Source organism: Orenia marismortui DSM 5156 (genome assembly GCF_000379025.1).
Classification (GTDB): Bacteria; Bacillota; Halanaerobiia; order Halobacteroidales; family Halobacteroidaceae; genus Orenia; species Orenia marismortui.
The window spans coordinates 245,547-303,217 of record NZ_KB900617.1; the positions used below are offsets into that span (position 1 = coordinate 245,547).

A 57,671-nucleotide genomic window follows, 5' to 3' on the forward strand; every position below is an offset into this window, starting at 1 on the left:
AAATATTTGAAGATAAATTAAAACAAATTCTTTATGACTAAATAACCAAATTATTACAGTTTGAAAATGTTCAATTTATTATTGCAATTTAAGAATTACAAACGGTTTCAAAAAAGATTAAATAATATGGCTCCTGTAGAATACAGAAGCCATATGACCACAGGTGTAGCTTTTTAAAGAAATGTCTACTTATTGGGGGTAAAACCATTTAGCCTGTGGCTATTAAATCTATACTATAATTGCCATAATTATAGCATCTTATATATAGTTGAGATTTTATCTTTCACCTCTAAATCTCTAGCTTCATATCTTTTATTCTCCATATAATCAATAATCTCATAAAGCTCTCGAAGTAAATCAATATCATCAATTTTATTTGAAATTTCATGCTTAGAATTTGCCTTCAGACTAATATTAAATCTGTATTTTATCATTTGATTTAATAAGTTATAAATTTCATCCTCATTATCTTCTTTTTTTATCTTTTCATAAATCTTAGCCAAATTATTATTTTTTTTCAGTTTATTTCTTCTAAGAATAATGATAATAATCAATAAAAATACCGTTACAGTTAATATTATAACAGCAATTTTAAGATAGGATTTTTTAATTCTAAAGCTATAATACTCTTCATTATTGTCAGTATTTGACTGGTCATTAATCTGAGTTATTTTAATAACCTCTTTGTTATTAGATTGAGAATCATCTATTAAATTCTGATCATTATCACCTTTACCTTCTCCACCACTAACTTCTATTGTAGATTTTTTTATCTTGGCATATTCATACTTTTGACTTTGAGGATTAAAGTATGCTATCTTAATTCCAGGAATTCCTAACTTACCTTTCTTATTAGGAACTAAGATAATATCAAAATCTTTTTCCGTATAATATTCCATTCCTCTAACTTCTTCTTTGTTATCCTTTTCTGTTTGATAAACTTCAAAGCCATTGATCTTATCTCCAAAAATATTGTCTAAACTATCTAAATTAACATTACCAGAAAGCTTAACATTTAAGGTTGTAGAGTCACCATATTCAACTTTCTGCTTAGATAAATTGCTTTTAATATCCAAGGATCCAACTATCCCTGTAAAGCCTTTAGGTTTTTTAGTTTGAGGTAAGGGCAATACTTTGATATCCTTTGCATCTGTACTAAGATAGATTGCTTTAGATGAAAAACTTCCCGTACTAACATTAGTTTGAAGATTATATGATGGTATCTTTACTTCTCCTGTCTTTGTAGGAGTTAATATTAGCTGGGCAACTTCATACTTTATATATTTCTTTCCATCTAGATAAACATAACTAGCCTTTAATTGATTATTTCCTAGACTCTGACTTATAAAATTATTAAATTTTAATTCCTCTGCAAATTGATATCCTCTTAAATTATACCTAGTAAAGAGATCATACTTTAATACGACCTTCTCGCCAAAATATATCCTGTCTTTTGAAAGAGTTGTTCTAAGAAAGATATTAGTATTTTCTCTCTTTTGGTTTTGGCCACGCTTACTAACTGTCAAATTTAATTCATTCGTCTTATAAAGCTTTCCTTTATACTTTACTATCCCCTGCAAAGTAAATTTCCCTGTCTTTTCAACTAAAATATTATAGTGGTACTTCTTAATATAACTCTTCTTAAAATTTATAATATTAGTTTGACTACTAGTACCTTTAGATAAGATCTTAAATTTATCTATACCCTTAATCTTTTCTACTTCAGCTCCCTGAGCATTCTTTAATGATAACGTTAAATTGCTACTAACTCCTTCCACTAAATTAAGACTATCTATATCTAATCTAAATTCTGCTTCTGCTGCAAAAGTTAATGTTGAAGAAGATAGAATTATTAACAATAAGATTAATAATATCTTTGATGACTTATTCACTCTTTCACCCCACTTTACCAATCATATTTCTCATTCTGATTATCTCCATTCTTTACTTTTTGATTATTCTTCAAACTATCCTTCTCTTCCTGCTCTAAAGCCTTTAATATTCTTAATGCTTCTTCTAATTTTTCTTGACTCTGACTATCTTCTTTAGCTGAATTACCCTGTTGAGAATTACTTGCCTTCTGAGATTCTTCTTGTGATTTATTAGCTTTTTTGTCCTGCTGCTTTTGATCTTTCTGCTCTTTATTTTTTTGATTAGCTTTATTTGCATCTCCCTGTTGACTGTTATCTCTTTTTTTATTATTTTCTTCTCGATCTTCTTTTTGACCTTTAGGATCTTGTCTTTTGTTACTTTTACTCTTTTGCTTCTTTTCCTGCTGATTCTTCTGTGACTTATCTTTATTTTTTTCTTGGTTTTTATCTTGTGAATTTTGATTATTCTTTTGCTTTTCTTGCTGTTCTTTTAACTGCTTTAATAATTGATCAACATATTCATAATTAAACTTCAACTTTTTATTATGACTATCTAACTTAATTCCAGCTTTATAATTATCTAAAGCCTGCTCATAACTTTTAATTTTATCTGTTAATTTTCTTCTCTGATCTCCAATCCTCTTATAGGTAGCACCCAAATTTGGTACTACACTTTTATCTTTACTTAGCTTATTATAATAACTTAAAGCATCTTCATATTTCTGCAATCTATAATATGTATTGGCAAGATTATAATTTAATATATCATTCTTACTATTCTTCTTAAGAGCAGATTGATAGACCTCCAAAGCCTCTGAATATTTTTCTTGATTATAAAGTCTATTAGCTTTTTCAATTCTTTTTCTAATATTACCTTGAGTACATCCTGATAGTAAAAAGATCAAAATAACGCTAAATAATAAATAACTACATATCTTCTTCAAGAATGATCACTCCGTTCCTTGAGAAAGTACCCTATTAAAAAAATTAATATCCCAGTTCCTAAGAAGTACTGATATATCTTAGTAAACTTCTTTATCTTATCCTTTCTATACTCTTGCCGCTTCAACTTCAAAATATTATCAATAAGGTGGTCAATCTCATCTCCCTTTAAAGTAGAGAGATAGAATTTACCTGCTCCAACTTTAGCAATCTCTTGCAAAGAGTTTATATTTAATTTTGAATTAACATAGTTACCTACTTGATCCTTCTTATACCCTATCTTCTGTCCTGAATCACTATATTCAGGAATTAATGCTCCTTCTTTAGTTCCTAATCCTATTGTATAAATTTTCTCATTTTCTATCTCTTTAGCTACTCTTACTGCTCCTTGATTATGTTCTTCTCCATCGCTAAAGATCAATATAACTTTATCTCCCTTAGCAGATTTATCAAAAGACTCTTGAGCTAAATCTAATCCCGCTGCAATATTTGTTCCACCACCAGCAATCATATCGGTATCGATAACCTCTAGAAACATCTTTGCCAAATCATAGTCATCGGTTAATGGCATTTGAATATAAGCATCAGAAGCAAAGGGAATGAAGCCAACCCTATCCCCCTGCAAAGAATTAAGTACCTTCTCTATACTCTTCTTCATCCGAAATAGACGGTTAGGCTTAATATCTTCAGCCAACATACTTTTAGAGGTATCAAGCAATATATAGATATCTAAACCTTTTTTCTCTACTTCTTTATATCCCCGAAAAATTTGTGGGTCCAGTAATGAAAAGGCTATCAAGATAATACCTAAGACTATTAATATGGTTTTAGCTATTTTAAATCTATAAATCGCTTTAAAATTAAAGTATTTAATAATGTTATCTCGTTTTCTATAACCTAAAATTAAGATAATCAGAGCTAAAAAAGGAATAATTAAATAAACTATATTATCCAACTTACTAAATTCCATATCTATTCTCACCTCTTAATCAATAAAACCTGCTGCACTAATAATACCTTTTAAGGTATTTTTATATAAAAATATCTCTCCAAAAATATTCCAAGCAAAATTAATATTAGTCCTCCTTTAATAAAATTAAAGGCTAATTCCTTATATTCTAAATAATTATTTATATCAAATTTTGATTTCTCTAATTGATCAATCTTCTTAAATATATTAGTCAAAACCTTAGGATCTTTAGCTCTAAAATATTCTCCTCCTGTTTGCTTGGCTATCTTCTGCAATAACCTTTCATCTAATCCACCTTCATAACTTTGATATCTCATCTGACCAAAAAAGTCTCTTCCTATAGGAATCTTAGTAATATCACTGCCTACTCCTATAGTATAAACTTTAATTCCTATCTGACTAGCAATTTGTATAGCAGTCTCAGGACTGACCTTACCAGCATTATTCTCTCCATCAGTTACTAAGATAATTATCTTGGACTTAGCATTACTCTTTTTCAAACGATTGATCCCGACTGAAAGTCCCATCCCAATAGCTGTTCCATCCTTATTCACATCTTCAGAACTTGTCTTTTCTAACATCTCTCTTAAGATATTATGATCTAAAGTCAAAGGTACTTTAGTATAGGCTGTTCCTGAGAAAACTGCTAAAGACAACCTATCATTCTTTCTACCCTTTATAAACTTATCGATTGTTTTTTTAGCAACTTCTAATCTACTTGGATCAAAATCTACTGACTTCATACTTCCTGAAAGATCTAAGGCTAAGACAATATCTATTCCTTCTTTTTTTATATTATTCACTTCTTTTCCTGATTGTGGACGGGCTAAGGCGATTATAAGTAAGATAACTCCCAAAAGTATTGTATATCTCCCTATCTTATGCTTAATTGTAGCTTTAACTCCAGAATCCTTGATTAACTTTATACTTGAAAATTTAATCGCCCTACTGCTATTGTCTTTAAAAAAAAGATAGATAAACAGTGGGATTAAAAATAATAAGTACCAATGTAGAAACCTGAACATAAGTCTACACCTCTTTATTTGCTTCTATTAAGTCAACTATTTTGATTAATTCATCATACTGATCTTTCTTCTCTTCTTCACTGGCTTCTTTAGATGTATATTTGCATAAATCAGAAAAACTTAACCACTCTTCTATTCTATTTAAATAGTCTTCTAGCATTGATATAGGTCTAATCTCCTCCATTATCTCAGCTGAAGTTTTTCCAATGATTTTTCGTTGAAAACTAAGCTCCAAATAATCCTTAAAAGCCAAAGTTAATAATACAAAATAATTCTCATTATCTAGTTTTAGATCCTCAACTCTTGTTCTAAATTGTCCATAAATACTTAAGTTCTGATTACCTCTATTCATAAATCCCCTTCTGAAACGAATTAATAGCAGAATAAAAATCACAATAATTAAGCTTATTAAAAGTCTCTGTAAAGGTAATACTTTCTGAGCTTTCTTAGGAGATAACTTAGCTTCATAAATATCATCTCTTTTTACCTCATTTAAAGTAGATTTAACTTTAATCTTTAAGTTCTTATCACCTAAATCCACTATTTTTTCTCCAGCTTCAAAACTTCTAATAGCTATTTTGTATCCATTATCGGTCTCCTCTATTTTTTGAATATCAAAATCTTTGAATTTCTCCCTTAATTCACTCTTAGTTAAGGTAATATTATCAATCTTAAGCTTAACTAAATCTCCTATATAGATCTCTCTTTCTGCTGCAAATCCTAATGTAGAAGAGAGAATAATAGATAAAACTAATAATAATACTATCTGATATAAAATCTTCTTCATTACCTCATTCTCCTTTTAAAGAATAGCATTAATGGTTTAATAAAATCTTCATTAGTATAGATATTTATTAAATTTCTAGTAGGTAATTCAACCTTTAGATTTAAGCGTTTCTCTTGCTTTAAATTATCTACTACAATATTTTCCCCAGTCTCCAAATCTTCAAATTCAAAAATAGCCCCTTTAGGTATTTTCTCTTCATTAGGATCAATAACTCTTATCAACACTAAATCATGCTTTTGATTAGTTATCTTCAATTCCCTCTCATAATTTTGATCAATAAAATCAGAGATAAGAAATACTATGCTTCTTCTCTTCTGAATCTTATTCAAGTATTGTAGGGCTTTCTTAATATCTGTACCTTTATTATTCACTTGAAATCGCAGTATATCTTCAATAATAGAAAGTACATGTTTCTTTCCTTGCCTAGAGGGAATCATCTTCTCTATTTTATCGGTAAATAAGATACTACCTACCTTGTCATTATTCTTAACAGCTGAAAAAGCAAGTGTAGCACCAATCTCTGCTATTAAGTCTTTCTTTTTAGCAAAGCTATTAGAATTAGACATGTCAATTAACAAGAACATATTGAGTTCTCTCTCTTCATGAAATTTCTTTATGTAAGCCTTATTCTGTCTAGCCGTTACATTCCAATCTATATTTCTAATATCATCACCAGGATAATATTCTCTAATTTCATCAAATTCCATCCCTTTACCTTGAAAGGCAGAACGGTATTCTCCTGAAAATATCTCTTCAACAATTCTATTTGATTTAATCTCTATCTTCCGTATCTTCTTGATTAACTCTGTAGAAACCATCACAACCCCTCCTACTACTTAGTAAGCAGCAACTAGTAGTTCTATGCTTATGGCAACTTTACATTCTCCAAAATCTCAGCAATAATATCCTCTTCACTAATTTCCTCTGCTTCCGCCTCATAACTTAATAAGATTCTATGCCTTAAAACATCATAAACTATAGCTTTAATATCATCTGGTAATACATAAGCACGCCCTTCTAAAAAAGCACGTCCTTTGGCTGCTAAAATCAAATTAATCGAAGCTCTAGGTGAGGCACCAGAAGATATATACTCAGAATGCTCTCTAGTTTTAAAAACAATATCTAAGACATAATCCTTTAAATTATCATCTACATAGATATCCTTTACTATATTTCTAATTTCAAATATAGTCTCTTTATTCAATAGATCTTTTATCTCAATATCTTCTAAATCATTTTTTGAAGCAATTAAGTTGATAATCTTCTTCTCCTCTTCTTTACTTGGATAGTCAACTTTAAGCTTCATCATAAATCTATCTTGTTGTGCCTCTGGTAAAGGATAAGTCCCTTGTTGCTCTAATGGATTCTGTGTTGCTAAGACTAGAAATGGTCTTTCTAAAGAATAGCTCTTATCGCCAATAGTAATCTGCTTTTCCTGCATAGCTTCCAACAGAGCCGATTGCACCTTGGCTGGAGCACGATTGATCTCATCTGCTAAGACCATATTAGAAAATATTGGCCCTTTTTTGGTAATAAACTCTCCTGTATTTTGCTTATAAATCTCTGTCCCTAAAATATCTGCTGGTAATAAATCAGGAGTAAATTGAATTCTTTTAAAATCTGTTCCCAATACTTTAGAACAGGTGTTTACAGTTAATGATTTTGCAAGGCCAGGAACACCTTCTAATAAAATATGTCCACCAGTAAAGACTCCTATTAATATTCTATCAATCATATACTCCTGCCCTACTACTACTTTAGATATCTCCTTTTTAACTGAAGATATAAGCTCCTTTTTTTCTTCAACTATAGTTTTTAACTCTTCTACTTCCATATTGATTCAACCTCCTATACAAATATATTCTCCAGTAAATTATTAGATTAATTTTGTAAATAATAGTGATATTATTATTATAAAATTTATTTTTTACGAAATTATGACAAAAGTAGAATTTTATATTGTATAATTCCTTATTTTATACCATTCATACCTTCTATAAATGAAAAGACTCCAGGGCCACACTCAGAATAGATAATATGAGACTTTAATATTAATTTATAATTTATACTTGATAAAGTACAATTAAAAGGCTAAAACCTTAAATTCTCTAATCAATTTAAAAATTGATGAAAAATTTATAACTTATTATCTGATTTTTGGGGTTTAGATGGTCTTAATTATCAATTAGCAATTATACATTGTAAATTATTAAAGCATCGCTTGATTCTTATCTATTATATTATTTCTGCTAGTAAAATTCAATTTTCCCAAATAGCCAAAAACCTATAATTAGCAAAAATAGCATAAGAAGAATAGAATAACTTAAGGTTCTATTAATTCTTGTCGAATTAAATAATTACTGATATAATGAATTTACAAATAAATTTTAATAAGGAGCAAATTCATGTTAGAAAAAAATAAGCTCTCATCTTTCTTTAATAGTTTTTTACAGAAAAAAAATAAATCTTATATTGACTTACATATCCACACTAATGCTTCTGATGGAATAATTGACCTTCAATTTTTGAAAAATTTTCTAAGTAATACTCCACATTTGATATCTATCACTGATCATAATGAAATAAGAAGCAATGTCAAACTTTATGAAGCAGGATTTAATACTATTCCTGCTATAGAAGTTGGATGCCAAGATGGATTTGAGTTTTTAATTTACTTTAATAAATTAGAAGAGTTAGAAAAATTCTATACCAATAGTGTAGAGCCTTTTAAGAATAAAAATAAGATTACCCGAACCAATAAAGATCATACTTTCTACTTACACGAAGCTAGAAAATACAACTCTTTCATTTCTATCCCACATATTGCAGGATTAGCACAAAAAAATTATTTGAAGAATAAAAGTTATATTCATAATATCACCACACAAGTAGATGCAATTGAAACTTATAATCACACTCTATCTAAAAAGAGAAATGCTATTGCCAGAAAAGTAAGGAAAACTAAGAATAAATATGCTACTTTTGGTAGTGATGCTCATATTAAAAGAGAAATAACCTCATTTTATAATTATCAAAATAGTAAATTCACTAAAGCCCTTTATCTGAAGAAAAACTTTTATAATCTATGCTCTATTATCGCTCTATTTGGAAAACATCTACATCACTTTTTAGATTTACATTAATTTTTAGTTTAAAATAAATTTATAACTTAAATAAGTTATAAAAAAAGACCATGGTATTGTGTACACAATACCATGGTCTTTTTAACTTTAAAATTTAAAAGTTCCAGAAAGACTGACATAATCATCAGTATCTGCCGCTATATTCATATCTATAAAAGGAAGATTTATTCCTAAGCCTCCTGTATAAATTCTATCTTCACCACTTTGTTCATAAGCACCTAATCTTAAAGAGATTAAATTAGCAATAATTCTCTTTTCTAATCCTAGATGATAGATATAATCATCAGCACCTTCAGGCATTTCCACATCTGCTGCTACTGTTGCAGCAATTGGATATGGTAGCTTAGCAGCTGCTCCTAAAGTAACTATTCTCTCTAATTCATCTTCTAATCCATAATCATCTTCCCAATCTAGCTCTGAAACAACATTTCTTACACTTAAACCTATGTTCACCATATCAGTTACTTTAATCAATGCCCCAGCATCTAATCCATAACCAGTAGCATCAGTATTAATTTCTTCCTCTGTAAAAGTAGTACTACCATCATAAGTATAACTAACTCTATCATAACGACCATATAAATATTTAGCATTCATTCCTAAAGCTATAGAACCAATATTTAATGGAGGCTCTACTATATTAGTTCCCAAGGAAATAATACCTTCTCCAATCACTTTATTAGAAGCTCCTCTACTAAATGAAGAATTTTCTGATACATCTCCTTGAGCAGAAGTTTCAAAATGACTATTAGAAATCATTCCTAAGCCTAAGCTATTTAGATTAAGAGTTAGCATTCCATCAAGATCTAGCTTAGTATCCTTTGGAAAATCTAAATTTTTAACAGCTTGAATCTTTTCTAAATCAGTTCCTGCATTTTCTACAGTATCAATACTATCAATAAAGTCTTGGATTTCCTCTAAATCATCACCATTAAATTTTGCCCCAAGATTGGCTTGTAAACCAAAGAGACCACTTTGAGTTAGCCCAGCTGGATTCCAATAAATTGCACTAGAATCATCTGCTACTGCTGTAAATGCGCCTCCCATACCATAAGCCTTTGCGCCAAATTTGTTAGCTGCATCAGCTGGATTAATAACTACTGTTAATAATAAAAGTACGATTACTAAAGTATAAATTTTCTTCATTTTTATCCCTACCTTTCATACTATTTTAAAATTAGCTACTTAATTGATATAATTCTTGACCTAGTATTTAAATCCTCTTTTTAAATTATTTATATGATGTAGTAAATCATTAATAATTTTATTCTAACATAACTTCAATTAATCTTATGTGTCTTTTCATACCTTTTCAAAACATAGATTATTTTTCTTTAATAGATCAAAAATACTCTTAATCTAATTATAAAGTAGTAGTAAAAGGTAAATTGTCAAAGTTAACAATTTAAGTTATTTGTTTCTTGCTAAAATTCCAATTAAAAAAGAATAAGCGTTAGATTAATCTAACGCTTATTCTACGATAAACATAATTTAATTATCTAACACTTAAAAATCGTCCAGTCAAAGCATCTACAGGAATATCATAACTACCTGAACCTATTATCTCTTCACCTGTTAATAGATCTACTAACTTACTTCCTCCAACATTAGATACTGAGATTGTAGTTTCACTTGTACCTGCATTCAATACATATACTATCCTATCTCCTGTATCAGGATCAACTTTAAGATCTGCATATTTAGTTGTACCTGCTATCAGATTAGTTCTTTCTCCATTCCATAATGCAGGATTATTATCCCTCATCTTCATCAGTCTACTAAGATAATTTTTCAAATCTTTCTCTTGAGGAGTAAAACCAGCAACCTTAGCTGAATCTCTAGCAGCATGGTCATCATAGATTTTTTCTCCATCAACAATATCTTGTTCATTGATAAACCCTTCTACCTCTCTACCAATCTCATCTCCATAATAAATAGTAATTGGTCCTGTATATGATGCCATAAAACTAAAAGCTGCTTTATGTCGTTTCCAATAATCAGGATGTTCTTTGCCATAGCCTAAATGTGGTGCCCTTTGAATTAAGTCACCAAAACGAACTACATCATGGGTCGTTAACATAAGATTTGGTTGAGCATCATCAGGATATTGCTCGTGATTACCATATCCATAAGCTCCATTTAATTTAGATACAGGTTGATTATATCCATAAGATACAGATGTATCTTCTTGACTGGCCAACACTTGAACTAAGGAATATCTCAATGGAAAATTAAAAATTGATTTCAAGCCATCTTGACTATAACCGATACTGTTTATCTCTTTTCCAGAACCATCCCATATCTCACCAACTAAGTAGCCCAATGTTCCCCATTCTTCTCCACGGGCTTTTCTTTCTTCACAAACTTCTTCTACTGCTTTTCTTATATCATACAAATAGTTAGTTCCACCTTGATTCATTTGAAAGGCCTGATCCAATCTCCAACCATCAATTTCATACTCTTCAATCCAATAAGTAGCTACATCTTTGAAATACTCTAAACTCTCTGGGTATTTCACCTTATTACCATACCATTGGCTATCATAATCAACTACACCTTCTATAGGATCTGATCCATGATGTCCAAAGACTCCATCCATGAATACATATAACCCTAATTCATGAGCTTTATCTACTAACTCTCTTAAATCCTCATTAGTTCCAAATTTAGGGTCAACATTATAAAAATCATCAGGAAAATAACCTGTCGCTTGTCCTTTTACTAGACCAGTTTTTGAATCAAATATTGGAGTCATCCAAATAGCATTAACTCCAAGCCCCTTAATATACTCTAAAGAATTAATAATACCTCTCAAATCACCATTATGATGACTTGGCCCATAACCTGTTCCATATCCACCTGGCTCTCCATCTCGAAAGGCTTCTACCATAATTTCATATATTCTCAAATTATTGAAATCACTTCTCTTTTCTATCTTTGAAAAGTTATCTGCTCCTACAGTAATACTAGTTGAGTCTATAATAGTAGCAGAAGCAATGTAAAGATCTTTTTCTTTTGAGCTTTCTGCCTTAGCAATTACATTATAAGTATTTCCCTTTAGATCTGAAAAAGGAAAAGATAACAAGCCATTCTCATCTATATCACTTACTGCTTCAGTTTTAGAAGCTATATATTCTTCCATATCTGTATTCCTAAGTGAAACTGTAATTTTTTCTATAGCACTATCACTAGGCACTTTAACATTTACCATCACATTTTTTATTGCTTCTACTGCTATATCTTCACTAGTATTCTCTTTATCACATCCTACAAATAAGCCTAGACTTAATATCAGTATAGATAATAAAATAATCTTTTTACTGTTTATCATTTTTCTCATAAGTATTTACCTCCATTAATTTATTTAAGTTAATCTAATTACTAATAAAATTGATTTAATAGATAGATAAAGCGACAGTTTCGGCGATAGGAGATAGGTGATAGGTATTAGGAAAAACTAACTGCCAACTCCTAGCACCTAAAGCCAAAAAGTGTCACTTTATACCCACCAACTGTCACTAGCTATATTCAATCTTAATCAGTATAAATCATTACCCATAATACTTATCATATTCTACCTCAATCAAATCTTCATTTAATTTTTCATAAGCCAGTTCATAAGATGTGATACATAAGCCAGCTACAATCGTTCCTATTCTTAAAGATCTTTCTATACAGTATCCCTTTGAAAATCCATATAAAAAGCCAGCAAAAAAGCTATCCCCTGCTCCATTGCTATCAAGCATTTCATAATCAGCAATAATTGGAACCTCTATCCACTCACCATCTTTAGTTAAAGCAGTTGCTCCGTCTTTCCCATGGGTACAGACAACTAACTTTTTCCCTTTATTAATCATCTTCTCCATAAATTCTTTATAATTATCTAAACTGTCAGAACTCATAAATAGATAATCAGCAGATTCGATAAAGTCTTGATGATATTCATTTTCTCCATCATAATCATGAATATCACACCAAATTTCTTTATTACATTTTTTCGCTACAGGTATTAACTCTCTAGCATAGTTAATAATATTCAAGATAAGATAATCACTATCTTTTACTTTCTCTTCTAACTTACTATAATCAATTACTGGTTCAAAAGTAGCATAAGAAGTATAGATACTAATTCTACTACCATCTTTATCTATAATATTAGTATGCCTTTCTGTACCCTTAGGATCAATATCATAGATAAAATCAATCTTTTTATCTGCAAATGACTCTTTAACCTTTTCCCCATAAATATCTTTACCTATCATAGCATGAAAGACTGTACTAAAACCTAATCTCCCTAAATTCAATGCCTTTCCAACCCCAGTTGAGCCGACAGTTTCATTAAAATCTCTACTAAAAAATGTTCCACTTCCCTCAGGCAAATCATCTATATAAATAATCGAATCATAAGATGCTCCTCCAACTACTAATAACTTTTTCATAGTGCTCATCTCCTTATTTATACTGATTAAATTTCTAGCTATCCAATCCTAAAGTAAAATAAAATGGGTATAAAGAGACACTTTTAGGTGCTAGGTGATAGGTCATAGGAGTTAGTAAGATCTTTCTATGTCCTAGCTCCTAACGCCTAACTCCGAAACTGTCGCTTTATCTTTCTATGACGTCAAATTCAAATTACTGGTACCCAAACACTCCATCCAGTATTCTCATCATTTCTAACCTTAAATTCACCATATCCCTCTCCATCAGTAACTACTCTTCCCTCAATATTACCAGTAATATCATAAAATTCAGTATTACTCTTACCTGAATCTATTCTCTTAGTAGTCAAATCACCAGAAGTACCCTGAGATATCATCATAACTAGACCAGTACTTGGAATATTTTTTAATCCTTCTCTAACATAAGAATAGGTATCTCTATCATTATTCTCCACTTCCCGACCAGGTCCATAGGCATAATGAGTCCTAGCCTCAAGTAATTTATCAAGTCCAGATTTCATATTATCCTGATAATAATCTTTCCAATAAACCATAGGAAGCCCTGTTTCTCTAAGTAAAATATAAGTGTAGGCTTGATATTTCCTTTTAGTTATTGGGTAGGTATATTCCTTATGGTCACGCCCTGTATCATGATTATCTACAAAAGTAACAGCTTTATTGGAGGACCTTCTGTTATTTACTAAACCAGCTCTAGATAAAGCTGCCATATTCAAACTACCATCTCTCATCTTTTCAAAATAATTTTTTCTTAAAGGAAAGTCAAAAACTGTTAAATCTGGATGGTTAACATCATATAAGAAGAAGTTCAATCCCATAGTATTTCTAATCCAAGCTTCCCCTACAAAAAAAGTTTTCTTTTCTGTATTTTGCTGTACATAAGAAAGCCACTGCTTCATATATTCAGACTCTGTATGTTGGATCGTATCAATTCTAAAACCATCAAACCCTATTTGATTTATGATCCATGCTCCCCATTCTTTAAGTTCATGACGAACATTTTCATTCTCATAATCAACATCTAAAGCCATTAAATAATCTTTAGCATAACTATTATCCCAGCTCTTACCTAAAAATAAATTACCCTTTAATGATTCTTTTCCCACAAGATGATCAACACCATCAAAGGCTCTCCAATCCCATTGCCATTCTTGAGCTCTACTATAATATTTCTCTCTCCCTTTTAAAGGAGAAAGCTTAGTATATGCCTTTGCCTTTTCTCCAGTTGCTAGTGGAACTACTTCTAAATTCTGATTGCCTGCTGCTATCCGATGGTTAAAGACTACATCATAATAAGCTTTAATGCCAACTTGATGCAAACTATCTATAGCTTCTTCTAATTCTTCTTTAGTACCATATTTAGTTCTAATAGACCCAGCTTGATCAAACTCCCCCAAATCCCATAAATCATAAGTTCCATATCCTTCATCAATGGGCTCATGAACCTTATTAGCTGGAGGAAACCATAATTCACTAATTCCTACACTAGCCAACTCTTCAGAGCGCTGACCTAATAGCTGCCAAAAATTATGTTCTTCAGGATATTTTTTAGCATACTCACCTTTATCCAGCTCCCAATAGAAGGCTTGCATTAAAGTTGGATTACTAGCTAATAACTCTTTTTTAAGATTCAAACTGTTACCTTGTTTATCGCTTACTTTTAAAAATATTTGATAGACTGAACCTGCTTCTAAGCTTAGATTAGAAATACTAATCTTATTTCCTTCATTAGATAAATCAAAGTCTTTAATTTCAACTTGCTTTTCTTTAATTATAGCCTCAATCTGCTTAATTTCATGATTAAATTCAACCTTAACTGTACTTAAAGAAGATAAAATAACTTTATCATCAAGTATATTAGAATCAACTACCATTAGTTTGTCTTGCTTACAACCTGTTAATAAGAGTAATATTATAGTAAAAACCACTATTAATAAATTCATCTGTTTTCTTATTATTTTTACCTTCATTTTTAGATAACCTCCCTTTAATTACCTCAAATAAGAACTAGATATAATATTTTTAATTATTATAGACTCAATTTAAATAAACTCCCATGTTCTGTTAATTCTCTTCTTTATTTAATACAATTTCTCCATTATGTACAACCATATATGTCTCTTCTAAAGTCTCAATATCTTTTAATGGATTCCCAGAAACAATTAATATATCTGCAATCTTCCCTTCTTCTAGAGTTCCAAGATCCTCTTCTCTATCAGATACGAAAGCTCCATTTTTGGTTCCAGCAACAATGATATCCATATTAGACATACCTGCTTTTTTCATTAATTTGACTTCCGTAATTGGAAAACCACTATCAAAAGTACATTCATAACCTCCAAAGTCAGTTCCTAAAGCAACTTTTCCTCCTGCTTTATAAAACTTGGCAAGATTCATTCTAGTTATAAAATTATAATTCAAATGATATATTCTACCTACACGATTCCATACTTCCAAAGTTGGAAGCAAATAAATGTTTTTATCAACAATCTGCTTAATGATTTTATCATTTAAAGGGGTCAGAACCATGTGAGCAATATCATCAACACCTAGTTTAACTACCCATTGCAGATATTCAGTATTAGTAATATGAACTGATGTCTTTATTCCTCTAGCATGTGCAGTATCTACAATAGCCTTCACCTGCTCAAAGGTCGGCATTTCCCAGCTACGATTCTGGTCAAAATCTGTAATTGCAAATTTTATAATATCAATATTATCATCTATATAGCCATTAACCATCTCCTTAGCCTCTGCTAAAGAATGGAAAGTAGCATTACCATAACCTCCTGGCACCCCTAATATAGGTGATGCCGATATCACTCTAGCCAAGTCTGTTCTTTGATTGAATTTATCTCTTCTAGCAATAGCCTCTCTAGCATCTATTTGTGGTGATAAATCTCTAACTGTAGTAACTCCTGCATTTAGCCAGTTTTTTAAATTATCTTCTGTATAAGCATGATGAACATGGGCATTTATAAAACCTGGCAAAAGAGTTTTGCCCTTTAAATTAATCTTTGTAGCACCTTTAGGAATTTTAATTTGATTACTTTTCCCAAGCTTCTTTATTCTTTCACCTTCAACCAAAACAACACCATCTTCTATTGGTTTTGCACCTGTACCATCGATAATGGTAGCATTATAAAAGGCTAATAATCTTTGATTAGAATTATCTAGATTACTTCCTCTAGTATTGATATCTTTAGTATTTAAACTATATAAACTTAGTAATAGAAGACAAAGAATAATTAATAAACTGAGAAAATGAAACTTTCTTTCAGACAAGATATCTCCTCCAATTTTGATAAATTAAAATAAATTTTTATCAAAAACCTTTAATTATCTTCTACATCTTTGGAGATGAATTATAAATTTAATTATCAGCCTTCAATTCAGTTGCTAAATTAATAATCACTTGCTTCATGGCTTGATTAATCTCAAAATTATCGTCCATAAACTCAACAATTGCTATAGCTGACTCAGGACATCTATCATAGCCTTGTACCATATCAGACAATTCTTTTGCAATCTCAGGATAACGCTTTTCATACCTGCGTTCATTCTGGTATTTATCCTTATAATAATCTACTTCATCAGTAATGAAATTAGAGAGAGATAACATATTATCTAATGCATAACTCTGTATAAATCTAGTTGCTGATAGTTTTTCTCCTCTAGCAAATCTAGTTAAGCCTACATAAAGGCAAGTTAAAGCCTCACCAATAGCCCAATCTTTAGATTGAGGCTTCCATCTTATATCTTTATCCTGAGGAGAACAGATACTTTCATCAAAACCCTCCTCCTTCCAAACTATTCTACCTTCTGCAAAATCAATCTCTGCTAACTCTTTCTCTTCAAATACAGCAAATTCACAATAGATCCCATCCTTATACAGTAACTTATAACCGTCATCAGTATTCTGAAAATGATATGCTACTGGTGAAATTGAGGTAAGCCAATCTAAATCATCAATAAATCTCATCTTACTACCCTCTTTAGCTATAACAAAAAAGTCTAGATCTGAATACTCATCTAACCTATCTAACTCCTTTCCTACAGAACCAAGCCCCAATAATGCCAATGCCTCACCAGTACTTTCAAGGGATTTTCCAATCTGATTCAATCTCCTAAGTAATAATTCTTTTTTACTCATAATTATTTTCCTCCTTGTAAACGTTTTCAAATTAACTTAAATAAAAACTTATCGATAGTGATCACTTTTAATCTCTGTTAATCCTTATTTAAAGACTTTACACTATCTCTAATTACTAATTCCTGTTCTATTATTAATTTCTTAGTCTTCAAATCTTTATTATCAATATACTCAAATAACAATTTAATAGCTTCACCACCCATATGATATAACTCCTGCTTAACTGTAGTTAGCTTAGGTATAAAGTGCTGTGCCATCTCTATATCATCTATGCCCATTACAGAAATATCCTCTGGAACCTCTATTCCCTTTTCTTTCAAGCAGTTTATTGCTCCAATAGCAGTTCCATCATTAGAAGCTAATACAGCTGTTGGTGATTCCTTTGACTGACTTAAAATATTCTCCATCGCCTCATATCCTGATTCAATGGAATAATCACTTCCTTGCACATAACCCTCTTTAATCTCCAAATTATTTCTTCCCATTATATCCTTATAGGCCTGATATCTTTTTTCTCCTTCTAAATCATAATAAGGAGCTTTTATAAAGGCTATCTTTTGATGCCCACAATTTACAAGATACTTCATTGCCTTTACTGCCCCACCATAATTATCAGGTAAGACACTTGAAATACTTAATTCTTCAATAGCTTGATCTAATAATACTATAGGAATTTCTCTATTTATCTTCTTAATATTCTCTTTCTTATCTTCTGTCATCTTTCCTACAAAATAAATTATACCCTCTACTTGACTCTTATAAAGCATATTAAGGTTCTCTAACTCTCCTTCAAATCTACCTACAGAACTTGTAATCATAACTCTATACCCCTTTTGATTACAATGATTAATGATAGCATCAACTTGTTCTGTATAATAATCCGTAAATTTGGGTAAAAGTAACCCTATAATATTAGACTTCTTACTAGATAACCCACGAGCAATTAAGTTAGGCTTATATTCATGCTCTTTGATAATCTTTTTAACCTTTTTCCTAACTTCATCCCTTACCCCAGGCTTATCATTTACTACCCTAGATACTGTAGCAATTGAAACACCTGCGATTTTAGCTATATCTTTAATCTTCATTACAAAATTCACTTCCTTATAATCTTCATACTATAATAATATCCCTATTTTTCCATTATGTCAAGACTTTTTTGTAAGCGTTTTCATATCTTTTTTCAGATTATTATTTCAAATTACCCTTTGCTTTTATTCTTATTCATAGCTAAACCTTTAATACATAAGTTTGATTTTAATTAAATTTAATATCTTAGAGCTATAAAAATAACTGATAGAATTCGTGAATATAAAAAATAGAGGCATAGTTAACTATGCCTCTATCAAAATAAGAATTATAATATTTTAAAATTCCTCAACTAACCCTTCAAAATAACCCCTTGATCTGTAGGATTAAGAACTAAATATTTAGCTTTTATATTATTTTGTGAAAAGATATCTACCATTTTTTCACCAATCTTTTCCTCTTCCTCTAAACTAAAAGCTACTACTGTAGGTCCAGAACCACTAATTGTGACCCCCAAACAATCTTCTTTTACTTCTTCTAAGATGGTCTTCAATCCTGGAACCAGTTCCTGTCTATAGGGTTGATGTAATTTATCATCTAAAGCATGTTTGATCAACTTATAATCCTCTGTAATTAGTCCAGTTATAAGTAAACCGGTATGACTAAGATTAAAGATAGCATCTTCAAACTCAACCTCTGTAGGTAGAGATTCTCTAGCCTCTACAGTGGATAATTGATAATCAGGAATACAAACAACTATATTCAACTTAGGCACTGATAGCTTCTTATAAACTACTTGTCCATCTTTAATAGTTGAGATAACAACTCCGCCCAACAATGCTGGTGCCACATTATCAGGGTGACCCTCTATCTCTGTAGCTAAATTTAATAACTCATCTCTACTTAGTTTATCTCCAGATAATTTATTAGCAGCTACCAAACCTCCTACTATAGCTGTAGCACTACTACCTAGCCCTCTAGCCAAAGGAATCTGATTATTTAGTTTGATTTTTAATCCTTGAGGATGATAATCTACTATTTCAAAAACTCTTTTCATTGATTGATAGATCAAATTATTCTCATCTAGATCTAACTCTTCACTACCATAACCAACTACTTCAAACTCTAAACCAGATTCAACTTCGCTAACTTCTAATTCATTATAAAGCTCCAAGCTCATTCCTAAAGTATCAAAACCAGGACCTAAATTAGCTGTAGTAGCAGGTACCTTGACCTTAATCATTTTCCATTCCTAATTTATCCAACTCAAATTTACTATGTATAGCTTGAACTGCTTGTTCTGCTTTATCTCTAGCAATTAAACAGGATACCTTAATCTCTGAAGTACTAATCATTCCAATATTAATATCTTCTTCTGCTAAAGCTTCAAACATTCTAGCAGCAACTCCAGGGTTAGTCACCATCCCAGCACCAACAATAGATACCTTAGCTACATCTGTATCAAAACTTAATTCTCTATATTCTAATTCATCCTTCATAGATTCTAAAACTTCTTTTGTCTGTTTGAAATCATCTTCATCTACAGTAAAAGTTATATCATTAACTCCATCATATGTGACATTTTGGATAATCATATCAACATTAATAGACTCTTCAGCTAATTTAATAAATACTTTTGAAGCAATACCTGGTTGATCTGGTACTCCTAAAACTGACAACTTAACCTCACCTTTATTACATGCAACACCACTTACAACTATATTATTCTCCAATTCTTCTACCTCCTTAATATATGTACCTGGATTACAGCAAAAACTAGACTTAACAGCCAATTTAATATTATACTCTTTAGCAATCTCTACTGAACGTGGATGTAATACATTAGCACCTAAACTAGCCAATTCTAACATCTCTTCATAGGATATTTCGGGTAATTTTTTAGCCTCTTCTACAACTCGAGGATCCGTTGTATAAACACCATCTACATCAGTATAAATCTCACATAGATCTGCATTTATCGCAGTTGCTACTGCTACTGCAGTTGTATCTGAACCTCCACGTCCTAAAGTAGTAATATCATTATTAATCGTTACTCCTTGAAATCCAGCTACAATAACAATTTTATCTTCTTCTAATTCTTTTTCTAATCTTTCTGATTTAATTTCAAGAATTTTGGCCTTACTGTGAATGTCATCAGTAATAATTCCAACCTGTGGCCCAGTTAATGAGATCACATCTTCACCAAGTTCATGAATTGCCATAGCTAATAGTGATACAGATACTTGCTCACCAGTAGAAATTAACATATCGTATTCTCTTCTAGGAGGATTATCAGTAATTTCCCCTACTAATTCTATTAATTCATCGGTAGTATCACCCATAGCAGACACTACAGCAACAACTTGATTCCCTGCTCTCTTTCTTTTAACAATTCGATTTGCTACCCTTTTAATTCTCTCGGCATTTCCTACTGATGTTCCTCCATATTTTTGTACAATTAAACCCATAATCTTCTCCTCCCTTGTCTAACAGCTAATTGCCTTAATAATTAATATACAATCAACTATTAATGCTACAGTATCCTATTAATTTTATTCTTCTACTCTAATTAAACTTGCGATTTCTTTAACATCTTCTAAAGACTTAATTTTTTCTAAAGCCTTCTGCAGATTACCTTCTTTTATTTGGTGAGTAACTAAGACCAATGGTACAGTACTATTATCACTTCTACCATGTTGAATTACAGATTCAATACTTACTTGGTTATTACCTAATAATCCCGTAACTTCTCCTAAAACACCTGGTTTATCTATAACATCTAATCTAATGTAGAAACTACTTTCTACTTCCTCTCTATTCTTTACTTCCTTTTGATCAAAGCATGTACATGCTATTCTACCCTGAGCACCATAATTAATATTACGTGCTGCAGCGATTACATCTCCTACAATTGCACTACCTGTTGGCATCTGTCCAGCACCAGGACCATAGAACATTGCTTCACCAATTGCATCACCTTCTATAAAGATAGCATTAAAGACATCATCTACCTTAGCCAAAGGATGTTCTTTGGGTAAGAAAGTAGGATGTACTCTAAGTTCTATTCCCTCATTCTGCTTTCCAATAGCTAATAATTTAAGCTTATAACCCAATTCACGAGCATAAGTAATATCTTCTTTTGTTATCTTAGTTATACCTTCCATATAGACATCATCAATATTAACTCTAGATTCAAAAGCAATGGAAGCCAAAATTGCTAATTTATATGCTGCATCATAGCCTTCAATATCAGAAGTTGGATCTGCTTCTGCATACCCCAATTCTTGAGCTTTCTTTAATACAGTATCAAACTCTGCCCCTTCTTGGTCCATCTTAGTTAAGATATAATTTGTTGTTCCATTAACTATTCCCATTACTTTCGTAATCTTATTACCAGCCAAATCTTCCTTTAAAGGGCTAATTATTGGAATCCCGCCCCCCACACTTGCTTCAAAGTAGAAATCTACTTCATTTTCTTCTGCAGCAGCTAATAATTCTTCTCCATGTTTAGCTATTAGCTCTTTATTTGCACTGATTACACTGCGACCACTTTTTAACGATCTTAAGACAAAATCTCTAGCAGGATTTACTCCCCCGATTACCTCTACAACAATTTCTATCTCTGAATCATTTAATATATCTTCAAAGTTTTCAGTTAATAAGTCTTTATTAACATCAACTACTAAAGGTTCAGTCTTATCTTTGACTAAAATTTTATTAACCACCAACTTAGCACCTGACTTTTTACTAATACTATCAGCATTACCTTCTAATATCTTATAAACACCAGAACCAACAGTACCACAACCTAAAAGACCTATCTTTATCTCTTTATTATCCAATCTTCTCTCCTCCTTATTATTCATAAGTAGCTCTAATATATCAAATAATGATGAAAACTACTTACTTTTAAAACTTTTACTAATCAATTCTACTCTTCTAATCCCTACTATATCCTTTATCTTAGCTAATAATTCTTCTAAAGAAATTGATAATTTCTCAACCTTGATTGTCATGGTTATGTGGGCAACTTCTGCTAATGGAATATCCTGATTTATAGTTAATACACTCGCATGATATTCAGCAATTTTAGATATAATTTCTGATAAAATACCTTCTTGATCAACTACCAATAATGACAAGGTTACTAATTCCTCTTCTTCTTCTGAAACAAAAGGAAAAATATAATCCTTATATTTATAATAGGCACTTCTGCTTAAGCCTACTTTCTTAACTGCCTCTTTTATCTGAAATTCTTCACCAGTCTTTAATAATTCTTTGACTCTAACTGTCTTCTTCATCGCATCAGATAAAATTTTCTCATTAACTATATAAAATTTGTCTTCCACCTTCTACCCCCAATCTAAATCTTAGTCTAATTTCATTTATATCGCAGATATGATGAATCTATAATTTTTTGTTTACTCATTTTACACTTGTGTTTTTGTTGTGTGTACATTTTCTAAAATTATAACATTATTAATCTTAACTTGCAAGGATTTTTATAGTATTTTTTAAAAAACACAACCTATTGAAATAGGTTGTGTTTTAGCAAAAGCTATTTACTATAGATTGGAGCACCCGTAGTTTCTGCTTTCTTTCTAAACTCTTTAATTAATTTTTTAGTATAGTCGCCAGGAGTTCCCTCTCCTATCACTCTACCATCTACTTTAATTACTGGAATAACCTCAGCAGCAGTACCACTTAAAAAACACTCATCTGCTACAAAGATATCATGTCTAGTAAATACCTCTTCTTTAACCTCTAAACCTAATTCCTCAGCTACCTCTAATACAACTCCCCGTTTAATTCCTTTTAAAGCTCCTATATATGTAGGAGGAGTCATTAATACCCCATCTTTTACGATAAAAATATTATCTCCTGTACATTCCGCTACATAACCCTCATTGTTTAACATAATTGCTTCTAAAACACCAGCTTGATTAGCTTCAATTTTGGCAAGAATATTATTTAAATAATTAAGGGATTTAATTCTTGGATTTAAGGCTTCTGGAATATTTCTTCTTGTCGGAACAGTAACTACCTCTAACCCATTTTGATAAAATTCTTCAGGATATAAAGTAATGTCACTAGCAATAATAATTACCGTTGCTTTATCACATTTATTAGGGTCTAATCCTAAATCTCCTACTCCTCTAGATACTACTAACCTAATATAAGCATCTTCTAATTCATTTGCTTTAATTGTTTCAATTACTGCTTCTTTCATCTCTTCTGGAGTCATTGGTATATCTAACATAATTGCTTTAGCTGATTCATATAAACGTTTAATATGTTCTTCAAATCTGAAGATTCTTCCATTATAAGCACGAATACCTTCAAAAATACCATCACCATATAAGAATCCATGGTCAAATACTGAAATTTTAGCTTCTGACTTCTCTACTAATTCATCATTTAAAAATATCTTTTGACTACTCAAAATTCTCACCCTTTCCATAAAGTATTATCTATTATTATAATTAATCTTAAACCTATTTGCAACTAAAAAAGGAGTAGAATGCTTATTTTAGCTTCTACTCCTTCAATAACATCTTTCACTCTTATTTATTTAAATATTTCAATGGATTAACAGGTTTATTATCAATTAAAATTCTAAAATCAACATGTGGTCCAGTACTTCTTCCTGTACTACCTGACTTAGCAATAATCTGCCCTTGATTTACTCTTTGTCCTTGTTTTACTAATAATCTAGAGTTATGAGCATACAAAGTTACAACTCCATTCCCATGATCAATTGTAACAGTCTTACCAAAACCACTAACCCATCCACTACCTAATACTACTCCAGACTTAGCTGCTTTTACTGAAGTTCCTCTTTTCACAGCTATATCAAGCCCTCCATGGAAATGCTTCTTATTTAAGATTGGATGTACTCTCCAACCATAGCCTGAACTTATCCTTCCACGAACTGGCCAAATAAAATCCTTTTTTACACTAGTTGTGTTTCTAGAAGTATTTGAAAGGTCAATTACTAATTTAGGAATTTTAATAATTTCTCCCTCTCTAATATGAACTGTCTTTAAATTGTTAACTTTTTTTATGGTTCTAATAGTGGTATGAAATCTACTTGCTAATTTATCTAATGTATCTCTTCTTTGAACCTTATAAGATACAATCTCATAAAAATCTGTATCAATAGGCCCACCTAAAGCAGTTTTAGGAATAATCAACTCTTGATCTATCTTAATAGTATCAGAACTTAATTTATTAGCTTCCTTAATCACCGTTACTGGTACATCATATGTATGTGCCAGAGCAGATAATGTATCACCACTTCTTACCTTATATTTATCAAAACTAATAGCTTCTTTTAGACTCTCCCAGGTAGATTGTCCAACAATACCATCACTAGGTAGTTTAGATTTATTTTGAAATTGAATAACTGCTCTTTTAGTAGCTGGTCCAAATTTACCATCAATGATTATTCTATGACCTAACATAACTAAATTTTCTTGGAGCTCCCTAACATCTCTTCCCTCCATACCTTGCTGTAATACTCTATAATTAGCCTCAGCCATTACTATAGAAGAAGATACTAATATAGTAATTAAAATAGCAATAATGATATGATTACATTTCACTTGTCAAGCCTCCCTATAATTATTATTAAAATTCAAATAATCTTTCAAAAAGAATATATTATATCTATTAATTCTACATTTTCTCTATAATTCCTTTAAGAATTCGACTTTAAAATATAAATTATTATAAAATAATTTACCTTTAAATTTAAATATAAACAGTTATTAATAATATTTTTCTTCTAAGTATTTTTAGATTACCCAGAATCATATAATTTATAATCGACTCAAAGCTCATAAAGTTTAACTTTATTATAGCACCTCCAAAGTAACAATAAATTATATTAAGCTTATAATTTTTATAGTCTTATGTAATATATATTTATTATATCAATTTATAATAAAATTATATCAACTTATAATCTAGCTAACAATGGTAATTATTAAAATATATAAAGGTTAGGAGTTAGGGTATAGGTCATAGGATATAGGATATAGGGTATAGGTCATAGGATATAGGATATAGGGTATAGGTCATAGGATATAGGATATAGGATATAGGGTTTTCCATCTAGCAACTGATACCCATAAGTTACTAGTTATAACTTCTTTTTGCCAGAATTAATATTTAACAACTCAAATCTAAATTAATACAGCTAGAATAAAGAAAAAACTGCTGACAATTTTGTCAACAGTTTTCATATATTTATTCCATTAAGGTAGCCATTATAGCTTTTTGTACATGTAAGCGATTTTCTGCTTGATCAAATACTATAGATTGACCTCCATCAATTACTTCTGCAGTTACCTCTTCTCCACGATGAGCTGGTAAACAATGTAAGAAAATAGCATCTTTCTTCGCTACTGACATCACTTCTGAATTGACCTGATAGTTAGCAAAAGCTGCTTGTCGTTCTTCAACCTCATCTTCATCACCCATACTTGCCCATACATCAGTATATAATACATCGGCATCTTTAGCCGCTATTAATATATCATTAGTTATCTCAATCTTGCTTTCAGTACTTTGAGCAATTTCTTTAGCAACAGATACTACATCTTCTTGAGGTTTATAAGCCTTAGGAGAAGCAATAGATATATCCATCCCTACCTTAGCTGCTGCTAATAATAAGGAATTAACCATATTATTACCATCACCAATATAAGTCATTTTTAAGCCTTTTAGCTCACCCTTATTTTCTTTAATTGTAAATAAATCTGTTAAAGCTTGGCATGGATGATACGAATCTGTCAAGCCATTAATTACAGGTATATCAGCATACTTTGCTAATTCTTCTACATCACTATGAGCAAAAGTTCTAATCATAATACCATCAACATAACGAGACAATACCTTGGCCGTATCTTCAATTGTCTCTCCTCGTCCCAATTGAATATCATTTGAACTCAAAAAGATTCCTTGCCCACCTAATTGATAAATCCCAACCTCAAAAGATACTCGCGTTCTAGTTGAAGATTTGGCAAAGATCATCCCTAGAGTCTTATTTAATAAAATTTTATGTTCAATACCTTCCTGTTTTTCTTTCTTTAGTTTAGCTGACAAATCAAAGATTTGCTTTATCCCTTCTAAGCTTAAGTCCTTAATAGTCAATAAATCCTTCATTCTCCCTACTCCCTTCTCTTCTTTTTTTATAATTATACATTATAAAGTATAATTATTCAACATCTCTTTTACTTTTTTATTTTTAAAATAAATATATAAGCATCTCAAAATACATTTATGTAAATAGAATAGTGAAAGAATAGATAAAGATTGCGACACTTTCGGAGTTAGGCGTTAGGAAATGGGAGGTAGGAAGACCTTACTATCCCCTATAACCTAACTCCTATCACCTAAAAATGTCACTTTATACCCATTAAGTTTCAGCTATATATTATAGTAATAATTATACTAAAATAAAAAATCCTCACCTTTACTTATCCAATACATTATAAACTATTCTCCCTGCTATTATAGTCATTAGCACATTAAAATCCTGATCAAATACTACCAAATCAGCATCTTTTCCTATACTAATACTTCCTTTGCTATCAGCAATACCCAATAATTTTGCAGGATTAAGAGTTAAGGGTTTAATTCCTTCTACTAAATTTAATCCTGTAATATCAATCAAATTTTTTAGAGCATCATTCAAATCCAAGGTACTTCCAGCTAAATTTCCAGCAGAAAGCCTAGCTACACCATCTTTAATAACTGCCTCTAATCCTCCCAAATCATAGCTACCATCTGGCATACCGGTAGCTCTCATAGAGTCACTAACCAAAATAATCTTTTCGAAACTCTTCATCTTAATGACAAGCTTAACTATAGCAGGATGAAGGTGGTGATTATCAACAATTAATTCTACTGCTATTCTGTCATCCTCTAAACAAGCCCCAACTACACCTGGTTTACGATGGTGTAATCCTCTCATCCCATTAAATAGATGGGTAGCACTACGTACTCCACAGTTAAATCCTCTTTTGATCTCATCATAACTTCCATTACTATGACCAACAGATACAACTATCCCCTGTTTATAGGCATAAGGAATTAATTTGCTAGCCCCCTCTATCTCTGGTGCTAATGTAATTAATTTAAGCTTGTTACCTAATATATTTATTATCTCATCTAATTCATAGGTATTAGCTACTCTAATATTCTTGGCATTTTGAGCCCCCTTCTTATCTATATTGATGTATGGTCCCTCAAGATGTATACCAAGAATATTACCTAAAGAATCTTCTCTATGAAGATATCTATTTAGCAGCTTCGCTACATCTAATATTTTTTCTTGACTAGCAGTTAGAGTAGTTAATAAGAAAGAGGTTGTACCTTTGCTGGCTTTGTATTTAGCAATAACTTCAAAAACATTATAATCACAATCCATAGTATCCTTTCCCACAGCACCATGAGTATGAATATCAATAAATCCTGGTGCTAAATATAAGCCTTTTAGATCTATAATCTGAGTTGAGCTATCAAAATTATCTATATCATCAATTTGAGTTATTATTCCATCTTCTATTTTTAGATTTCCACCTCTTATAATCTGATCTTCGCTTATAATATTAGCATTTTTTAATAGAATACTATCCATTATATCCTCCTTATCGAAATAAAAAACAACTATAATAATATTTATCTCTAAATTAAATTATACAATTTATTAATACTCCTTCCAATAGATTTTAAATATTTCTAAAATAATCAGATGAGAATCATCATTACAAATTTTCATTTCAAATCAAATAAAAATATCCTTCTTACAAATTTGTAAGAAGGATATTTTTACCTTTAGATAGCCTTTACACCTTTTTCTCCAGTTCTAATCCTAATAGTTTCTTCTATTGGATAGATAAATATCTTACCGTCTCCTACCTCATCAGTTCTTACTGCCTCTAAAATTGCATCTACCAATGGTTCAACTTTATCTTCTTCTACTACAATCTCTACTTTTAATTTCTCTTTTAACTTTACCTCATATTCTACTCCACGATAGATATTAGTAGCACCTTTTTGCTTACCATATCCAGCAATTTGAGTAATATTTAAACCATTTATACCTAACTTCTCAACAGCCACTATTAACTCTTCTATTCGACTAGGCCTAATAATACATTCTACTTTCTTCATCTTCTCAACTCCTTTTTTAAGTTCAGTGACAAGGAATGGAGTAAGCAGTAATGAGTTAAATTATTACTCCTTATTCATAACTGCTAACTCCTTAATCCTAATTACTAATTACTAATTACTAACTCCTAACCACTTACTTCTTGCTAACTTTAACACTCTTCCAGTGTAATGGTACAAAATCTGGATAAGATACTGAACCATGCTCAGTAATATCTAATCCTTCTAACTCTTCCTCTTCAGAAACCCTTAATCCAATAGTTCCAGCAATTACTTTAAATAAAACAAATGCTGTTGTAAAGGTCCAAATTGCTACTGCAACTACACCCTTTAATTGAGTAAGGAATAAAGCAATTCCTCCTCCATAAAACAAGCCACCCTCTGTTGCAAATAATCCTACCATTAATGTTCCAAAAGCTCCACAAACACCATGTACAGCTACTGCTCCAACTGGATCATCTACATGTATTTTATCTATAAACTCTACTGCATAAACAATCAATACTCCAGCTAAAGCCCCAATTGCTACTGCACCAAAATTGTCTACATTAGCAGTTCCAGCTGTAATTCCAACCAATCCAGCTAAAGCACCATTTAAAGTCATACTTACATCTGCTTTACCATACTTGATCCAACTAGTAATCATAGCTAATGCTGCTCCAGCTGCTGCTGCTAGGTTAGTAGTTACTGCAATATCAGCAATACTTAAGTCAGTACCAGCTACTGTACTACCTGGGTTAAATCCAAACCATCCAAACCATAAGATAAATACACCTAATGCTGCCATTAATAAGTTATGGCCTGGCATTGCATTTACAGAACCATCTTCATTAAATTTCCCAATTCTAGGCCCTAAAACCATTGCTCCTGCTAAAGCAGCCCATCCACCTACAGAGTGAACAACTGTGGAACCAGCAAAGTCAACCATATCACTTAACCAGCCACCACCCCAAATCCAATGTCCTACTACAGGATAGATGATTGCAGTAATCACAGCACTATATGCTAAATATCCACTATACTTAGTTCTTTCAGCCATAGCTCCTGATACGATAGTCGCTGCTGTTGCAGCAAATACTGCCTGAAATAACCAGAAAGCACTTAAAGGTATATCTAATCCAAGATGTTCAAAACTACCACTTAAAAAGAACCCTTTACTTCCTATAAAAGCATTCCCTGCCCCAAACATAAAGGCAAATCCACAGATCCAATAAATCAATGAACCTACAGAAAAGTCCATCAAGTTCTTCATAATAATATTTCCAGCATTTTTTGCTCTAGTAAATCCTGCCTCTACCATCGCAAATCCTGCTTGCATAAAAAATACTAAAAATGCTGCTAATAAAGTCCAAATTGTATCAATTGCAATTGCATTACTCTCTGCTGTTGCATCTGCTGCAAAAGCAACTGATGATAAACTAAGCACCCCTAACATTAACAATAAACTTAAACTAACTACTCTTCTCCTCATCACTTACACTCTCCTTATTGTATTATTTATTTATAATTGAGCTTATAAACCTCAAAATTAACTTAACATTAAAACTTTGGAATCGGAGGCAAAGCTAACTTATGATGATTTTTTGCCTCTAAGTTATCAACTATTTCCTTTACTTTAGAACTAGCCTCTCCAGTTAAGATATAATGGTCAATCTCTTCATAAGTAATTCCTAACTCATCCTCATCTGTCTGACCAGCCCACAAACCAGCTGATGGTGCTTTAGTAATAATACTTTCTGGAATCCCTAAAATTTTAGCTACCTCTCTAACCTCACTTTTAACTAAATTACCTAAGGGAGCTAAATCAATTCCTCCATCGCCAAATTTAGTAAAGTAACCTAATTTCAACTCACTTCGATTATCTGTCCCTACAACTAAATAATCATTTAAACTAGCATAATAATATAAAGTAGTCATTCTTAACCTTGGTTTGATATTAGCACGGCTTAACTTCTTACTTTCACAATGATCAAGCAGCTCTAACATAGTATTAAAAACAGATTCTAAGTCAATCTCTTTATAATCTATCTCAAAGTTATCTGCTAATAACTGAGCATCCTCTTTATCTTGAGGCTTACTCCCACAAGGCATAATCAATCCTAAGGTATTATCAGGAAAGGCCTTTTTGCACAATGTGGCTGTCACTGATGAGTCTATCCCACCTGATAAACCAACTACAACACCTTTTCCTCCAGCATCTTTTACCTTATCTTGAATCCAAGCTATTAAACTTTTTATAATTTCTTCATAATTTTTATCCAACAATTTATCACTTCCCTTAAAAACTATTTACTGTCCCACTTTTTAGAACCCAGAGAACTCTTAGCTCTACTTCTAAAACTACTCCACTACTTTGCTTAAAGCAAGAGTTCTCTAAGTCTTTGAAGAGTGAGATTATATATAATTAGTCAACACTTAAAAGCTCCTAATATACTCTTAAGTATTGATCTAATTCCCATTGATGAACTTGAGTTCTGTAGATATCCCATTCAATAATTTTTGCATCTAAGAAGTGTTCTAGGACATGTTCACCTAAAGCACTTTGAATTACTTCATCATTTACTAAATAATCAAGAGCCTCTTTAAGACTACTAGGCAAGCTCTCAATTCCTAAATCTTCTTTCCTGTCAGCATTCATAGTATAGATATTATCTAAAACCTCTGCTGGTGGTTCAATCTGATTCTTAATTCCATCCAAACCAGCTTTTAACATAACAGCAAAAGCTAAATAAGGGTTACATGATGGATCAGGATTTCTCATTTCTAATCTAGTTCCTAATCCACGAGCTGCTGGAATTCTGATTAAAGAGCTCCGATTAGAACTAGACCAAGCTAAATAAACTGGTGCTTCATATCCTGGCACTAATCTTTTATAAGAATTAACCGTCGGATTAGTAATTGCAGCAATTGCTTTAGCATGTTTTAATAAGCCACCAATATAATATTTAGCAACTTGGCTCAAACCTAATTTATCATCTTCATCATAAAAAGCATTCTCACCATCTTTGAATAATGATTGATGGACATGCATTCCTGATCCATTCTCTCCAAAGATTGGCTTTGGCATAAATGTAGCATGTAAGTCATGACTATCAGCAATAGCTTTAACTACAAATTTAAAGGTAGCCACATTATCAGCAGTCCTTAAAGCATGATCATATTTAAAATCAATCTCATGTTGCCCTGGTGCCACCTCATGATGAGAAGCCTCCATCTCAAAGCCCATATTTTCTAAAGCTAAAACTATATCCCTTCTTGGGTCTTGGCCTGCATCCATTGGAGCCAAATCAAAATATCCACCCTGATCATTAGTAATAGTAGTAGCTTCTCCATTCTCATCCTTTTCAAATAAGAAGAATTCTGGTTCAGGACCAACATACATCTCATAGCCCATCTCTTTAGCTTCATCTAAAACTTTCTTCAATACCTGACGTGGGTCACCACCAAAAGAAGTACCATCTGGTTTGTAAACATCACAGATTAATCTAGCTACTGAACCACCCTCCTTTGGTCTCCAAGGAAATACTGTAAAAGTATCATAATCAGGCTTTAAATACATATCTGATTCATTTATTCTAGTAAAACCATCTACTGAAGATCCATCAAACATAATCTTTCCATCTAATGCATCCTCTAATTGATTAACTGTAATTGCCACATTCTTAATTATCCCTAATATATCTGTAAATTGTAATCTGATAAACTTAACATTCAACTCTTTTGCTTTCTTTAATACATCCTCTTTAGTTAAATTATTCATTTCTTTTCCTCCTTTTAAATTAAATCTTTCTTCTGACCTGAAAACCAATTTATAATAGTTTCAGAAACTACATCTGATCCATCTATTTCCTTAACGCCATCCATTTTAATGCATTTGCCAACCTTTACAACATGATTATCCTTGACAACAACATCAGACCTATAACTTCCCTGATCACTAGTTACATTAACATTCTTCATTACAAAACACATTAAAATCACCTCGCTAATTTATTAAATTTGTTTTTGATGTTATCTATATGTTAACTATATGTTAAGTATAATCTTTTTGTGATAATATGTCAAGTTTTTTCTAAAAAAATTAACAAAAACATGACATGAGAAGTTAAAAATAAAAATATCGAACCCTTTAACCCCAAACAATCCAATACACCTAACATCTCATTGATCCTCTAAAACTTTTTTTATTCCTATCGCATTTAAACCCTTGTTTAATAATTCTTTAATTTCGACAAGTCTTTCAACATCATTTTTAGAATATAACCTTTGATTCCCTTTGGTTCTAACCGGATTTATCAATTCTGCTTTTTCATAATAACGAATCTGTCTGGCTGTTAAGTCAGTCATATCTGCAACTACACCAATAGTATAAGCAGGAGTATCTGCGCCTACATCAAGCATAATACCCTCTCCTCAATATAAATAATCCCTCAAACAAAATCTTCATTCAACCACCCCTCGCCAGAAAATAGTCTTATGCAAATATTAACCGCACCTTAATTCTACGCAAGAAAGTATATTGGTCAAGTTCTCATTAAAATTTTATTTATAATTAAAATAATAGCCCCAAACAATATATATCACTAGAGTTATACAGTAATATTAACTTTGCTTTGACGAGACCTTATACTTCTCAAAATTAACTCAGCTTGCTCTTTGCTTATGGAAACACCCAATTCTTTATATCTATGCATAATAGAACTCACTCCTGAAAACTTACCAATTATAAATCTTCTTTCCCTCCCCAAATCGCCTGGAGATAAAAATTCATAAGTTGAAGAATCCTTTAATAAACCATCAACATGTATACCAGACTCATGAGAAAAGACCCCCTCACCTACGATAGGTTTATTGGCAGATACTCTTCTGCCAGAATAATCTTCTATCATCTCTGATAATCCTTTCAACCCCTTAACTTTGAAGTCACTCTCACAACCTTCAATACATTTCAAGGCCATTACCACCTCTTCTAAAGCAGCATTCCCCGCCCTTTCTCCCAAAGCATTAACAGTACAACTTATATATTTGGCTCCAGCTTTAAAAGCACTTAAAGCATTAGCTGTGGCCATCCCAAAATCATTATGCCCATGAAAATCTATTTCGGCATCTATAAAATCTCTTATCTTTTTAATATTATCATATGTGGATATAGGGTCTAATCTCCCTACAGTGTCTGCGTAACGAACCCTGCTAACCCCCGCTTTTTGGGCAATACTGTAGAACTGAACCAAAAATTGGAAATCTGCTCTAGAGGCATCTTCAGCCCCTACTGAAACATTGCAACCTTTTTCAAGGGCATAGTTTACTATCTTCTCCAACTCACTAAGCACCCATCCTCTATCTTTATTTAATTTTCGATAGATATGAATGTCTGATGCTGGGGCTGTAATATGCACATTTTTCGCACCAGCCAATATCGATTTATCAATATCTTCCTTTCTCATTCTATTCCATGTCAATATAGAAGATTTCAGACCCAAACTCATTATTTCCCTAATAGCCTCTATCTCTTCTTTGCCCATAATGGGTATTCCAGCTTCAATAACATCAACACCTATTTCATCCAATTTTCGGGCTACATCTACTTTTTCATTTTTAGAAAAGGCTACTCCGGCAGTTTGCTCTCCATCACGTAAGGTAGTATCCACAATATAGAAATCTTTCATCACCTCACCTCCCGTTTTCTTAGTGTTAATCATTTCAAAAGTCTACTGTCCCCTCATCTTTTACATTATATAATTCCACTCTGTGTAAACTCCAATCTAAATTCATAACATTTCATGTTATGTTTATGTTAATTATACTCTAATGTGAACTATTTATCAACAACCCAACTTACTTTTTTGATAGTTTTAGATTTATTTTGCATATAGTTAACATTATAGTGTGAACTATCCTGTAGTAATTAATCTTTTAGTCTTGCTCCTGAAATGATATGTAATGATCACTTATTTCATCCATTAGTTTTCTTAGGTTATTCCCTTTTATGAATTCCCAGCCAAGCCACTTATATCTCTTAGCTATAAATGAGCAAAAATGATTACATTAATTCACAAATGCTATAATTAGGCTGTTCATTCAGGTTAATATTCTTGCATATTTAAGACATGTATATAAACAACTCTAAAAAGTAAATTAAAACCTTATTTTTACCACGAATGAACACGAATTAGCACTAATAAAAGATTCCAAAAAATCTTTTAGACCTTAAACCTTTATAAATATTTTAAGATTTTATCTTTTTATTGTTCTTATTCGTGTGTATTCACCCCAAGAGTACTTCCTCAGAAAATAAAAATCAATTCTTCGGGTTTGAAAACACAACCCTTCACGGGATTTTAATTTCTAAGGTCCTTCTTCAGGGTGCGTGACCATTTGTGGTTTCAAAGTTTTTAGTTTATTTTTATTTCACTTTAAGGTTGGATATCTACATTAGCAGTATAGCATAATTTAAAATTAATTATTTACATTAATTGGTTTGAAATTTGCTCCTTTATAGCTCTTAGCTTTAAAAATATTAATGTCAATTTTTAGATTGGATATAGGAAAAGTATAGCACCCTCTCTCTATAACATCATATTTCTAGCCTGATAACCAGCTACAACTTATAATCCAATCACTAATTTACCTCTTCTAAAGTTAGCTCATCATTATAAAACAACTACAAAGAAACAGTTTCTATCAACTTATTTAAAGAAGATCCCTATCAAAACAGTTAAAGATAGCCATTGAAACAGAATATACTTGATTATTCCTTAGCCCTTTTAAATTATCACAATTTTTACCCTTCTTTAATAGTACGAAATAATACAGCACTTGCAAGTAGCTTAGTTGTTTCACTATTCTCCTTAATCTCTACTTACTTTAATAAAGCCATGCCCTTCTAATATCTCTCCTCCTTCTTGGGAGTAAAGATAATCTAAAAACTTAGCAGCAGCCTCTTGATGCTCTGAATCAATCCCTTTTATTGGTGAAATTGGATAAGTAGCAATTACATTATATTGATCCTTAATATTAACCACCTTGACCTTATCCTTATCGCTGGCATTAGCATCAGTCTTATAAACTACTCCTGCATCAGCCTCTCCTAACTCTACCTTAGCTAATACACTCTTAACATCCAACTCTTTAGAAACTACACTAGCAAAGAACTTCTCCTTATAATTTGAAGGTAACTGAGGATTGTCATTTTGTTTATTTAGCATCTGGACTGTATACCTACCTACTGGAACAGATTTATCAGCAATTACTAGACTAATCCCATCCTGTAGCAAGTCTTTAATTCCATTAATCTCTGCTTGTGTTTGCTTAGAAACAACGATAACCAGCTTATTACGAGCAAAGATAGTAGGATTAGCTACCATATCAGCTTCATCTAATTGATTCATATACTTGATATTAGCAGAAGCAAAGATATCAGATGTAACTCCAGATGTAATCTGACTATATAGAGCCTGACTTCCTGCATAATTAATCTCTAATTTAATATCATCATATTTCTTCTCAAATTCAGCTTTCAAATCATTAAAGACCTCAGTTAAACTAGCGGCAGCCATAATTCTAATAGTAGTGGGCTCATTACTATTAGCAGTACTTTTACTTCCTTGACAGCCTGCCATTAGCATCATCACTACGATTAAAGCTCCTATTATCAATTTTTTCATCATTAATCATCCTCTCTTTTAATCTTATAGTCTTATAATTCAATATTAAGAAGCAAAAATTAAAAGATAAATTTTTAATTCTCAACTCTCAATTATTTATAGCTAAACAATTCTAAAATGAAACTCAATGGATATATAGCGACATTTTTAGGTGATAGGAGTTAGGTTATAGGGGATAGTAAGGTCTTCCTACCTCCCATTTCCTAACTCCTAAACTGTCGCTTTATCTATCTATAACACCAGATTTAAACATTTGCTCTAATTACCTCCCATAAAAACATAACTGAGGCAACTCTAATAAGCTAGCAACTCCTGAGATTGTATTCCCAAAGATAAAGTAATTCTTTTGATAATCACTAATCATCTTTAAAAGACCATCTATCGAACCATTTATAATAGAAGAACCTGTAAATAAAATTAAATCAGCTTCTTGAATCAACCTCTGATTATATTTACTCCCATCCCAAACTTCAACACCAAAGCTCTTAGTAGCAATCTTCTTCTGATTTAAGTCTGTTATCATAAGCTGCTTTGCGCCAAAAAACTTAGTACAGGCCTCTAAAATAGCAGGTTGATAGCCGATAATCCCTATCTTATCTATATTATTTAAATTATCATAAATCCACTTAGCCATTTCTCTAGCACATAATTCAGGCTCTTCATTCTTACAGTGAATAGTCTTCTCAGCCAAAGCAAGGCTACGCAACACAGCATTAATTGTAGCAAGCAATAATCCTCGCTGATAATTATTCTCTAATGGCAAATCAATAATCTCCTGTAAATCCCCTTGAAAATTACCAGGATGGTCAGTAAACGCCTGACCATAGTTTCCATTAAATTCCGCTTGAATCATTACTTCTTTCCCTGTTAATAAAGGAAAATCATCTCGCTTAGGATTACCAATAGCTTCTTCACTGGATAAACCTCGGGCACTGATCATTATATCTTGGTTTAACAACTTATTTTCCATAATTATCTCTTTAAACTTCTCCTTGGCTCTTGCTAAAACTCCCATCTTATCATCTCCTTTCCCCAACTTGCTCTGCCACCCCTTAAAATTTTATCTCCCAAAAATTCTGCTCCCTCTTGATTATGAGTTACATATATAAAAGGGATCTGCCAGATTTCTTGAATCCTCTTGACCTCTTGCTGTAATCACTTACTCAATTCTTGGTCTAGAGAAGATAAAGGCTCATCTAATAGCAATAAATCGAGTTTACTCATTAAATTCTAGCTAAAGCAATCCGTTCTTTTTCCCCTCCTGATAAAGAACTAGGATAAGCTTCCTGCAGATGAGCAATGTGACACATTTCAATGATTATGAACAAAGCCCTATTCACCTTTTAAGCAAATGACCAAAACAATGTAAAATAAAAATAGCTGTCTGCAAAAGTATTTAAACTCTCTTCAAATCGAAAATATTATCATATCTATCTGCTTTCACTTAGATATAATCACCTTTCAAGAATATAAACTTCTTACAAACACCTATATATTAGTCTTTTAATTTTAACTCTAAAATAAGCAAGGGAATTAAAAATATCAAAATAAGTACTACCGCCAAAGATATAGATTGACCTAAATCCCTTTGGGAAAGAGTATAAATAGCAGTAGATAATGTCTGAGTTTTACCCGATAGATTCCCTGCAAACATCATAGTTGCACCAAATTCTCCAGCTGCACGTAAACAAGCCATTATAAGTCCAGTCACAAAAGCCCTAATACTCAATGGCAAATAAATAAAAAATAATAATTCCTTCTCTCCAGCACCAAAGACCATAGCAGCCTCTTTAATATCCTGATCGATAGTTTCAAAACCACTTCTTAAAGCCTGGGTAAAAAGCGGTAACATCACAAATACCTGAACTATAATTAATGCCACAAAACTGAAAGGAATATCTAAGCCAATAACTCTAATTACATTTGCAAAAGCTCCTCTCCTACCAAAGGCCATTAATAAAGCTAACCCAGCTACAGTAGGAGGCATCACCAAAGGTAAATTTAAAATCATATTTATTATTCTATAAATCTTCCCCTGCTTTTGAGCCATTACATAAGCAAAAGGAACTCCAATAATTATTGTCATAACAGCAGAACAAACTATAGAACTAATTGTTATTTTTATCGCTTTCAAGGTGTTTAAATCCTTAATAACAGTAACGACATCTCCTAGCGAGGACTTAAAAAACAAAGATAAGATAATCAAAGTAATAAATAGAACATTAGAGATCATTATTCCCCAAATTAAAATTTTAGTTAAATCTATCTTATTGCTCTGTTTTAATTGATATATATCTATTCTTTCCTTACACCCCTCCACCTTCTGATAAATCAAACTATTGTCCATATTATCACCTGCTTTCTTTTACCCAATAGCTAACTGCCGCTAAAACTTTTGCTTATATAATCCAAAGTAAAAATTAAGCTGCTATTTTTATTCAGATATCCTTTTACTCCTTGCTTTAAGCGAAGAAATATTATATGTTTTTCCTATAAATTTTTAGAGATATAATCTATAGATTATATCTCTAACCTTTCTACTACCTCTCCATTCTCCAAATGGCTTTCAACTATTTCTTCCACATCATCAGGGCTTACATTTCCATACCATACCCCTTCAGGATAAACAATTACAATCGGCCCTTTATCACAGATTCCTAAACAACCTGTATTAGTAATCATAGTATCAGTCATACCTCTATCTTGCACTTCCATCATAAAATTTTGAATTATCTCTACAGAATCCTTATTGACACAAAAACCTCTTTGCTGACCATTAATTCTAGAGCTAGAACAGACAAAAATATGATATTTAGGTTGATTCACCTTTATTCCACCCTTCTTTTATTTAATTTAAACCTTAAGAAATATAATTACTAACTTAATTTTGATCATCAGCCAACATCCTTTAAACCTAACTCCTTAATTGCATATTCAATTCCATCTTCAATTCCATCATATATTTCCAAAGACTTAATACCACTTTCTAATAGCTTCTTTTTAGGCTCATAACCAATTCTCATAGATAAAACAGCTTCACAGTCAGATAAGAGATCAACTATATTCTTTATCTTAGCTTCTTTATCTTCACATTCTTTGCCAATACAATATCTCTCTATATTCCTCTTATCCACTAATGCTATTCCCTGATCTGTATACCTATATACTAAAAAATTATCTACATGACCAAAATGCTGATCTATCAACCTACCTGTCTTCGAGGCTATAGCAAATAACAGATCTGTACTTTTAATTTCATCAGCCAAGCTTTTATTTTCATCACCTTGATCTGTTTTTCTACCTCTAAATTCAATCGATATATCTTGAGATAATTGACCTATTGCATCAGCTCTACATTGCTTACAATGATACATCTGTTTTAAATCCAAGGAACATCTATCTCGCAATTCATTCAATTCTTTATTACTTACTAAAGGCATCTCTTCAAACTCACTACCCTCTGCTGGAATAAGCGGCATTATATTAGTCATAAATGCTCCATGTTCCTTCACCTTATTAACAACTTCTGGAATATGATGATCATTTAATCCTTTAATCATTACTATATTAACTTTACATAAGACACCTTTGCTGCTCAAAAATTTCAATCCTTCCAATTGATTATCAAGTAATATTTTTGCTCCTTCTTCTCCAGATAATACTTTCCCCTGATAATGAAACCACTTATAGATCAAAGCCCCTATCTTTGGATCAATAGTATTAATAGTAATTGTCACATGTCTTACTCCTAATTCCACTAACTCTTGGGCGTATTCAGGCAACATTAACCCATTAGTAGAGATACAGATAGTAAGCTCGGGGTCATCCTCTTTAATCAATTTAATCGCTTCTTTAGTCTCTTCAAAATTTGCTAATGCATCACCTGGCCCAGCAATACCAATCACCTTTAAATTTGGTAATTTATCTTTAACTAATAGATACTTCTCATAAGCCCCTTCAGGTGTTAGTACTTCACTGGTTACTCCAGGCCTACTCTCATGTAAACAATCATATCTTCTATTACAATAATTACAACTTATATTACACCTAGGAGCAACTGGAATGTGCATCCTTGCATACTCATGGGCACATTCACTATAACAAGGATGCTTAGCAGTCTTTAATATAGTGTCCATCGTTGTCTCTTCTGGAAAATTCAAATTTAAATTAACAGAGCAATTACTCACTTATACCACCTCTTCCCACCCCTTATTGTCTTATTTATAGGAGTATTATGCTTTTAAAAAATAATCGCTTTTTAATAATCAAATATTTAGAACTTAAGAATTCAACTATAATTATTATAATTTTGATATAGCTTCTATAGGATTAAGTGTCTCTTCATCAACTATAGCTTCAATCCCTAAATCACCCAAGCTATTGATCATACCCTCTCCAATCTTTCCAGAGATAACAATATCGCAATCTTTGATATCTTCTATAATATGATTTTGATGATTTCCATCAGTAACTCTAATGTCTAAAAAACAGATTCCTTCTGGTCCCTTCGAATAAATGTAAAAGATCTTAGCTTTACCTAAATGTGAAACAATCTCTTCACTACTATTTACACTAACAGCTATTTTCAAGATAAGCCCTCCTTTTTTATAGTAGCAGTTATCCTATACATCTATGTGCATCACGGTTAAAATATATTTCTAACTCAAGATATTGGAAGCTTTTCTAAGCTATCCAGTAAAATATTCATCATACATATCTTCACGATAAGAACTATACTTATTCTCTAATAAAGTATTAGTGATCTGATCTAAAAGACTAACAGATCCATCATAAGCAACATTAACTTTCCTTTGAGCTCCCATCCTATCATGAATTGGAAAACCTATTCTAACTAAAGGTATCCCATCCTTTTCAGTAATAAATTTACCATCAGAATGACCAATTAAGATGTTAACACCTAATTTATTGACATAATCCCTAATAGTTTCAAAGTCAGTATCATCTATTATTAAAATATCTTCAGCAGCCAACTCAAAGTCTTTCTTTAAAAGTTCTGATAACCTAGATATCTCAACACCTGTAGCTAATAATGCTGGAAAGATACCATTTTCCAAACATAAAGTTGCAATAGCATATACAAGCTCAGGTTGACCAAAGATAGCAGCTCTTCCTTGAGCATTATACTTATGAGAATCGACCATAGCATCTAACATTCTTCCTCGAGCTTTAGTCAATTTAACACTAGGTTTTTTGCCAGTAATTTCAACTAATAAATTAATGAATTTATCTACATTAGCCAAGCCAATAGGTAAAGGAACTCTATATAATGGAACTCCAAATTCATCCTCTAAAAATTGACCAGGAGAAATATTCTCAGCTGCTAAAACTCCTAATTCTATAGTTGCTTTAGACCCTCCCATACTTCTAATCTCTTCAATTGTAGTTCCACCTTCAGGCAACTTATGATAGTCATTGGAATAACCACCATCCAAAGTTTCGGAGATATCAGGTAATAAATTATAATCAACAGAAAAAGACTCTAATATATCCTTAATCCTTCTAATATCACCAGGAGTTAAATTTCCAGCTATAATATTAAGCTTATCATTTGAACCTTCTGTCGCAAATCGCTCTACCATCTTTCTTAATGATAGATAATATCCTTCAAACTCTGTTCCTCCATAACCTGGTGTTGCTACTGGAACAAAACTTATCTCACCAACCTCTTCTTGCTCCACAAATTCATTTACCAATCTTTCAATATCTTCGCCAATAGTCTCTGCTAAACAGGTAGTTACAACTCCGATTACTTTGGGGTTATAAAGCTCAATTGTATTCTTTAAACCTTTCTTTAAATTATCCTCTCCTCCATAAACCGTCCCTCGTTCAGTTAGCGAAGAAGAAGCAATATCTACTGGCTCATTATAGTGGGTAGCCATATGACGTCTCATATAAGTACTACAGCCTTGAGAACCATGCATCATCAAAATAGCTTTTTCAATACCTTTAAAAGCAATTGCTGCCCCCATAGGCATACACATTTTACAGGGATTAACATTTAAATTCACAAAATTACGCGCCATAATTATTCACCCCCACTTTGATTAGCGATAATCTTCCACACTGGACTATTTAAAGTAGAATCAAGCTCTTTGGCAAAATTAACAGCTCCTACAAAACCAGTTAAAGGATGCTTTCTTTCATGATTATGATCACAAAAAGCTACTCCTAACTTATAGGCTAAAGGCCTTTCTTTAACACCACCTACCAATATATCTGCTCCTCGCTTCTTCATAAATTTCTCAAGTTCAGTAGGATTAGCATCATCTAAGATAATAGTGCCTTCATCGGTTAACTCCCTAATCTGGTCATACTCTTCCTTCTTACCAGTTTGAGTACCAACCATAACCGGATTAATTCCTAAATCTTTAAATTGCTTAATTAAAGAGATTGCTTTAAATCCACCACCAACATAAATAGCTGCACTATAACCTTTTAATCTTTGACGATATAATTCTATTTTAGCTTCTACTTTAGACTTTTCTTCCTTAATCAGCTTTTCTACATTATCAACAACCTCTTCATCTCCTAATAATTCAGCAATCTTTCTTAAGGAAGAAATTGTATCCTCAATTCCAACAAAACTAATCTTAACAAAAGGAATATTATACTTATGCTTCATCCGTTTAGCCAATGATGTCATCGAACCAGCACATTGAACTATATTTAACTCTGCCTGAGGTGCTTTCATTATCTCCTGACAGCTTGAATCCCCAGTAAACTTAGCATTGACCTCAATTCCAACTCTATTAAGATAATCCTTTAAAATCCACATTTCACCAGCCAAATTAAAATCACCTAAAATATTAATTCCACTTCTTTTAATTGAGGCTAGATTGCTATCCATTAAAGCCAACATTGCACTGCAAGCAGCTTTATAGCCACTAGATTTATTACCTGCAAAGCCTGGAGCTTGCACTGGAATTACTCTAATTCCATATCTATCCTCTGCTTTTCTACAGACTGCATCTAAATCATCACCAATTACCCCCACTACACAGGTTGAATAAATAAAGATAACCTCGGGATTATAGCTTTCCATTATCTCCTCAATGGCAGCAGTCAACTTTTCTTCTCCACCAAAGACAATATCCTGCTCCCTTAAATCTGTAGAGAAACTATTTCTAAATATCTCTGAACCACTGCTTAAACTACCTCTAATATCCCAAGTATAACTAGCACAGCCAATTGGTCCATGAACAATATGAAAAGCATCAGTAATTGGATTAAGAACAACTCTGGCTCCACAATATACACAAGCCCTTTGACTTACAGCTCCTGCCACACTATCTTGCTCACACTTTAAGCCTTTAGATTTATCCTTTGAATTACATAAAATAAAGTCCTTTCTTTCATCTAACATTCCCAATTCTAAAACTTGACTCATCTGACTCACCACCTTATAATATATAATGGTGGTATATTGATAGAGTAGGTGGATTTTAATAAGATTGGTTAATTTGATAAAGTTTTATTATCAAATTGAATTAGTATTATAATTCAGTATGGCGAATCTACTACATTCGCCATACCGCTTATAAATTACATTACCAATTCCAATTCTTCTTCACTTGTATCCCTATCTGCTCTATCTAATAAAACACCACTAATTTTTTCTATTAGCCTCATTGCCCCTCTATAACCTACGATCGGCAAATAACTTTGCACACTTCTATCTAAGATTGGAAAACCAAATCTAACCAATGGAATATCCTCTTCTTTAGCAATATATTTCCCATAGGTATTTCCTAAAATTAGATCTACTGGATCATTTTTGATCCATTGATGTAATTCTAATAAATCCCCTGCACTTTTTACCTTTACATCTTCTATTTCAGCATCTTCTAATATAGCATCAATATCTTGGTTAAATTCTTTCCCTGGAGTACCAGTCACAATATAACTAGGTTCCATTCCTAGACTTAAAACAAATTCTGTCATAGCAATTACTAGATCAGGATCTCCAAAAATAGCTACCTTTTTACCATGGAAATGGAAATGAGTATCTGTCATAATATCAACTAACTGACCTCTTTCCTCCTCTAAAGCATAAGGAACCTCTTCTCCAGTAATCTTAACTAATTGCATAATCAATTCATCAGTTGCTTTAACTCCAATTGGAGTCTTTAAAACATAAGGTTTTACATCACATTGTCGCTCTAATTCAAAAGCACCTTCTTTAGAAGCAAAGCTCCCTAACGCTATTGTTGCTTTAGCATTTCCAGTAGCCTTTATCTCTTCAACAGTAGTTCCTCCTTTTGGATACATCTCATACTTTCCTGTAATTGGAGAATCAACAACTCCACTAGTATCTGGTAACATCGTAAAAGGAATTCCCATCAAATTGCTTATCCTCTTAATCTCTCTTATATCTCCAGGATCTATAAATCCAGGGATAATATTGATCTTTTCACTACTGGAATCTTCATCTTTTTGAGCTAATTGTTTAATCATTGCTTGCACCATATTCGAATAACCAGTAATGTGAGAACCAACATAACTTGGAGTACTAGCATGGATAATTGTCTTACCTTCTGGAATATCCATTGCTGCTACCATAGATCCTACATCATCACCAATTGTTTCAGATAAACAGGTTGTATTAATTGCAACAACATCTGGATCATAAACTTTAAATACATTCTTCATTGCAGTATTTAGATTTGATCGTCCTCCAAATACCGAAGCTCCTTCAGTAAAGGAACTGGTTGAAGCTACAATTGGATCTCTAAAATGTCTAGTCAAATGCATCCGATGATAGGAACAACAACCTTGAGAACCATGACTATGAGGTAAACATTTATTAATTCCCAAAGCTGCATACATAGCTCCAATCGGTTGACATGTTTTGGCTGGGTTTACTACCAACGCCTTTCTTTCGCTAAGCTCTCTTGGTGTTTCTGACATTAACTTGCACCCCCTAATTCAGCTTCTATTTCTGGTTCATTCTTCCATGGAGCTGTGATATAATTCCAAGTAGGAGTATTAATTCCAGCTGAAATATCCCTAGCAAAATTAACAGCTCCCTTAAAGCCAGCATAAGGTCCACTATAGTCATAACTGTGTAACTGTTTTGAGAATACACCCATCTTTTGGGCTACATATTTATCCTTAATTCCAGAACCAAAAACAGCTGGTTTTAAAGCTTTAAGCAAAACTTCAGTTTCATAATGGTTTAAATCATCTATAATAATCTTTCCATCTTCCATATCTGCAATCAAACCTTCATACTCAGCTAATGGCATCTCTTCTTTTAATTTTTCATATCTCTCTTTAGATAATCTTAATCTATAACGAGCCTCATCTTTGCTAACTTCTAAATCAGGAATATTCCGATCATCAGCAGTCTTCTCAATTTCTGGAATAATTTCTCTTCCTTCAAAGTCATCACGATGAGCAAATTCATAAGCTGCTAATACAGGTTCAATACCAATCTCTTTAAATAAATTTTGATAATGATGAGCTCTTGAACCACCAACAAATAAAAAGGCAGTATTTCCTTGACATAACTTTCTATACCTAGCCAATGGCTCTTCAATCTCTGCCAATTCTTCAGCAATAACCTCTTCTGTCCTTTGAATTAACTCTTCATCATCAAAGTACTTGGCCATATTTCTTAAAGTTTTCACCATAGCTTTAGGACCAATAAAGTTAACCTTTAACCACGGAATACCATATTTCTCCTCAAACATTTCAGCAATATAGTTAATTGATCGATGGCACATTACAAGATTCAAATTAGCTCCATGAGCAGCTTGAATATCTTTAAAACTACCATCACCAGTCATAGTAGAAACTATCTCATAACCAATCTTTTCAAAGATTCTATCTATCTCCCAAGCATCTCCACCAATATTATACTCACCTAAAATATTAACGGAATATTTCTTAACTTCTCGCTCTCTATTACCTATTAACTCTGACATAAACTTATTATTAGCAATATGATGTCCTGCAGATTGACTTACACCTTTATAACCTTCACAACTGAAAGCTAATACTGGTATGCCATACTCTTTTTGAGCTTCTTTAGCCACAGCATTGATATCATCACCAATTAATCCTACTGGACAGGTAGCACTAATACTAATTGCCTCAGGATCAAAGATCTCTACTGCTTCTTTAATCGCTTGTTTTAGCTTCTTTTCTCCCCCAAACACAATATCAGGATCCTGCATATCAGTAGAAAAAGAATAGTTGATAAAGTTCTTAGCACCTTTATCTACTCTAGCCTTATTTCTTCTTGTTCCCCAAGCATAATAAGAACAACCAATTGGCCCATGAACAATATGGATCATATCCTTAATCGGTCCTACAACCACACCTTTACATCCAGCGTAAGCACAACCTCTATTAGTCATAATACCTGGTATTGTTCTAGTATTAGCTTTAATCTGTTGCTTCTCCTGACTAGAATCTTTTATCATCATATGTTCTTTCCTGTTCTTCATCGACTTACCTGGATAAACATCCAATAGATTATCTAATAAATTCTTATCTATCATCTTACTTCACCTCCAAAAATCAAATTTATATAGCCTCTTCTCCCATCTCTGATGTTCTTACTCTTATTGCATTACTTACAGGGATAAGAAATATCTTGCCATCACCTGCATTAGCACTTTTATTAACACTAATAATAGTATTAATAACCTTCTCTGCTTCATCATCATTAACTATTAAAGTTAATAATCTTTTTGGCACCAAACGATGTCCTTCAGATACTGCTTCTGCTACTTCTGGAGACTCTATCTGCCCCCCAGATAATAATGAATTAATTAATTCATAATCAACCTTCTTCTTACCTCTACCATAAACTTTACGGCAAGTCATTGAATCAAAACCTGCTGCCGAAAGAGCTTTTTTGGTCTTATTAATCATGTTCATCCGAACAATAGCCATAACTTCTTTCATCACAAGACCTCCTTTTATAAACCTTTTTTACCAGTACTAATTGTATAAGCTTCTTCAACTTCACTTATAAATATCTTTCCATCCCCAAAGTTACCTTCTCCTGTTTTAGCAGTCTTGATAATAATCTTAACTAAATCATCCACATCTTCATCTCTTGCAACTGTAAGTAACATCTCTTTAGGTAATTCATCATAATGGATATCACCAACTTTAACCCCTCGTTGTTTACCTCTACCAGCTACATCTATCTTAGTAACAGCTGGAAACCCTGCATCACTTAATTCTGCTAAAATTTCATCAACCTTCTCAGGTCTTACAATTGATCTTACCATCTTCATAATCTTCCTACCTCCCTCAATTTAATAATCAAAAATAATAGAGTCAGTTAATATATCCTAACACTTCATCAATATCTTTCACCTCTTGGCCTTTAGCAAACTACCATATAATATTAACTGACTTCAATTAGTAATCAATAATTGAATAGCAGCACATTTTTTATTATAACTCTAAAATACCATGTTCCATCATAAGGTCTTCTAAATCTTCTTGTTCCATTGGTGTTGGAATTACAAATAATTCATTATCATCTATAGCCTTGGCTAATGTTCTATACTCATCAGCTTGATTAGATTCTGGATCATAAGCAATAACTACTTTTCTATTAATCTCTGCTCTTTGTACAATATTATCTCTTGGTACAAAGTGAATTAATTGGCTTCCTAGTCTTTCAGCAAAAGCTTCTAATAATTCAAGTTCTCCATCTACCTTACGACTATTACAGATAATTCCTCCCAACCTTACTCCACCAGATTCAGCATACTTCTTAATACCTTTACAGATATTATTAGCTGCATACATTGCCATTAACTCTCCACTTGCTACGATATAAATTTCTTGGGCCTTACCTTCACGAATCGGCATTGCAAATCCACCACAAACAACATCTCCTAATACATCATAAAATACATAATCTAAATCATCGGTATAAGCCCCTAAGCTTTCTAACATATTAATTGAAGTAATTATACCACGTCCAGCACATCCAACACCTGGTTCTGGTCCCCCTGATTCTACACAGCGTATATTACTAAAATCAGTACCTTTTCTCATGATATCTTCTAGCTCAATATCTTGACCTTCTTCTCTTAAAGTATCTAAAACTGTCTTCTGATCCATCCCACCTAATAACATTCGTGTTGAATCAGCTTTTGGATCACATCCTACCACCATAACTTCTTTACCCATCTCTGCTAAAGATGATGTTAAGTTCTGAGTTGTAGTTGACTTCCCAATACCACCTTTTCCATAAATAGCTACCTGTCTCACAAAAATTCCTCCTCTTCTTATCTTCTTATATTTATTTAAAGACAATCAAAATGTCTTCAAACCACAAATAATTAACATGTGATGTGAACTCTATCACATACCTAACATCTAAAAGTAATATTATTTTCATTTCTATGTTAAGTATATGTTAATTATAGCCTTGTTTACATCTTATGTCAAGAAAAAAATAGATTTTTGTGGTAAACTTTACATAAAGATAACGTATAACTAACCAATAGTTAACATTACTATGTTTTTATCCTTTAAGCGATCAACCCGAAATGTCCCACTCTAAAATTACACCAATCTACAAAAAAGAAAACGCCACCGCCAAAGCGGTGACCTTTTATAAGTACATTATACAGTTATCCATTTTAAAGATTAAAAATTTCAAATATCAAAACCGTCTATAGAAAGTTTTAACTTTTCTGCCAAGGAAATTAATTCTCGAGAGGATAATTTAAGCTCTTGAGACATAGCAGCAATATCATTAGAACCTTCTTTAACCTCTTGACTTTTTATAGCTAAAGTTTGAGCATCACCAGAAGATGATTGGATATTATCAGCTGCACCAACAATACAGTTCTCTATATCTTTAAAAACACTTCCCGCATTTTCAATAACACCTTTACCAGTTAGAGCCTTCTCTTCGACATCAGTTATAGCCTCTAAACTCTCCCTAGAAGTAATCTGAGTTTCATTTATCAACTTTCTAATCTTTCCGGTCGCTTGGCTAGTATTATGGGATAAGACCCTAATTTCTTCTGCAACCACCGCAAAACCACGCCCTTTTTCACCAGCACGAGCAGCCTCTATAGCCGCATTTAGAGCCAACAGGTTAGTTTGTGCAGCAATATCATTAATCAGCTCCACAATATCTTCTATCTGATTTGAGTTACCCACCAGTTGATCAATAGCCTCAACCCCAACTTTTACAGAATCATTTATCTCTTCCATCTTTAAAACAGCATCTTCTAGACAGTTACTACCAACTTCCGTCTTAGAAGATGCTTCTTGAGCAAAAGCACTGGCTTCTTGACTACCAGCAGAAATCTGATCAATACCAAAAATCATGTCATCGATATTAGATACAGCATTTTTAGCTATGAGATCACCCTTCTTAACAGTAGAAGATAACTTTGAGCTAGAAGAAGTTAATGCACTAATCATCTTAGACATATCAGCAATTAATGCTTTAACCTTCCTTGTTGTACCGTTAAAAACATTCAATAGCCTCGCTTCACTATCATTCAATCCATCTAAAGCCAATTGTATGCTAAAATCACCCTTAGCCATCTTATCCAATCCCAACAAGACTTGTTCTATAACCTTCCCACTCAATGAACCAAAGTCAGGATAAGAACTAGATCCATGTTCAGAAATATCTAAACCTTTCATCTCCTCTTCAGCAGAAACCCTCAATCCAATAAGCAAATCAGCCAACTTAAAAAGAATAAAGGCTGTCGGGAAAACCCAAAGAGCTACACCGATTACACCTTTCAACTGAAGCAACAACAGATTTGTTCCTCCACCATATAAAAGTCCACCTTCTCTAGAAAACACACCCACCATCAAAGTTCCCAAGATACCACATACACCATGAACCGAAATAGCACCAACTGGATCATCTATATGTAAACTTTCTATAACTTCCATAGCAAAAACCACAACTACTCCTGCTATAACTCCTATAGCCACAGCCCCAAAGTCATTAACTGTCGCTGTCCCAGCTGTAATCCCTACCAAACCTGCCAAAGCCCCATTTAGGGTCATAGCAACATCAGCAGTTCCATATTTGAACCAACTGGTCACCAAAGCCAATACAGCTCCAGATGCAGCTGCTAAATTGGTTGTCATTGCTATAGAAGCAATATTTAAATCACTTCCAGATATGGTACTTCCAGCATTAAATCCAAACCAACCAAACCATAAAATAAAAACACCCAAAGCAGCCATCAATAAATTGTGTCCTGCTATCTTATTAGCTGAACCGTCTTCATTATATTTTCCAATTCTAGGTCCTAAAACCATAGCTCCTGCCAAAGCAGCCCAACCACCTACAGAGTGCACAACAGTAGATCCAGCAAAATCAACTACATTACTCAACCAGCCACCACCCCAAATCCAATATCCAACTACAGGATAAATAAAACCACTAATCACTACACTACATATCAGATATGCACTAAATTTGGTTCTACCTGCTATAGCACCAGACACAATAGTTGCTGCCGTTCCAGCAAAAACAACCTGGAATAACCAAAAAGCAGATAATGGAATCTCCAGCCCCAAATGAGCAAAATCACCACCCAAAAAGAAACCATTAAAAGATATAAATTTATTACCTACACCAAACATGATACTAAATCCTAGACACCAATAAATTAATGACCCCACAGAAAAATCCATCAAATTCTTCATAATAATGTTCCCAGAATTTTTCGCTTGAGTAAAACCAGCTTCAACCATCGCAAAACCAGCTTGCATAAAAAAGACTAAGAAAGCAGACAATAATGTCCACATTGTATCAATAGCAACCACTTCTTTCCTATCGATGTTTTCTGCACCAAATACAGCACAGGTGTATAATAGAATTATTAAGATTATTAAAAAAATTTCAATTTTTTTCACTGTAACCACCCCTTAATATAAAATGTTATGTTAGGTTTTTGTTATGTTTGTGTTAATTATAAGCTAATCTTTCGATTATATCAAGGGATTTATTTATTTTCTTGAATATTTTTCATATTTAACTAAAATAATTTAAAATTTGATTTGTGCCTATTATTTCTAATAGTCTTTTTAAAATAACGGCAGTGATCTGTTAAATAAACATGGCATCCTAATTTCTTACAATAAAACCTCTTATAAATAAAATGGATACATTGTTGGCAAGCCACAATACCCCCTCCTTTTTTATCTGTTACCACTATATAAATACCCCTCTACTCTAATCAAATACTTTCAGACAAGTACAACTGATATCATTAGAATCAAGGTTTACGTTAACTTGATGTTAAGTATAAGTATAACTCTAAGAATATATTTCTGTCAAGGGAGCTTCTTTAATGATTTTAATTTCAATAAAATAAAAGATTCAGTGTGATTTTCACACTGAATCTTTTATCAATTAAGGCTAAGTAAAACTATATGATCTTAACTCCATACTCATCTAACCAGAGGTTAACTTGAATTAAGTATGCAAATAGTTGGGGTAATCTCATCAACTGTCCAAACCAAGGTATATCAAAATCACCATCACTTTCTGTAAGCTTTCTGATATAAGTAACATCAAGCACATCAATAATTGGTGAATTAGAATTGTTCAAGATTTCTAATAACCAATCTCTAGTAGCATCAAAATAAGCTGGATCAAAGGTTTTAGGATAAGGATTCTTAGGTCTTAATCTAACATCTTCAGGTAAAACCCCCTTTAGAGCTTCTCGTAATATCCCTTTTCTTTTTCCTCCTACATTCTTCATCTCCCAGGGAATATTCCAAACATACTCCACAAGTCTATGATCACAGAAAGGAACTCGAACTTCTAAACCTGTATACATACTCATTCTGTCTTTACGATCTAATAAAGTTGGCATCCAGCGAGTTAAATTCAAATAGAATATCTCTCTCATTCTCGCATCTTCATCATTTTCACCTTTTAACGTAGGAACTTCAGCTAAAGCCTGGAGATACCTCTCTTCCATATATTCTTGAGGATTGATTCTATTGATTAAATCCCCCGATAGAATCTTAACTCTTTCTTCTAATTTACGAGACCATGGGAAGGTATTGGCTTTTAAAGCTTCTTGACTATGATACCAAGGATATCCACCAAAAATCTCATCAGCACATTCTCCAGAAACCCCCACTGTAAAATTCTTTTTAATCTCTTTACAAAAGAGATATAATGATACATCTATATCTGCCATTCCTGGTAGATCTCGAGCATAAACTCCTTCTCTTAAACTTTCTACTAATTTATCATTCTTTAATCTAATATAATGGTGATTAGTATCAGCATAATCTGACATCTTCTTTATCCACAAATCATCAGGGGCAGGTTGAAATTCATTGGCTTCAAAATAATCTTCATTGCCTTCATAATCTACTGAATAAGTATCTATTCTACCTTTTCCTTCTCTCATAAAAGCCCGACTTGCTATCGAAGTAATTGCACTAGAATCAAGCCCACCAGATAGCAAAGTACAAATTGGAACATCAGAGACCAACTGTCGTTCTACAGTATCTACAAACAAATCTCTAACCCTAGTTATAGTTGTTTCTAAGTCATCCTGATGAGATTTACTTTCTAACTCCCAATATTGCTCCTCCTTAATCCCATAACGATTGACAACCATTGAATAACCTGGCTTTAACTCCTTAACACCTTTAATAACACCATGGCCTGGAGTTCTTCCAGGACCAACAGCAAAAATCTCTGCTAATCCTTCTTCATCGATCTCAGCCTCTACCTCAGGATGAACTAATAATCCTTTCAACTCAGATGCAAATAAAAATCCATTACCTTGTTGAGTATAAAAGAGAGGTTTCACACCTATCCTATCTCTAGCTAAGAAAAGTCTTTCTAGAGTACTATCCCAAATAGCAAAAGCATAAATACCATTTAATTTTTTAACACATTCTGAACCCCATGCTATATAAGCCGTTAATAAGACTTCTGTATCAGAGTGACCTTCAAAAGAATGTCCTTCCTGCTTTAATTCCTTCCTTAAATCTTCTGTATTATATAACTCACCATTATAGACCATAACATATCGATTGGACTGATATCTCTTTTCCATTGGTTGTTTTCCTCCCGTAGGATCAATAACAACCAATCTTCTATGGGCTAATGCTATATGCTCACTATACCATTCTCCCCTTTCATCAGGGCCACGCCTATGCTGAGAATCAGCCATCTTTCCAGCTATATCTTGCTCTTTTCTTAAATCACGTTCCCAATTTAACCATCCTGCAATTCCACACATAAAGATATTCTCCTCCTCACAACTTCTTTATCAACCTAATGTTAATATTATGTTATGTAAACCAACAAAATTACTCTTCACACAAATACTTAACGCTAAATTAACATACATCAATATTCATTTTGCTTTTTACAATATATCTTATGTATGAAATTGATTTTCGTTCTCGTTTTATCCTATAAATAAAAACACTCTACTCACCCAGTCGGCCTTCTAGTGTTTTTATTTATAATTTATATGTTGTAAGAATTTCAACTTCACATCATCTCTAATATAGAAAATATCTCTATTTTATCTTTAATTACTCTCTTTTTATAATTATCCAATAATTCAACTATTCTATAGTCTTATAAGAAAAATTGACCCCACTCATATCTCTATTAGAAAAGTTTCTAATTTTATCAAAAGACCCTCTTGCTACTTCTGTTGTCTCTGTTTTTTCCGACTCTAATTTTTCTGCTAAATAATCAAATCCACTCCAAGGATCTACCTCTCCACCACAAGTAAATAGATCAACTGCTGCATAATTATACTCTGGCCAAGTATGAATTGTTAAATGTGATTCTGATATAATTACTGCACCACTAACCCCCCATGGATTAAAGTGATGGAAGACACTTTCAACAATAGTAGCTTTTGCTTCAAGAGCAGCTTGCTTCATATATTCTTCTATCTGCTTATGATCTCTTAATATCTCACTATTACAATTATAAAATTCTACCAAAATATGTCTTCCTAATTCTTCCGATTTCATCCTTTGTCACCTTCTATTAGATATTTCTGTATCATAAAATCCTCCCTTAAGGAATTGACCATTTCTGATATTGCTACTGCTATACTTCTATAATTAAGTTGATTTTCCCTTCCCTAGTTGTGACTTATATAGATCTCTAAGTCTAAAATTAAATTTAATGGGTATAAAGAGACACTTTTAGGTGCTAGGTGATAGGTCATAGGAGTTAGTAAGATCTTTCTATGTCCTAGCTCCTAACGCCTAACTCCGAAACTGTCGCTTTATCATTCTATAACGACATATTCAAATTTCATTCTAAAATCCGATATCTATATTATAGTCATTAAGTAATATCTAATCTATCTTATAAAGCACTTATTATAGTAAAATTAACTAAAAAATAGAATTTTTAAATAAAAAACCACCTTATATTTAACAAGGCGGTAAAATCAAATAGTAACTCTTTTCTTATTTAATTATAACTTTAGTTCTAAGAGGAATTAAATTATATAAATCTACTATATCCTCTTCTTTCATCCTGATACAGCCCTTAGAATTCTGTTTAGTAATAACTACTTGTGGAGTGGTAGTTGCATGAATTCCATATCCACCACCTTTAGTCCAAAGATCAATACCTACCCAATATTCCCCATATCTTTCTTTATCCTCTTTAGATAACCTAGCTTTATTTTTGACCCTAAACTCACCGCTTGGCGTTGGATTACTAACTGAACCAATTCCAATGGGATAACTCTTGATTTTATTATCACCTTGAACTAGATATAACCTCTTCTTTGCTCTAACGATCAAAATCCGATATGGAATAAAATTTATCTCTTGGCTATAATCATCTTTAATATTAGCCCTTAGACTTTCTTTAACTATCTGTTCCAGCTCAATATCAGTTGGATTATAATACCAACCTCCTGTTAAATCTAGTTCACTATTCACTTGATTAGTATTTGATATAACCTCAACAGGCAACTCTACTAAATATTCACCTAGCAATTCTTCTAATTCTGATGGTAAACGATGATGATCTTCAATATAAAGTAATAATGCCATCCTTAATCTATATAAATTATTTAGAGTATCAATTAATTTAATACTTTTATGATATTCTTCCTTTTCATCTGCTTTTAGGTACTTATTTATATCATTATATAAGCTATAATCTATTACAGGAGCAATATCAATCTGCTTTTCATGATTAGAATAACTATTAGCCAAAACAAACATTAAAATCAACATGATAATTATCAATATGATCAGTATAGTAATCAATACTTTATCGGAGGTAGACTTCAACATCGTTACTCCTCCTTTCTCAAATATTGATCTTCTATTAAGAACTTCTTTTGATCTCAAACAAAATACCTTAGCTTAAAGCTATCATAAATCTACTAACCTTATCTTCCTATGAAATAATACAATAGGAGTATAAAGAGACAGTAACGAGTGACTAGTAACAGGTGACTAGTTAAATTATTTACTAGTTACTAGTTGCTCGTCACTTGTTACTAAAATATGGTGATTTTTATCTTATAAGAGAATCCTAGCTATCAAAGCAAATAAACCTCCATAGATATGGAGGTTTATTTCACTATAATTCTATTTTAAATATCCCTTAATATCTGCCCAATCTAAGATTTCATTGAATGCATCTACTCTTCTTTCTTCTATTGCCTCAAAGTCCATTGCTTCTATATAAAACTCTTCTAAGTTATCATGTAAAGCTTTGGCCTGTTGAATACTTGCTAAGGCATTATCCATTACAACATTATATCTTGCTTTAACTTGATCTATTTGAGGAGTATTTTTTTCAACTATTTCTGAATCAACACATTCTAGCATATCAACTACTTTATCTCCAACTCTAACTGGATCTACTACATGTGGTGCAGTACCATCAATTAATGCTACACTTAATTCTTCGATAACTATCATGTCAATACTAGCCGGATCAAAAGAACAATGGAAATAAGCAACTTCAAAACCTCTTTCTCTAGCCGACTCTGCTACCTTCTTCATCAAAGTAGACTTTCCAGTACCTGGTCGACCTTTAATAATATATCTGGTCTCAATATCTTCAGTTATATTATCAAAATAATCTACTGCGCCATTAGGAGTAAAGGCACTGCCAAAAAGATGGCGGTCTTTTCCCAATTCATCAGCCAATTTTTCACCATCTAGTATCTCTTCTATTAAATCCTTAGTTATCTTATTTGCTGCTTGAAAATCCATACCTTCCAAATAACATTCTTCCCATTCATCATGAATCAATTTAGCTTCAGCTAGATAAGCATAAGCCCGATTAAAACAATTCCAAATACTCTTACTTAAACCCACTATCTTCTCTTTTCCTTCTTCTATTAATTCTCGGTCCCAATAACGTCCCAAGTTAATAATCTCATCAATTGCACCTGGATATTTCGGATCAACCATATGAGGTGCAGTCCCATCTAATAGGGCTACCTTTAAATCTGGTATAAGCAATCCATCTAAAGATTCATTATCTGAAGAGCACCAATGTAATTCAATATCATATCCTTTATCTACCATATCATAAGCTATTTTTTTCATAAAAGTAGACTTTCCTGTACCAGGTCCACCCTTAATCACAAATATTCTCTCAGCTCCATAAGGTAGGTACTCATAAAATGAATAAAATCCTTTACTAGTATTACCGCCTGGATAATAATTTTTTATCTTTCCTCTAGACATAAACAACCTCCTTTATAGCTTTCATAATAATGTTTATGTCTCAAAGCTTATTTTTATATCTGGTATAATTTGTTTGAGTACTATTAGAAATAATAAAAAGACTAATACCTCTGCTCAATTTTATCACCTATAAGTTTACAGCCCTTTAATCTTTTTAATCTCCTCTTTGGAATAGCCTTCTTCCTGTAGTCGATCTCTAAATTCAACTATATCTTTTATATATGATCTTATCAACTTAGCTTGACCTTTGATTTTATAACTTCCTAAACTTGCAGGTAATAATACTGTCTCACCTTCTTTTATCTTCATAGCTCCTTGATCATAATAAAGTGTAGCTTCTCCGTCTAACCCCATTAAAATATAAAATCGTTCATTATCAGTATTACTAACATAGCATTCTTCTATCTCTAAAAGCTCTGTAATGAAATAAGGTGAGGCTACAAGAATATTCTTACTATAGCCTTCTTCTTTAATCTCTAATCCAGTTACTTTAGCTATAGGCTCTACACCAAAATCAATTACATCTAGTGCAGATTCAATATGTAGTTTACGAGGGGTTCCATCTTGTCCTAATCGATTCCAATCATAAACCCTATAGGTAGTATCAGAATTCTGTTGAATTTCAGCAATTAATACTCCTTCTTCAATTGCATGAACAGTTCCAGTGGGAATATAAAGAATATCGCCTGTTTTAACAGAGATTTCAATTAAAGCATCTTCTAGCCTTCCCTCTTTAATTAAA

Annotated in this window: 49 protein-coding genes and 1 pseudogene (1 of these 50 only partly in view); 1 reads left to right on the forward strand and 49 read right to left on the reverse strand. The window is 32.3% G+C overall.

Annotated features, from left to right (window positions below; translation table 11 throughout):
* Positions 1-248: 248 nt before the first annotated feature.
* The 7 genes from OREMA_RS0101100 to OREMA_RS0101130 are packed head-to-tail and all read right to left on the reverse strand — an operon-like array spanning position 249 to position 7,429.
* On the reverse strand, positions 249-1,892 hold the full coding sequence (locus OREMA_RS0101100; protein WP_169331524.1) for a BatD family protein: 1,644 nt from the start codon (positions 1,890-1,892) through the stop codon (positions 249-251).
* 14 nt (positions 1,893-1,906) lie between these two features.
* Positions 1,907-2,815, reverse strand: coding sequence for a tetratricopeptide repeat protein (locus OREMA_RS0101105; protein ID WP_018247440.1), 909 nt, complete (start codon positions 2,813-2,815; stop codon positions 1,907-1,909).
* Positions 2,812-3,783, reverse strand: a complete 972-nt coding sequence (locus OREMA_RS0101110; protein WP_018247441.1) for a VWA domain-containing protein — start codon at positions 3,781-3,783, stop codon at positions 2,812-2,814. The genes OREMA_RS0101105 and OREMA_RS0101110 overlap by 4 nt, the downstream gene beginning before the upstream one ends.
* A 50-nt stretch (positions 3,784-3,833) precedes the next feature.
* Positions 3,834-4,808 carry a vWA domain-containing protein gene (locus OREMA_RS0101115; protein WP_018247442.1) on the reverse strand — a complete coding sequence of 325 codons (975 nt, stop codon included), beginning with the start codon at positions 4,806-4,808 and terminating at the stop codon, positions 3,834-3,836.
* A gap of 4 nt (positions 4,809-4,812) precedes the next feature.
* The gene (locus OREMA_RS0101120) at positions 4,813-5,595 is read right to left on the reverse strand and encodes a hypothetical protein (RefSeq protein ID WP_018247443.1); all 783 of its coding nucleotides are present in this window, start codon (positions 5,593-5,595) and stop codon (positions 4,813-4,815) included.
* Complete coding sequence (locus OREMA_RS0101125) at positions 5,595-6,413, reverse strand: DUF58 domain-containing protein (RefSeq protein WP_018247444.1); 819 nt, start codon at positions 6,411-6,413, stop codon at positions 5,595-5,597. The genes OREMA_RS0101120 and OREMA_RS0101125 overlap by 1 nt, the downstream gene beginning before the upstream one ends.
* Positions 6,414-6,460: 47 nt before the next feature.
* Complete coding sequence (locus tag OREMA_RS0101130) at positions 6,461-7,429, reverse strand: AAA family ATPase (protein WP_018247445.1); 969 nt, start codon at positions 7,427-7,429, stop codon at positions 6,461-6,463.
* A 571-nt stretch (positions 7,430-8,000) separates the two neighbouring features.
* Here OREMA_RS0101130 and OREMA_RS0101135 point away from each other — a divergent pair.
* The gene (locus tag OREMA_RS0101135; protein WP_018247446.1) at positions 8,001-8,738 is read left to right on the forward strand and encodes a PHP domain-containing protein; all 738 of its coding nucleotides are present in this window, start codon (positions 8,001-8,003) and stop codon (positions 8,736-8,738) included.
* Positions 8,739-8,825: 87 nt separating this feature from the next.
* On the opposite strand, the gene OREMA_RS0101140 is transcribed toward OREMA_RS0101135, so the two are convergent.
* The 42 genes and pseudogenes from OREMA_RS0101140 to OREMA_RS0101340 form a co-directional block, all read right to left on the reverse strand.
* Entirely contained in the window at positions 8,826-9,884 is a 1,059-nt protein-coding gene (locus OREMA_RS0101140) for a PorV/PorQ family protein (RefSeq protein ID WP_018247447.1), read from the reverse strand.
* 349 nt (positions 9,885-10,233) lie between these two features.
* Positions 10,234-12,078 carry an alpha-amylase family glycosyl hydrolase gene (locus OREMA_RS16945; RefSeq protein ID WP_018247448.1) on the reverse strand — a complete coding sequence of 615 codons (1,845 nt, stop codon included), beginning with the start codon at positions 12,076-12,078 and terminating at the stop codon, positions 10,234-10,236.
* A gap of 211 nt (positions 12,079-12,289) precedes the next feature.
* Entirely contained in the window at positions 12,290-13,177 is an 888-nt protein-coding gene (locus tag OREMA_RS0101150; protein WP_018247449.1) for a carbohydrate kinase family protein, read from the reverse strand.
* Positions 13,178-13,365: 188 nt separating this feature from the next.
* Entirely contained in the window at positions 13,366-15,165 is a 1,800-nt protein-coding gene (locus tag OREMA_RS0101155) for an alpha-amylase domain-containing protein (protein ID WP_018247450.1), read from the reverse strand.
* Positions 15,166-15,259: 94 nt separating this feature from the next.
* Entirely contained in the window at positions 15,260-16,480 is a 1,221-nt protein-coding gene (locus OREMA_RS0101160) for an amidohydrolase family protein (protein WP_018247451.1), read from the reverse strand.
* Between the two features lie 88 nt (positions 16,481-16,568).
* Complete coding sequence (locus OREMA_RS0101165; protein WP_018247452.1) at positions 16,569-17,348, reverse strand: hypothetical protein; 780 nt, start codon at positions 17,346-17,348, stop codon at positions 16,569-16,571.
* 77 nt (positions 17,349-17,425) lie between these two features.
* Entirely contained in the window at positions 17,426-18,436 is a 1,011-nt protein-coding gene (locus OREMA_RS0101170; RefSeq protein WP_018247453.1) for a LacI family DNA-binding transcriptional regulator, read from the reverse strand.
* 293 nt (positions 18,437-18,729) lie between these two features.
* Entirely contained in the window at positions 18,730-19,620 is an 891-nt protein-coding gene (gene thrB, locus OREMA_RS0101175) for a homoserine kinase (RefSeq protein WP_018247454.1), read from the reverse strand.
* On the reverse strand, positions 19,613-20,845 hold the full coding sequence (locus tag OREMA_RS0101180) for an aspartate kinase (RefSeq protein WP_018247455.1): 1,233 nt from the start codon (positions 20,843-20,845) through the stop codon (positions 19,613-19,615). The genes thrB and OREMA_RS0101180 overlap by 8 nt, the downstream gene beginning before the upstream one ends.
* A gap of 84 nt (positions 20,846-20,929) precedes the next feature.
* Positions 20,930-22,219, reverse strand: coding sequence for a homoserine dehydrogenase (locus tag OREMA_RS0101185; RefSeq protein ID WP_018247456.1), 1,290 nt, complete (start codon positions 22,217-22,219; stop codon positions 20,930-20,932).
* Between the two features lie 57 nt (positions 22,220-22,276).
* On the reverse strand, positions 22,277-22,726 hold the full coding sequence (locus OREMA_RS0101190; protein ID WP_018247457.1) for an ACT domain-containing protein: 450 nt from the start codon (positions 22,724-22,726) through the stop codon (positions 22,277-22,279).
* 209 nt (positions 22,727-22,935) lie between these two features.
* Positions 22,936-23,820: a branched-chain-amino-acid transaminase gene (gene ilvE / locus OREMA_RS0101195; protein WP_018247458.1), complete on the reverse strand. Its 885-nt coding sequence runs from the start codon at positions 23,818-23,820 to the stop codon at positions 22,936-22,938.
* A 121-nt stretch (positions 23,821-23,941) separates the two neighbouring features.
* Positions 23,942-24,982, reverse strand: a complete 1,041-nt coding sequence (locus tag OREMA_RS0101200) for a peptidoglycan DD-metalloendopeptidase family protein (protein ID WP_018247459.1) — start codon at positions 24,980-24,982, stop codon at positions 23,942-23,944.
* A 646-nt stretch (positions 24,983-25,628) separates the two neighbouring features.
* Complete coding sequence (gene argF, locus OREMA_RS0101205; protein WP_018247460.1) at positions 25,629-26,546, reverse strand: ornithine carbamoyltransferase; 918 nt, start codon at positions 26,544-26,546, stop codon at positions 25,629-25,631.
* 310 nt (positions 26,547-26,856) lie between these two features.
* Positions 26,857-28,023, reverse strand: coding sequence for an N-acetylglucosamine-6-phosphate deacetylase (gene nagA, locus OREMA_RS0101210; RefSeq protein WP_018247461.1), 1,167 nt, complete (start codon positions 28,021-28,023; stop codon positions 26,857-26,859).
* Between the two features lie 197 nt (positions 28,024-28,220).
* A complete protein-coding gene (locus OREMA_RS0101215; protein WP_018247462.1) occupies positions 28,221-28,559 on the reverse strand; it encodes a P-II family nitrogen regulator in 339 nt (112 codons plus the stop codon).
* A gap of 133 nt (positions 28,560-28,692) precedes the next feature.
* Positions 28,693-30,027 carry an ammonium transporter gene (locus OREMA_RS0101220; protein ID WP_018247463.1) on the reverse strand — a complete coding sequence of 445 codons (1,335 nt, stop codon included), beginning with the start codon at positions 30,025-30,027 and terminating at the stop codon, positions 28,693-28,695.
* Positions 30,028-30,095: 68 nt separating this feature from the next.
* The gene (locus OREMA_RS0101225) at positions 30,096-30,821 is read right to left on the reverse strand and encodes an NAD+ synthase (protein WP_018247464.1); all 726 of its coding nucleotides are present in this window, start codon (positions 30,819-30,821) and stop codon (positions 30,096-30,098) included.
* A 160-nt stretch (positions 30,822-30,981) separates the two neighbouring features.
* Positions 30,982-32,316, reverse strand: a complete 1,335-nt coding sequence (gene glnA / locus OREMA_RS0101230; protein ID WP_018247465.1) for a type I glutamate--ammonia ligase — start codon at positions 32,314-32,316, stop codon at positions 30,982-30,984.
* 14 nt (positions 32,317-32,330) lie between these two features.
* Positions 32,331-32,528 (reverse strand): hypothetical protein, encoded by a 198-nt coding sequence (locus OREMA_RS0101235; RefSeq protein WP_018247466.1) that lies wholly within the window; start codon positions 32,526-32,528, stop codon positions 32,331-32,333.
* A gap of 189 nt (positions 32,529-32,717) precedes the next feature.
* The gene (locus OREMA_RS16950) at positions 32,718-32,957 is read right to left on the reverse strand and encodes a MerR family transcriptional regulator (RefSeq protein WP_018247467.1); all 240 of its coding nucleotides are present in this window, start codon (positions 32,955-32,957) and stop codon (positions 32,718-32,720) included.
* A gap of 188 nt (positions 32,958-33,145) precedes the next feature.
* Positions 33,146-34,222: a homocitrate synthase gene (gene nifV / locus OREMA_RS0101245; protein WP_018247468.1), complete on the reverse strand. Its 1,077-nt coding sequence runs from the start codon at positions 34,220-34,222 to the stop codon at positions 33,146-33,148.
* A 1,182-nt stretch (positions 34,223-35,404) separates the two neighbouring features.
* Positions 35,405-36,223 carry a molybdate ABC transporter substrate-binding protein gene (gene modA, locus OREMA_RS0101250; protein WP_018247469.1) on the reverse strand — a complete coding sequence of 273 codons (819 nt, stop codon included), beginning with the start codon at positions 36,221-36,223 and terminating at the stop codon, positions 35,405-35,407.
* A gap of 259 nt (positions 36,224-36,482) precedes the next feature.
* The gene (locus OREMA_RS0101255; protein WP_018247470.1) at positions 36,483-37,256 is read right to left on the reverse strand and encodes a Rossmann-like domain-containing protein; all 774 of its coding nucleotides are present in this window, start codon (positions 37,254-37,256) and stop codon (positions 36,483-36,485) included.
* Positions 37,257-37,715: 459 nt separating this feature from the next.
* On the reverse strand, positions 37,716-38,567 hold the full coding sequence (locus OREMA_RS0101260; RefSeq protein WP_018247471.1) for a molybdate ABC transporter permease subunit: 852 nt from the start codon (positions 38,565-38,567) through the stop codon (positions 37,716-37,718).
* Positions 38,568-38,740: 173 nt separating this feature from the next.
* Positions 38,741-39,046, reverse strand: a complete 306-nt coding sequence (locus OREMA_RS0101265) for a 2Fe-2S ferredoxin (RefSeq protein ID WP_018247472.1) — start codon at positions 39,044-39,046, stop codon at positions 38,741-38,743.
* A 68-nt stretch (positions 39,047-39,114) separates the two neighbouring features.
* Positions 39,115-40,407, reverse strand: coding sequence for a nitrogenase cofactor biosynthesis protein NifB (gene nifB / locus OREMA_RS0101270; RefSeq protein WP_018247473.1), 1,293 nt, complete (start codon positions 40,405-40,407; stop codon positions 39,115-39,117).
* Positions 40,408-40,521: 114 nt separating this feature from the next.
* Positions 40,522-40,809, reverse strand: coding sequence for a NifB/NifX family molybdenum-iron cluster-binding protein (locus tag OREMA_RS0101275; protein ID WP_018247474.1), 288 nt, complete (start codon positions 40,807-40,809; stop codon positions 40,522-40,524).
* A gap of 99 nt (positions 40,810-40,908) precedes the next feature.
* Positions 40,909-42,264: a nitrogenase component 1 gene (locus tag OREMA_RS0101280; RefSeq protein ID WP_018247475.1), complete on the reverse strand. Its 1,356-nt coding sequence runs from the start codon at positions 42,262-42,264 to the stop codon at positions 40,909-40,911.
* A gap of 2 nt (positions 42,265-42,266) precedes the next feature.
* A complete protein-coding gene (nifE, locus tag OREMA_RS0101285; protein ID WP_018247476.1) occupies positions 42,267-43,628 on the reverse strand; it encodes a nitrogenase iron-molybdenum cofactor biosynthesis protein NifE in 1,362 nt (453 codons plus the stop codon).
* A 155-nt stretch (positions 43,629-43,783) separates the two neighbouring features.
* Positions 43,784-45,148 carry a nitrogenase molybdenum-iron protein subunit beta gene (gene nifK / locus OREMA_RS0101290; protein ID WP_018247477.1) on the reverse strand — a complete coding sequence of 455 codons (1,365 nt, stop codon included), beginning with the start codon at positions 45,146-45,148 and terminating at the stop codon, positions 43,784-43,786.
* A complete protein-coding gene (gene nifD, locus OREMA_RS0101295; RefSeq protein WP_018247478.1) occupies positions 45,148-46,746 on the reverse strand; it encodes a nitrogenase molybdenum-iron protein alpha chain in 1,599 nt (532 codons plus the stop codon). The genes nifK and nifD overlap by 1 nt, the downstream gene beginning before the upstream one ends.
* A 25-nt stretch (positions 46,747-46,771) precedes the next feature.
* Positions 46,772-47,155, reverse strand: coding sequence for a P-II family nitrogen regulator (locus tag OREMA_RS0101300; protein ID WP_018247479.1), 384 nt, complete (start codon positions 47,153-47,155; stop codon positions 46,772-46,774).
* Positions 47,156-47,169: 14 nt separating this feature from the next.
* Entirely contained in the window at positions 47,170-47,493 is a 324-nt protein-coding gene (locus OREMA_RS0101305) for a P-II family nitrogen regulator (protein WP_018247480.1), read from the reverse strand.
* Positions 47,494-47,656: 163 nt separating this feature from the next.
* Positions 47,657-48,484: a nitrogenase iron protein gene (gene nifH, locus OREMA_RS0101310; protein ID WP_018247481.1), complete on the reverse strand. Its 828-nt coding sequence runs from the start codon at positions 48,482-48,484 to the stop codon at positions 47,657-47,659.
* Between the two features lie 390 nt (positions 48,485-48,874).
* The gene (locus OREMA_RS19385; protein ID WP_407667760.1) at positions 48,875-49,780 is read right to left on the reverse strand and encodes a methyl-accepting chemotaxis protein; all 906 of its coding nucleotides are present in this window, start codon (positions 49,778-49,780) and stop codon (positions 48,875-48,877) included.
* Positions 49,781-49,810: 30 nt separating this feature from the next.
* Positions 49,811-51,007 (reverse strand): annotated as a pseudogene (locus OREMA_RS19390) (ammonium transporter); the annotation flags it as partial.
* A 623-nt stretch (positions 51,008-51,630) separates the two neighbouring features.
* Positions 51,631-53,472: an asparagine synthase (glutamine-hydrolyzing) gene (gene asnB / locus OREMA_RS0101320; RefSeq protein ID WP_018247483.1), complete on the reverse strand. Its 1,842-nt coding sequence runs from the start codon at positions 53,470-53,472 to the stop codon at positions 51,631-51,633.
* A gap of 334 nt (positions 53,473-53,806) precedes the next feature.
* Positions 53,807-54,226 (reverse strand): adenosylmethionine decarboxylase, encoded by a 420-nt coding sequence (speD, locus tag OREMA_RS0101325; protein ID WP_018247484.1) that lies wholly within the window; start codon positions 54,224-54,226, stop codon positions 53,807-53,809.
* A gap of 447 nt (positions 54,227-54,673) precedes the next feature.
* Positions 54,674-55,516 carry a L,D-transpeptidase gene (locus OREMA_RS18105; RefSeq protein WP_018247485.1) on the reverse strand — a complete coding sequence of 281 codons (843 nt, stop codon included), beginning with the start codon at positions 55,514-55,516 and terminating at the stop codon, positions 54,674-54,676.
* A gap of 300 nt (positions 55,517-55,816) precedes the next feature.
* Complete coding sequence (locus OREMA_RS0101335) at positions 55,817-56,929, reverse strand: PRK06851 family protein (protein WP_018247486.1); 1,113 nt, start codon at positions 56,927-56,929, stop codon at positions 55,817-55,819.
* 135 nt (positions 56,930-57,064) lie between these two features.
* Positions 57,065-57,671: the 3' portion of a type I phosphomannose isomerase catalytic subunit gene (locus tag OREMA_RS0101340; protein ID WP_018247487.1), read on the reverse strand. It continues 440 nt past the right edge of the window; the window shows 607 of its 1,047 coding nt (coding positions 441-1,047); its start codon lies off the right edge, out of view; the stop codon is at positions 57,065-57,067.

What these genes read in the sequence shown, in the direction of transcription:
- nagA (WP_018247461.1), bottom strand. Translation starts at nt 28,023, where the DNA reads ATGGATAGTATTCTATTAAAAAATGCTAATATTATAAGCGAAGATCAG.
- OREMA_RS0101120 (WP_018247443.1), bottom strand. Translation starts at nt 5,595, where the DNA reads ATGAAGAAGATTTTATATCAGATAGTATTATTATTAGTTTTATCTATT.
- OREMA_RS0101125 (WP_018247444.1), bottom strand. Translation starts at nt 6,413, where the DNA reads ATGGTTTCTACAGAGTTAATCAAGAAGATACGGAAGATAGAGATTAAA.
- argF (WP_018247460.1), bottom strand. Translation starts at nt 26,546, where the DNA reads ATGAAGGATTTATTGACTATTAAGGACTTAAGCTTAGAAGGGATAAAG.
- OREMA_RS0101280 (WP_018247475.1), bottom strand. Translation starts at nt 42,264, where the DNA reads ATGGCGCGTAATTTTGTGAATTTAAATGTTAATCCCTGTAAAATGTGT.
- OREMA_RS0101165 (WP_018247452.1), bottom strand. Translation starts at nt 17,348, where the DNA reads ATGAGTAAAAAAGAATTATTACTTAGGAGATTGAATCAGATTGGAAAA.
- OREMA_RS0101150 (WP_018247449.1), bottom strand. Translation starts at nt 13,177, where the DNA reads ATGAAAAAGTTATTAGTAGTTGGAGGAGCATCTTATGATTCGATTATT.
- OREMA_RS0101170 (WP_018247453.1), bottom strand. Translation starts at nt 18,436, where the DNA reads ATGAAGATTAAAGATATAGCTAAAATCGCAGGTGTTTCAATTGCTACA.
- speD (WP_018247484.1), bottom strand. Translation starts at nt 54,226, where the DNA reads ATGAAATCGGAAGAATTAGGAAGACATATTTTGGTAGAATTTTATAAT.
- nifV (WP_018247468.1), bottom strand. Translation starts at nt 34,222, where the DNA reads ATGAAAGATTTCTATATTGTGGATACTACCTTACGTGATGGAGAGCAA.
- glnA (WP_018247465.1), bottom strand. Translation starts at nt 32,316, where the DNA reads ATGAATAATTTAACTAAAGAGGATGTATTAAAGAAAGCAAAAGAGTTG.
- thrB (WP_018247454.1), bottom strand. Translation starts at nt 19,620, where the DNA reads ATGATTAAGGTCAAGGTACCTGCTACTACAGCTAATTTAGGTCCTGGT.
- nifK (WP_018247477.1), bottom strand. Translation starts at nt 45,148, where the DNA reads ATGTCAGAAACACCAAGAGAGCTTAGCGAAAGAAAGGCGTTGGTAGTA.
- OREMA_RS0101155 (WP_018247450.1), bottom strand. Translation starts at nt 15,165, where the DNA reads ATGAAGGTAAAAATAATAAGAAAACAGATGAATTTATTAATAGTGGTT.
- OREMA_RS0101235 (WP_018247466.1), bottom strand. Translation starts at nt 32,528, where the DNA reads ATGTGTTTTGTAATGAAGAATGTTAATGTAACTAGTGATCAGGGAAGT.
- OREMA_RS0101140 (WP_018247447.1), bottom strand. Translation starts at nt 9,884, where the DNA reads ATGAAGAAAATTTATACTTTAGTAATCGTACTTTTATTATTAACAGTA.
- modA (WP_018247469.1), bottom strand. Translation starts at nt 36,223, where the DNA reads ATGATGAAAAAATTGATAATAGGAGCTTTAATCGTAGTGATGATGCTA.
- OREMA_RS0101220 (WP_018247463.1), bottom strand. Translation starts at nt 30,027, where the DNA reads ATGAGGAGAAGAGTAGTTAGTTTAAGTTTATTGTTAATGTTAGGGGTG.
- OREMA_RS0101180 (WP_018247455.1), bottom strand. Translation starts at nt 20,845, where the DNA reads ATGGGTTTAATTGTACAAAAATATGGAGGAACATCAGTAGGAAATGCC.
- OREMA_RS0101335 (WP_018247486.1), bottom strand. Translation starts at nt 56,929, where the DNA reads ATGTCTAGAGGAAAGATAAAAAATTATTATCCAGGCGGTAATACTAGT.
- OREMA_RS0101260 (WP_018247471.1), bottom strand. Translation starts at nt 38,567, where the DNA reads ATGGACAATAGTTTGATTTATCAGAAGGTGGAGGGGTGTAAGGAAAGA.
- OREMA_RS19385 (WP_407667760.1), bottom strand. Translation starts at nt 49,780, where the DNA reads ATGGCTAAGGGTGATTTTAGCATACAATTGGCTTTAGATGGATTGAAT.
- OREMA_RS0101305 (WP_018247480.1), bottom strand. Translation starts at nt 47,493, where the DNA reads ATGAAGATGGTAAGATCAATTGTAAGACCTGAGAAGGTTGATGAAATT.
- OREMA_RS16945 (WP_018247448.1), bottom strand. Translation starts at nt 12,078, where the DNA reads ATGAGAAAAATGATAAACAGTAAAAAGATTATTTTATTATCTATACTG.
- OREMA_RS0101115 (WP_018247442.1), bottom strand. Translation starts at nt 4,808, where the DNA reads ATGTTCAGGTTTCTACATTGGTACTTATTATTTTTAATCCCACTGTTT.
- OREMA_RS0101135 (WP_018247446.1), top strand. Translation starts at nt 8,001, where the DNA reads ATGTTAGAAAAAAATAAGCTCTCATCTTTCTTTAATAGTTTTTTACAG.
- OREMA_RS0101130 (WP_018247445.1), bottom strand. Translation starts at nt 7,429, where the DNA reads ATGGAAGTAGAAGAGTTAAAAACTATAGTTGAAGAAAAAAAGGAGCTT.
- nifD (WP_018247478.1), bottom strand. Translation starts at nt 46,746, where the DNA reads ATGATAGATAAGAATTTATTAGATAATCTATTGGATGTTTATCCAGGT.
- OREMA_RS0101215 (WP_018247462.1), bottom strand. Translation starts at nt 28,559, where the DNA reads ATGAAGAAAGTAGAATGTATTATTAGGCCTAGTCGAATAGAAGAGTTA.
- OREMA_RS0101110 (WP_018247441.1), bottom strand. Translation starts at nt 3,783, where the DNA reads ATGGAATTTAGTAAGTTGGATAATATAGTTTATTTAATTATTCCTTTT.
- OREMA_RS16950 (WP_018247467.1), bottom strand. Translation starts at nt 32,957, where the DNA reads ATGCTTGATGTAGGCGCAGATACTCCTGCTTATACTATTGGTGTAGTT.
- asnB (WP_018247483.1), bottom strand. Translation starts at nt 53,472, where the DNA reads ATGTGTGGAATTGCAGGATGGTTAAATTGGGAACGTGATTTAAGAAAA.
- nifE (WP_018247476.1), bottom strand. Translation starts at nt 43,628, where the DNA reads ATGAGTCAAGTTTTAGAATTGGGAATGTTAGATGAAAGAAAGGACTTT.
- OREMA_RS0101300 (WP_018247479.1), bottom strand. Translation starts at nt 47,155, where the DNA reads ATGAAAGAAGTTATGGCTATTGTTCGGATGAACATGATTAATAAGACC.
- OREMA_RS18105 (WP_018247485.1), bottom strand. Translation starts at nt 55,516, where the DNA reads ATGTTGAAGTCTACCTCCGATAAAGTATTGATTACTATACTGATCATA.